At 60.1% G+C, this 54,409-nt stretch carries 60 protein-coding genes (2 of these 60 running past the window's edge); 38 read left to right on the top strand and 22 right to left on the bottom strand.

Going from position 1 to position 54,409, the window contains the following annotated elements; genetic code table 11:
* From SIB73_RS07985 to SIB73_RS07965, 5 genes are all read left to right on the top strand, one after another.
* Positions 1-353, top strand: the 3' portion of a protein-coding gene (locus SIB73_RS07985) for a hypothetical protein (protein WP_413401491.1). It extends 103 nt beyond the left edge of the window; the window shows 353 of its 456 coding nt (coding positions 104-456); its start codon lies beyond the left edge, outside the window; it ends in the stop codon at positions 351-353.
* A gap of 3 nt (positions 354-356) precedes the next feature.
* Positions 357-2,159 (top strand): peptidoglycan D,D-transpeptidase FtsI family protein, encoded by a 1,803-nt coding sequence (locus SIB73_RS07980; protein ID WP_413401493.1) that lies wholly within the window; start codon positions 357-359, stop codon positions 2,157-2,159.
* 90 nt (positions 2,160-2,249) lie between these two features.
* The gene (locus SIB73_RS07975; RefSeq protein ID WP_413401495.1) at positions 2,250-3,422 is read left to right on the top strand and encodes a transaldolase; all 1,173 of its coding nucleotides are present in this window, start codon (positions 2,250-2,252) and stop codon (positions 3,420-3,422) included.
* 30 nt (positions 3,423-3,452) lie between these two features.
* Entirely contained in the window at positions 3,453-3,839 is a 387-nt protein-coding gene (locus SIB73_RS07970; protein WP_413401497.1) for a Crp/Fnr family transcriptional regulator, read from the top strand.
* Between the two features lie 50 nt (positions 3,840-3,889).
* Positions 3,890-5,356 (top strand): FAD-binding domain-containing protein, encoded by a 1,467-nt coding sequence (locus SIB73_RS07965; RefSeq protein ID WP_413401499.1) that lies wholly within the window; start codon positions 3,890-3,892, stop codon positions 5,354-5,356.
* Here the strand turns inward: SIB73_RS07965 and SIB73_RS07960 are convergent.
* The 3 genes from SIB73_RS07960 to pyrH are packed head-to-tail and all read right to left on the bottom strand — an operon-like array spanning position 5,353 to position 7,744.
* Positions 5,353-6,483, bottom strand: coding sequence for an NAD(P)/FAD-dependent oxidoreductase (locus SIB73_RS07960; RefSeq protein ID WP_413401501.1), 1,131 nt, complete (start codon positions 6,481-6,483; stop codon positions 5,353-5,355). The two genes, SIB73_RS07965 and SIB73_RS07960, sit on opposite strands and share 4 nt — an antisense overlap.
* The gene (gene frr / locus SIB73_RS07955) at positions 6,480-7,028 is read right to left on the bottom strand and encodes a ribosome recycling factor (protein ID WP_413401502.1); all 549 of its coding nucleotides are present in this window, start codon (positions 7,026-7,028) and stop codon (positions 6,480-6,482) included. The genes SIB73_RS07960 and frr overlap by 4 nt, the downstream gene beginning before the upstream one ends.
* An 8-nt stretch (positions 7,029-7,036) precedes the next feature.
* A complete protein-coding gene (pyrH, locus tag SIB73_RS07950; protein ID WP_413401503.1) occupies positions 7,037-7,744 on the bottom strand; it encodes a UMP kinase in 708 nt (235 codons plus the stop codon).
* Positions 7,745-7,846: 102 nt separating this feature from the next.
* On the opposite strand from pyrH, the gene SIB73_RS07945 reads away from it, so the two are divergent.
* Positions 7,847-8,032, top strand: a complete 186-nt coding sequence (locus SIB73_RS07945) for a hypothetical protein (protein WP_413406341.1) — start codon at positions 7,847-7,849, stop codon at positions 8,030-8,032.
* A gap of 3 nt (positions 8,033-8,035) precedes the next feature.
* Here SIB73_RS07945 and cobO read toward each other — a convergent pair whose 3' ends face one another.
* The 3 genes from cobO to SIB73_RS07930 all read right to left on the bottom strand — a co-directional run bounded on the left by cobO (position 8,036) and on the right by SIB73_RS07930 (position 10,749).
* On the bottom strand, positions 8,036-8,701 hold the full coding sequence (gene cobO, locus SIB73_RS07940; protein WP_413401504.1) for a cob(I)yrinic acid a,c-diamide adenosyltransferase: 666 nt from the start codon (positions 8,699-8,701) through the stop codon (positions 8,036-8,038).
* Positions 8,698-9,348: a class I SAM-dependent methyltransferase gene (locus SIB73_RS07935; protein ID WP_413401505.1), complete on the bottom strand. Its 651-nt coding sequence runs from the start codon at positions 9,346-9,348 to the stop codon at positions 8,698-8,700. Before SIB73_RS07935 ends, cobO begins: the two co-directional genes overlap by 4 nt.
* Before the next feature lie 210 nt (positions 9,349-9,558).
* Positions 9,559-10,749, bottom strand: coding sequence for a site-specific integrase (locus SIB73_RS07930; RefSeq protein WP_413401507.1), 1,191 nt, complete (start codon positions 10,747-10,749; stop codon positions 9,559-9,561).
* 71 nt (positions 10,750-10,820) lie between these two features.
* Between SIB73_RS07930 and hemH the strand changes: the two genes are divergently transcribed.
* From hemH to SIB73_RS07905, 5 genes are all read left to right on the top strand, one after another.
* On the top strand, positions 10,821-11,996 hold the full coding sequence (gene hemH, locus SIB73_RS07925; RefSeq protein ID WP_413401509.1) for a ferrochelatase: 1,176 nt from the start codon (positions 10,821-10,823) through the stop codon (positions 11,994-11,996).
* Between the two features lie 64 nt (positions 11,997-12,060).
* Complete coding sequence (gene ilvB / locus SIB73_RS07920) at positions 12,061-13,872, top strand: biosynthetic-type acetolactate synthase large subunit (RefSeq protein WP_413401511.1); 1,812 nt, start codon at positions 12,061-12,063, stop codon at positions 13,870-13,872.
* A complete protein-coding gene (locus SIB73_RS07915; RefSeq protein ID WP_413401512.1) occupies positions 13,869-14,228 on the top strand; it encodes a nuclease in 360 nt (119 codons plus the stop codon). Before ilvB ends, SIB73_RS07915 begins: the two co-directional genes overlap by 4 nt.
* Position 14,229: 1 nt before the next feature.
* Positions 14,230-14,454, top strand: a complete 225-nt coding sequence (locus SIB73_RS07910) for a GIVxVP protein (protein WP_413401513.1) — start codon at positions 14,230-14,232, stop codon at positions 14,452-14,454.
* Positions 14,455-14,599: 145 nt separating this feature from the next.
* Complete coding sequence (locus tag SIB73_RS07905; RefSeq protein WP_413401515.1) at positions 14,600-16,267, top strand: NAD(P)/FAD-dependent oxidoreductase; 1,668 nt, start codon at positions 14,600-14,602, stop codon at positions 16,265-16,267.
* 12 nt (positions 16,268-16,279) lie between these two features.
* On the opposite strand, the gene pgeF is transcribed toward SIB73_RS07905, so the two are convergent.
* From pgeF to SIB73_RS07890, 3 genes are read right to left on the bottom strand one after another with little or no spacing between them, the layout of a single operon-like run.
* Positions 16,280-17,113: a peptidoglycan editing factor PgeF gene (pgeF, locus tag SIB73_RS07900; protein WP_413401517.1), complete on the bottom strand. Its 834-nt coding sequence runs from the start codon at positions 17,111-17,113 to the stop codon at positions 16,280-16,282.
* Positions 17,110-18,009, bottom strand: coding sequence for a Tab2 family RNA-binding protein (locus SIB73_RS07895; RefSeq protein ID WP_413401519.1), 900 nt, complete (start codon positions 18,007-18,009; stop codon positions 17,110-17,112). Before SIB73_RS07895 ends, pgeF begins: the two co-directional genes overlap by 4 nt.
* An 11-nt stretch (positions 18,010-18,020) precedes the next feature.
* A complete protein-coding gene (locus SIB73_RS07890) occupies positions 18,021-19,316 on the bottom strand; it encodes a S1 RNA-binding domain-containing protein (protein ID WP_413401521.1) in 1,296 nt (431 codons plus the stop codon).
* A 51-nt stretch (positions 19,317-19,367) separates the two neighbouring features.
* On the opposite strand from SIB73_RS07890, the gene SIB73_RS07885 reads away from it, so the two are divergent.
* From SIB73_RS07885 to folE, 6 genes are all read left to right on the top strand, one after another.
* Entirely contained in the window at positions 19,368-20,201 is an 834-nt protein-coding gene (locus SIB73_RS07885; protein ID WP_413401523.1) for a creatininase family protein, read from the top strand.
* Positions 20,202-20,274: 73 nt separating this feature from the next.
* Positions 20,275-21,000, top strand: a complete 726-nt coding sequence (locus SIB73_RS07880) for an aldehyde oxygenase (deformylating) (protein WP_413401525.1) — start codon at positions 20,275-20,277, stop codon at positions 20,998-21,000.
* Between the two features lie 162 nt (positions 21,001-21,162).
* Entirely contained in the window at positions 21,163-22,203 is a 1,041-nt protein-coding gene (locus tag SIB73_RS07875; RefSeq protein WP_413406343.1) for a long-chain acyl-[acyl-carrier-protein] reductase, read from the top strand.
* Between the two features lie 20 nt (positions 22,204-22,223).
* Positions 22,224-23,213, top strand: coding sequence for an acetyl-CoA carboxylase carboxyltransferase subunit alpha (locus tag SIB73_RS07870; RefSeq protein WP_413401527.1), 990 nt, complete (start codon positions 22,224-22,226; stop codon positions 23,211-23,213).
* 24 nt (positions 23,214-23,237) lie between these two features.
* Positions 23,238-23,945, top strand: coding sequence for an SDR family oxidoreductase (locus SIB73_RS07865; protein WP_413401529.1), 708 nt, complete (start codon positions 23,238-23,240; stop codon positions 23,943-23,945).
* A gap of 12 nt (positions 23,946-23,957) precedes the next feature.
* Positions 23,958-24,752: a GTP cyclohydrolase I gene (gene folE, locus SIB73_RS07860; protein WP_413401531.1), complete on the top strand. Its 795-nt coding sequence runs from the start codon at positions 23,958-23,960 to the stop codon at positions 24,750-24,752.
* Between the two features lie 58 nt (positions 24,753-24,810).
* On the opposite strand, the gene SIB73_RS07855 is transcribed toward folE, so the two are convergent.
* Together SIB73_RS07855 and SIB73_RS07850 are read right to left on the bottom strand one after the other, a co-directional pair.
* Positions 24,811-25,290: a hypothetical protein gene (locus SIB73_RS07855; RefSeq protein WP_413401532.1), complete on the bottom strand. Its 480-nt coding sequence runs from the start codon at positions 25,288-25,290 to the stop codon at positions 24,811-24,813.
* 37 nt (positions 25,291-25,327) lie between these two features.
* Positions 25,328-26,011, bottom strand: coding sequence for a phosphoribosylanthranilate isomerase (locus SIB73_RS07850; protein WP_413401533.1), 684 nt, complete (start codon positions 26,009-26,011; stop codon positions 25,328-25,330).
* A 69-nt stretch (positions 26,012-26,080) separates the two neighbouring features.
* Between SIB73_RS07850 and SIB73_RS07845 the strand changes: the two genes are divergently transcribed.
* A complete protein-coding gene (locus tag SIB73_RS07845) occupies positions 26,081-27,349 on the top strand; it encodes a site-2 protease family protein (RefSeq protein ID WP_413401534.1) in 1,269 nt (422 codons plus the stop codon).
* Here SIB73_RS07845 and SIB73_RS07840 read toward each other — a convergent pair.
* Complete coding sequence (locus SIB73_RS07840; protein WP_413401535.1) at positions 27,322-28,095, bottom strand: lipoate--protein ligase family protein; 774 nt, start codon at positions 28,093-28,095, stop codon at positions 27,322-27,324. The genes SIB73_RS07845 and SIB73_RS07840 overlap by 28 nt on opposite strands.
* Before the next feature lie 7 nt (positions 28,096-28,102).
* Between SIB73_RS07840 and SIB73_RS07835 the strand changes: the two genes are divergently transcribed.
* On the top strand, positions 28,103-28,873 hold the full coding sequence (locus tag SIB73_RS07835) for a TSUP family transporter (RefSeq protein ID WP_413406345.1): 771 nt from the start codon (positions 28,103-28,105) through the stop codon (positions 28,871-28,873).
* Positions 28,874-28,883: 10 nt separating this feature from the next.
* On the opposite strand, the gene SIB73_RS07830 is transcribed toward SIB73_RS07835, so the two are convergent.
* Both SIB73_RS07830 and SIB73_RS07825 read right to left on the bottom strand, forming a co-directional pair.
* Positions 28,884-29,471: a hypothetical protein gene (locus tag SIB73_RS07830; RefSeq protein WP_413401537.1), complete on the bottom strand. Its 588-nt coding sequence runs from the start codon at positions 29,469-29,471 to the stop codon at positions 28,884-28,886.
* Positions 29,468-29,968 (bottom strand): CRR6 family NdhI maturation factor, encoded by a 501-nt coding sequence (locus SIB73_RS07825; protein WP_413401538.1) that lies wholly within the window; start codon positions 29,966-29,968, stop codon positions 29,468-29,470. The genes SIB73_RS07830 and SIB73_RS07825 overlap by 4 nt, the downstream gene beginning before the upstream one ends.
* 79 nt (positions 29,969-30,047) lie before the next feature.
* On the opposite strand from SIB73_RS07825, the gene psaM reads away from it, so the two are divergent.
* From psaM to SIB73_RS07810, 3 genes are all read left to right on the top strand, one after another.
* Complete coding sequence (gene psaM / locus SIB73_RS07820) at positions 30,048-30,152, top strand: photosystem I reaction center subunit XII (RefSeq protein WP_186489668.1); 105 nt, start codon at positions 30,048-30,050, stop codon at positions 30,150-30,152.
* 49 nt (positions 30,153-30,201) lie between these two features.
* Positions 30,202-30,543, top strand: coding sequence for a hypothetical protein (locus SIB73_RS07815; RefSeq protein WP_413401541.1), 342 nt, complete (start codon positions 30,202-30,204; stop codon positions 30,541-30,543).
* A gap of 104 nt (positions 30,544-30,647) precedes the next feature.
* On the top strand, positions 30,648-31,610 hold the full coding sequence (locus SIB73_RS07810) for a protochlorophyllide reductase (protein ID WP_413401543.1): 963 nt from the start codon (positions 30,648-30,650) through the stop codon (positions 31,608-31,610).
* Between the two features lie 3 nt (positions 31,611-31,613).
* On the opposite strand, the gene bchL is transcribed toward SIB73_RS07810, so the two are convergent.
* The 3 genes from bchL to SIB73_RS07795 form a co-directional block, all read right to left on the bottom strand.
* The gene (gene bchL, locus SIB73_RS07805) at positions 31,614-32,504 is read right to left on the bottom strand and encodes a ferredoxin:protochlorophyllide reductase (ATP-dependent) iron-sulfur ATP-binding protein (protein WP_413401545.1); all 891 of its coding nucleotides are present in this window, start codon (positions 32,502-32,504) and stop codon (positions 31,614-31,616) included.
* A 149-nt stretch (positions 32,505-32,653) separates the two neighbouring features.
* Positions 32,654-34,231, bottom strand: coding sequence for a ferredoxin:protochlorophyllide reductase (ATP-dependent) subunit B (locus SIB73_RS07800; protein WP_413401547.1), 1,578 nt, complete (start codon positions 34,229-34,231; stop codon positions 32,654-32,656).
* A gap of 5 nt (positions 34,232-34,236) precedes the next feature.
* Positions 34,237-35,511, bottom strand: coding sequence for a ferredoxin:protochlorophyllide reductase (ATP-dependent) subunit N (locus SIB73_RS07795; protein ID WP_413401548.1), 1,275 nt, complete (start codon positions 35,509-35,511; stop codon positions 34,237-34,239).
* A 134-nt stretch (positions 35,512-35,645) separates the two neighbouring features.
* Here SIB73_RS07795 and SIB73_RS07790 point away from each other — a divergent pair, with 134 nt between their 5' ends.
* Positions 35,646-36,137, top strand: coding sequence for a hypothetical protein (locus tag SIB73_RS07790; RefSeq protein ID WP_413401550.1), 492 nt, complete (start codon positions 35,646-35,648; stop codon positions 36,135-36,137).
* Positions 36,138-36,159: 22 nt separating this feature from the next.
* Here SIB73_RS07790 and SIB73_RS07785 read toward each other — a convergent pair whose 3' ends face one another.
* A complete protein-coding gene (locus tag SIB73_RS07785) occupies positions 36,160-36,567 on the bottom strand; it encodes a hypothetical protein (protein WP_413401552.1) in 408 nt (135 codons plus the stop codon).
* Positions 36,568-36,662: 95 nt separating this feature from the next.
* Between SIB73_RS07785 and SIB73_RS07780 the strand changes: the two genes are divergently transcribed.
* On the top strand, positions 36,663-37,448 hold the full coding sequence (locus SIB73_RS07780; protein WP_413401553.1) for a BMC domain-containing protein: 786 nt from the start codon (positions 36,663-36,665) through the stop codon (positions 37,446-37,448).
* 4 nt (positions 37,449-37,452) lie between these two features.
* On the opposite strand, the gene SIB73_RS07775 is transcribed toward SIB73_RS07780, so the two are convergent.
* Positions 37,453-38,058, bottom strand: a complete 606-nt coding sequence (locus SIB73_RS07775) for a non-canonical purine NTP pyrophosphatase (RefSeq protein ID WP_413401555.1) — start codon at positions 38,056-38,058, stop codon at positions 37,453-37,455.
* A gap of 320 nt (positions 38,059-38,378) precedes the next feature.
* On the opposite strand from SIB73_RS07775, the gene SIB73_RS07770 reads away from it, so the two are divergent.
* The 13 genes from SIB73_RS07770 (at position 38,379) to cbbX (ending at position 51,775) form a co-directional block, all read left to right on the top strand.
* Entirely contained in the window at positions 38,379-38,690 is a 312-nt protein-coding gene (locus SIB73_RS07770) for a BMC domain-containing protein (protein WP_006169870.1), read from the top strand.
* 72 nt (positions 38,691-38,762) lie between these two features.
* Positions 38,763-40,178: a form I ribulose bisphosphate carboxylase large subunit gene (locus SIB73_RS07765; protein ID WP_066905748.1), complete on the top strand. Its 1,416-nt coding sequence runs from the start codon at positions 38,763-38,765 to the stop codon at positions 40,176-40,178.
* A gap of 59 nt (positions 40,179-40,237) precedes the next feature.
* Positions 40,238-40,579: a ribulose bisphosphate carboxylase small subunit gene (locus SIB73_RS07760; protein ID WP_066905746.1), complete on the top strand. Its 342-nt coding sequence runs from the start codon at positions 40,238-40,240 to the stop codon at positions 40,577-40,579.
* Between the two features lie 99 nt (positions 40,580-40,678).
* Positions 40,679-43,000: a CsoS2 family carboxysome shell protein gene (locus tag SIB73_RS07755; RefSeq protein ID WP_413401556.1), complete on the top strand. Its 2,322-nt coding sequence runs from the start codon at positions 40,679-40,681 to the stop codon at positions 42,998-43,000.
* A 7-nt stretch (positions 43,001-43,007) separates the two neighbouring features.
* Positions 43,008-44,765, top strand: coding sequence for a carboxysome shell carbonic anhydrase (locus SIB73_RS07750; protein WP_413401558.1), 1,758 nt, complete (start codon positions 43,008-43,010; stop codon positions 44,763-44,765).
* 2 nt (positions 44,766-44,767) lie between these two features.
* Positions 44,768-45,094 carry a carboxysome peptide A gene (locus SIB73_RS07745; RefSeq protein WP_413401560.1) on the top strand — a complete coding sequence of 109 codons (327 nt, stop codon included), beginning with the start codon at positions 44,768-44,770 and terminating at the stop codon, positions 45,092-45,094.
* Positions 45,094-45,345, top strand: coding sequence for a carboxysome peptide B (locus tag SIB73_RS07740; RefSeq protein ID WP_413401562.1), 252 nt, complete (start codon positions 45,094-45,096; stop codon positions 45,343-45,345). Before SIB73_RS07745 ends, SIB73_RS07740 begins: the two co-directional genes overlap by 1 nt.
* A 46-nt stretch (positions 45,346-45,391) precedes the next feature.
* Positions 45,392-46,024: a BMC domain-containing protein gene (locus SIB73_RS07735; protein WP_413401564.1), complete on the top strand. Its 633-nt coding sequence runs from the start codon at positions 45,392-45,394 to the stop codon at positions 46,022-46,024.
* A gap of 81 nt (positions 46,025-46,105) precedes the next feature.
* Entirely contained in the window at positions 46,106-47,950 is a 1,845-nt protein-coding gene (locus tag SIB73_RS07730; protein ID WP_413406347.1) for an NAD(P)H-quinone oxidoreductase subunit F, read from the top strand.
* Positions 47,951-47,954: 4 nt separating this feature from the next.
* Positions 47,955-49,460, top strand: a complete 1,506-nt coding sequence (locus tag SIB73_RS07725) for an NADH-quinone oxidoreductase subunit M (RefSeq protein WP_413406348.1) — start codon at positions 47,955-47,957, stop codon at positions 49,458-49,460.
* Positions 49,457-50,596, top strand: a complete 1,140-nt coding sequence (locus tag SIB73_RS07720; RefSeq protein WP_413401566.1) for a CO2 hydration protein — start codon at positions 49,457-49,459, stop codon at positions 50,594-50,596. The genes SIB73_RS07725 and SIB73_RS07720 overlap by 4 nt, the downstream gene beginning before the upstream one ends.
* Positions 50,597-50,622: 26 nt before the next feature.
* Positions 50,623-50,874 (top strand): 4a-hydroxytetrahydrobiopterin dehydratase, encoded by a 252-nt coding sequence (locus SIB73_RS07715; protein ID WP_413401568.1) that lies wholly within the window; start codon positions 50,623-50,625, stop codon positions 50,872-50,874.
* A complete protein-coding gene (cbbX, locus tag SIB73_RS07710; RefSeq protein WP_413401569.1) occupies positions 50,858-51,775 on the top strand; it encodes a CbbX protein in 918 nt (305 codons plus the stop codon). The genes SIB73_RS07715 and cbbX overlap by 17 nt, the downstream gene beginning before the upstream one ends.
* 32 nt (positions 51,776-51,807) lie before the next feature.
* Here the strand turns inward: cbbX and SIB73_RS07705 are convergent, their stop codons facing one another.
* Together SIB73_RS07705 and SIB73_RS07700 are read right to left on the bottom strand one after the other, a co-directional pair.
* Positions 51,808-52,035 carry a DUF3136 domain-containing protein gene (locus tag SIB73_RS07705; protein WP_066906102.1) on the bottom strand — a complete coding sequence of 76 codons (228 nt, stop codon included), beginning with the start codon at positions 52,033-52,035 and terminating at the stop codon, positions 51,808-51,810.
* Positions 52,036-52,082: 47 nt separating this feature from the next.
* Positions 52,083-52,481 carry a Rid family detoxifying hydrolase gene (locus SIB73_RS07700; protein ID WP_413401571.1) on the bottom strand — a complete coding sequence of 133 codons (399 nt, stop codon included), beginning with the start codon at positions 52,479-52,481 and terminating at the stop codon, positions 52,083-52,085.
* 43 nt (positions 52,482-52,524) lie between these two features.
* On the opposite strand from SIB73_RS07700, the gene SIB73_RS07695 reads away from it, so the two are divergent.
* Positions 52,525-53,604: an ABC transporter ATP-binding protein gene (locus tag SIB73_RS07695; RefSeq protein ID WP_413401573.1), complete on the top strand. Its 1,080-nt coding sequence runs from the start codon at positions 52,525-52,527 to the stop codon at positions 53,602-53,604.
* Positions 53,605-53,652: 48 nt separating this feature from the next.
* On the opposite strand, the gene gloB is transcribed toward SIB73_RS07695, so the two are convergent.
* Positions 53,653-54,409, bottom strand: the 3' portion of a protein-coding gene (gene gloB, locus SIB73_RS07690) for a hydroxyacylglutathione hydrolase (protein ID WP_413401575.1). Its footprint extends 8 nt past the window's final position; the window shows 757 of its 765 coding nt (coding positions 9-765); its start codon lies off the right edge, out of view; its stop codon occupies positions 53,653-53,655.

Genomic DNA, 54,409 nt, shown 5'->3' with positions numbered 1-54,409 from the left:
GCAAATCCCCACTCCTGGCGGGACTGCATCGCATGGCAGACGGCAGCCTGGTTGGGGTCTTCGCGGCAGTGCTCGTGCTCAGCGGGCTCACGCTGCACTGGCAGCATCGCTGGACACTGGCCTTCCGTCAGCTTGAAATGACGCGGGAGCTGGGCCATCGTCTGACCGAATCCACGGCCATGTTCGAGCGACATCTGCTGGAGCGCTCTCAGACTCCAAAGCAGATGGTTCCCACCACGGTGGCGAATCTGGTGTATCTCGAGCGTCCTTCAACGGCTTCAACCAAGCCAGGGATCGACCACCTGGCCATGCTCGGTTCGCTGATGGAACGCACCATCCACCACGGCTACTGATTCATGGGCCGTTCCGACAAGCCCTCCCGGCCAGCCAGCCGACAGCGAAGACGGGTTGTCCCTCTTGAGCCAGTCCCGGCAGGTCGCATGCGCTCCGTGTTCGCCCTTCTGTGTCTGGGGCTTGTCAGCCTGATGGGGCGAATGGCCTGGCTGCAGTTGTTTCAGGCCAGCGAACTGGAAGCGCGTGCCCGATCTGTTCAGACCCAGCGCACCAAGCCTCTGGGAACGCGTCGACCGATTGTTGATCGCACCGGTCGTCTTGTCGCTCTCGACGAAGAGCGCTACAGGGTCTGGCTGCATCCCCGCTATTTCAATCTTCCAGGTGATGCCCCCACTCTGATTCGCCCTCCTGCCGATGTTGCGGCACGCCTGGCTCCTTTGCTGGCACTCACACAGGCGGAGATTCTTCAACGAATCGGCAATCGACCCTCCGGGATCAAACTGATCGAGGGACTGGATCCCGAGACGGCTTCGACGATCCGAGCAGCAGGCATCTCTGGTGTTGACCTTGAGTCCTACCCCCACCGCGTCTATCCCCAGGGCGACCTGTTCGCCAATGTGGTCGGATTCCTCAACCAGGATCGAGAACCTCAGGCAGGTCTTGAACAAAGCCGACATGACGACCTGCAACGCCATGAGCAGGCCCGAAGTCTGCGGCGCGGAGCTGATGGGACCCCGCTCCCCGACAATCTTGATGCCGGTGTCTTCTTCGGAGACGATCTGCGACTTCAGCTCACACTCGATGCGCGCCTCCAGGCTGTGGCAGCCAAGGCTCTCACCGCTCAGATCAAAACCTGGAAAGCTCAGAAAGGGGTTGCCATCGTCATGGATGTCACCAACGGTGAGCTCCTGGCACTGGCATCCGTGCCCACCTATGACCCCAACAGTTACTGGAGTTTTCCGGCAGGTCGTTTCAGGGAATGGTCTGTTCAGGATCTCTATGAACCAGGCTCCACGTTCAAGCCCATCAATCTCGCGCTGGCTCTTCAGGAGAATGCAATTCAGTCTGCAGGCCGCGTTCAGGACAGCGGGTCCGTCACGATCGGCGGATGGCCGATCAACAATCACGACAAGCGAGCGAACGGTCTGATTGACTTCGCCACGGTCCTGCAGGTGTCCAGCAACGTGGGCATGGTCCAGGCCATGCGCAATCTGCCCTCCTCGACCTACTGGGACTGGTTGAGCCGACTCGGTCTCGACGCACGGCCCGACACCGACCTGCCAGGAGCCGTTGCCGGTCAGCTCAAGACCAAGGAGCAGTTCACGACCCAGCCGATTGAGCCTGCTACAGCCTCCTTCGGACAGGGGTTTTCCCTGACTCCCCTGAAGCTTGTGCAGCTGCACGCCCTGCTTGCCAATGGTGGCCGTCTGGTCAGTCCCCACATCACCAGGGGGCTCAGAGCTGGTGATGCACTGGCGCCCCCCGGATCACGTCAGGGCAAGCCTCTGCTGAAGCCCGAGGTCACCCGAACCGTGATGGCCTGGATGGAATCCGTGGTTGAAAAAGGCAGCGGCAAGGGAGTGAAAACGCCGGGATATCGCATCGGCGGCAAGACGGGCACTGCTCAGAAGGCCCTCAACGGTGTTTACGTTCCCGGTGCTCTGATCTGCAGCTTTGTGGCAACGCTTCCCGTTGACGACCCGCGCTATGTCGTGCTGGTGGTGGTGGATGAGCCCAAGGGAGACAATGCCTACGGCTCAACAGTGGCTCTGCCTGTTGCCAAATCAATCATCGACGGTCTGCTGGTGATTGAAAAGATTCCTCCGAGCACGGCTCGCACACCCGCTACGGCTCAGCCTGGTTGAACCCTGACGAAGAGGAGAATCCGCAGGACTTTACGCGGGATGTCAGCTCAGGAAACGCCGCTACGTTACGAACAACAAGCCTTTAGAGACATGGCCTCCCTCCTCGAGCAGCTCTCTGCGATGACCGTCGTCGTGGCGGATACCGGCGATCTTGAAGCGATCCGCAAATTCACGCCACGGGATGCCACCACCAATCCGTCCCTGATCCTCGCTGCAGCTCAGATTCCCGCTTATCAGAGTCTGATCGACGAGGCACTCCGTTCTTCCCGTCGTCTGATCGGCGACAGCGCGCCCGTTGAGACAGTGGTGCGGGAAGCTCTTGATGAGATCAGCGTGATCTTCGGCAAGGAGATTCTCAAGATCGTTCCCCGCCGCGTCTCGACGGAGGTGGATGCACGTCTGAGTTATGACACCGATGCCACCATTGAAAAAGGGCGCAAACTGATCCGTCTCTACAACGACGCCGGCATCAGCAATGATCGTGTCCTGATCAAGATCGCTTCCACATGGGAGGGCATCAAGGCGGCGGAAGTTCTGGAGAAGGAAGGAATTCACTGCAACCTCACCCTTCTGTTCGGCTTTGGTCAGGCGGCTGCCTGTGCGGAGGCCGGCGTCACACTGGTCTCTCCGTTTGTCGGTCGAATTCTCGACTGGTACAAGGCTGACACCGGCCGCGATTCCTACCCCGGTCCTGAAGATCCCGGAGTCCTGTCGGTCACCAGGATTTTCAATTATTTCAAGGCCTATGGCTACAAAACCGAGGTGATGGGTGCCAGTTTCCGAAACATCGACGAGATCACCGAGCTTGCCGGTTGTGATCTGCTCACCATCTCACCCAAACTCCTCGATCAGCTGCGTGCCAGCGACGCCAGGCTCGATCGCAAGCTCGATGGTGCCAACCCCACGAACAGCGAGGCCAAGATTCAGGTCGACCGGACCACATTCGATTCCATGATGGCTTCTGACCGCATGGCCACCGACAAGCTCGGTGAAGGCATCAAGGGATTCAGCAAGGCGATCGAAACCCTCGAAAGCATGCTGGCTCATCGACTGGCGGAAATCGAGGGAGGACAGGCCTTCGGTCATGCCGTGCAGGAGATCTTCATGCTCAACGACATGAACGGCGACGGTTGCATCACCAGGGATGAGTGGCTTGGCAGCGATGCCGTTTTCGATGCCCTTGATCTTGATCATGACGGCCGGCTCACCCAGGAGGAGGTGCGGCGTGGTTTCGGATCAGCTCTGTCCCTTACGACGGCCTGATCCTCTGCTCCGTTCTGCCCCCAGTCGCCTGTGAATGCTCTTGACACCATGCGTGCCCTCGCTCGCAAGAGTGAGGTGCACGGCGTCAATGCCGGTGACGTCATCTTCAAGGCTGATGACCCGGGTGCGTCGATGTTCGGCGTGCTCGAGGGCACGGTCCGACTGTCCTGGACCAATGAGAACGGTCAGGAGGGCTATGAACTGATCGAGGCCGGTCACGTTTTCGGTGCCGGTGCGCTGGTGATGGAAGGCCATCGAAGGCTGGGTACGGCACAGGCCCAGAGCGATTGCCGCCTGATCGAGATGAACCGCGAGAAATTCCTGTTTGCCGTTCAGGAGTCACCCATGTTCGCCATCGAGCTGCTGGCCTCGGTTGATGCGCGTCTGCGTGATCTGAAGATCAAAACCCAACCATGATCCGGATCTGATTAGTTTCGTCAGTGTCCTGTGGGGCCGTTCCGCGTTCGATGGCGATGCAGCTGGTCTGGTTCAAGCGGGATCTGAGGCTGGAGGACCACAGGCCACTGGTCGAGGCACTGTCTCTCGGTGACGTGCTCCCTCTCTACATCGTTGAACCTGAATTCTGGCTTCAGCAGGACGCTTCAGGTCGTCAGTGGGAATTCTGTCGGGAGGCACTTCTCGATCTCCGGCAGGCGATGTCTGTTCTGGGACAGCCTCTGGTCATCCGTTGCGGGGATGCGGTGGCGGTGCTTGAGCGTGCCAGGCGACAGCTTGGTGTGACCGGCCTCTGGAGTCATGAAGAAACCGGAAATGACTGGACCTATGCCAGAGACAGGCGGGTGGCTGCGTGGGCAAGACAGCAGAGCATTCCCTGGAGAGAGATTCCGCAATTCGGTGTGATCCGACCGCTGCGGAGTCGCAAGGGTTGGGCTCAGCGATGGGAGGCGCGGATGGCGGAATCGATCACTCCCGCTCCGAGCCGTCTTGTGCCGCTCCATGGGCTCTCGGCTGGTGAACCACCGACGTCCGCTGAACTGGGACTCGATCCGGACCCCTGTCCCCATCGTCAGCAGGGAGGCCGCCAAGCCGGTCTCGATGAGCTCGAGCACTTCCTGCAGCATCGAGTGGAGCATTACTGCCGATCCATCTCCAGTCCCAACAAGGCGTTCACGGGTTGTTCCAGGCTGTCCGCTTATCTCACCTGGGGCTGCCTGTCCATGCGCGAGGTTCTGCAGCGCAGCAGGGTTATGCAGGGACGCGGTGTCCGCAGCTTTGGCTCGAGGCTTCACTGGCACTGCCATTTCATCCAGAAACTCGAGGATCAGCCATCGATTGAATGGCAGGACTTTCACCCTTTCATGCGTGACCTGCGAGATGCCGATGCCGATCGTCTGATCGCCTGGGCTGAGGGGAAGACAGGCGTTCCATTCGTCGATGCCTGCATGCGAGCCCTCAGGGCGCATGGATGGATCAACTTCAGGATGCGGGCGATGTTGATGTCGTTCGCGAGCTACAACCTCTGGCTGCCCTGGAGAGACAGCGGTCTGCATCTGGCGCGGCAGTTTGTGGATTACGAACCTGGGATTCACTGGAGTCAGTGCCAGATGCAGTCGGGCAGCACCTCCATCAACACCATCCGGATCTACAACCCGATCAAGCAGGGACGCGACCACGATCCGGACGGAGTCTTCATCCGTCGCTGGTGCCCGGAACTGGCGGATGTGCCTGCGGTGCATCTGCATGAACCCTGGGCCTTCAATGGTGTGAACCCGATCGTTGATTGTGCTGATTCGGCCAGACAGGCCAAGGAGATGATCTTTGCGATCAGACGTTCAGCGGGATTTGATCGCCATGCCGATGCCATTCAGAGGAGACACGGGTCAAGGCGTGCCGGCCTGCCCGCATCATCCCGGCGACGATCGCGTGGCCGCGTGATTGATCCATCCATGCAGCAGCTGGCCCTCGATCTCTAGCTGCGCTGCAGCAGCAACCGGCGAATCACGCGCTGGGCGATATCGCCGTAGCCCATCTCTCCGGAAAGGATCTGGGCGATTCGTCTGGGCGCGGTGGGCCGCTTGATACCCAGCTGATAGCCCACGCCCGGGAATCGGTAGAACACCTGTGCAATCCGGCGCCCCCAGGCCATCGAGTCTCCCCAGCGCTGTCGCATCTCCCTTGAGTAGCCCTGAAGGGAGCGCTCCTCGCCACTGAGCCAGCGGTCGAGGTGTTTGGCTGCTTCGCAGCCGCTCATCAGAGCCGGCCGCAAGCCCTCCGCAAGAAAGGGATCGCAGAGGGAGGCGGCATCACCGACCGCCACCACCCCGTCGGAATGCAGTGGGCTGTGACCGTTCCAGACCCTCAGGCTGGCCTGCTGCCTGAGACCTGCATCCGCTGCAAAGCCGAGGTCCGGCAGCAGTGCACTGAGGATCGTCTCTGCATCAGTGACGTCTCTGCCGATGAAGGTGCCCACACCCACATTGATGCCATCTGCCAGAGGGAAAGCCCAGGCAAAACCATGGTGCACCAGGCCGAACTCAAACCGCGCCGTTCCAGGCGTGAGTGCTCCCAGTCCCTCAAGGCGAACCGACAGGGTGCTCGCCATGTGCAGGGAGCGCGGACCGATGCCGACCTGCTGCGGCCAGGGAGACCCTGAACCATCGGCGATCACCACGGCTCTGGCCTGGATGGTTTCGCCACGATCTTCCTTCAGAATCCATCCCTCACCGCTGCGTTGCATGTCTGTGACGCGACTAGGCCGCAGAACGTCGGCGCCGGCATGCATCGCCTGCTCAAGCAGCAATGAATCCAGCTGCTCACGCCTGACAATCCAGAATGGTGCCTCCCCAGGTAGATCCGCGACAACCGGATCCTCGAGACACCAGCTGAAGTCAACCCGACGGATCACATCATCAACCGCTGGACTCAGGTCGAAAGGGAACCAGTTCTGCACGGAGGACGCCATGCCTCCCCCGCAGGGCTTGATCCTTGCCCCGGTCTCTGCCTCGAGAACGGTGACTGAATGCCCGGCGCTAGCAAGGTGAAAAGCTGCTGAAGTGCCGGCAGCTCCGGCACCGATCACGGCAACGTCAGTATCGATCACACCTTGAGGATGTCGGCCTCCTTGTCGGCCAGATGCTTCTCGAGCAGCGTGATGAATTTCTCGAGTGTTTTCTGGATGCTCTCCTGTTCGTCACGACTCTGATCTTCGGAGAACTCGCCCTCCTTCTCCTGTTTCTTAATCTTGTCGATGGCATCACGGCGGATGTTCCGAAGCGCGACCTTGCCTTCTTCGGCGTATTTGGAGGCGAGCTTGCAGAATTCCTTGCGACGCTCCTCCGTGAGTGGCGGCACATTGATGCGGATGATCTTGCCGTCGTTGTTGGGGGTGAAGCCCAGTTCACTCATGGCGATCGCCTTTTCGATTCCCGCAAGAGCGCTGATGTCGAAGGGCTGGATCTGGATGGTCTGTGAGTCGGGTGTGGTGAGGGTCGCCAGAGATTTCAGCGGAGTGTCGGCGCCGTAGTACTCAACGGAGATGCGATCGAGCAACGACGCGTTGGCCCGTCCCGTTCGGATGGTGTTGAACATGCGCTGGGTGGATTCCACCGACTTCTGCATGCTCGCTTCGAGGTCTTGCTTCGACATAACGGTTGTCAGTTGTTGATCCGGGAGCCAATCGGCTCTCCAGCGACGGCTTTGCCGATGTTGCCAGGTTCAAACAGATTGAAAACAACAATTGGGATGTTGTTGTCTTTGCATAGGGCAATGGCAGTGCTGTCCATCACGGCAAGTTCACCGCTGAGAACCTGCTGATACGTGAGGTGTTCGTGTTTCACGGCATCGGCATGTTTGGCGGGATCCTTGTCGTAGACACCATCCACCTTGGTGGCCTTGAAGACCACATCCGCGTTGATCTCGGCTGCCCTCAGGGCAGCGGTGGTGTCGGTGGTAAAGAAGGGATTGCCGCAACCGGCGCCAAAGACCACCACACGGCCTTTTTCAAGATGGCGGATCGCCTTGCGACGGATGTAGGGCTCCGCGACTTCCTGCATGGCAATGGCGGTCTGCACACGGGTCGGAACACCCGCGCGTTCAAGTCCGTCCTGGAGTGTGATCGCGTTCATCACGGTGGCCAGCATGCCCACGTAATCGGCGGTGGCGCGATCCATTCCTGCTGCTGAGCCTTTCAGGCCCCGGAAGATGTTCCCGCCGCCCACGACAATCGCCAGCTGGGTGCCGCCAGCGATCACCTTGGCAACGTCTTCAGCAATTGACTGAACGATGGCGGGATCAATTCCATAGCCCTGGTCTCCCATCAGCGCCTCTCCGCTGAGTTTCAGGAGTGCACGCGCGTAGGCCATTCATCCACCTGATCCAGCTGACAGTAGCAAGCAGGATTGGACTCTCTTGCCACTGGCGCGGCCGCGGTGGAACCGCTTGGATTGTTCAACGTCAAAGCCCCCATGTCCGAAGAGATCGGTGGACGCAGTTCGGTGATGGCACGCCTCACCCTTTCCGCCCTGGACCGTGCCAGTCAGGATCCGTCCTGCTGGCGCGATCCTGTTGTTCATCGTGCTCTGCTGGTCAGCGGTTTATCGGTTCTGACCGCTGCCTCCGGCCTGATCAGACGTGATCTGACCCAAGATTGATAGTCAGTATTCAATGCCTGCCTGAGCCTTGACACCCTGTTCCCTGAATGGGTGTTTGCTCAAGGTCATTTCCGTCACCAGATCGGCAGCTTCGATCAATGGTTTCGGTGCCCCGCGGCCGGTGACGGCCACATGACAGAGCTCAGGCCTCTCCCTTAGCCCAGCGATGACTGTCTCGGGGTCGATGTAGCCCAGTTTGATGGCCACGTTGAGCTCATCAAGCAGAACCAGCTTGATCCGGTGGTCTCGCAGATGGCCGAGGGCGGTTCGCCAGGCTTCCGTCACCAGTTGCTGATCACGCTGCCGGTCCTGGGTCTCCCAGGTGAATCCCTCCCCCAGTGCATGCCAGGAGATCTGCTCGCCGAAGGCTTTGAGCGCCCTGGCTTCACCCGGTTCCCAACCGCCTTTGATGAACTGCACAACGGCCACGCGTTCACCATGGCCGAGGGTGCGCAGCACTAGTCCCAGGCCCGCCGTGGTCTTGCCCTTGCCGTGCCCGGTGAACACCAGGATCAGTCCTTTCTCCTTGTTGCGCTCCTCGACGCGCTGACGCTGAACCTCCTGGCGTCGTTCCATCCGCTTTCGGTAGCCGGCATCGTCCTGCTCCGGAGCAAGATTGCCTCCCATGCCCAGTTCCGCCGCCGTCTGATCGAGATTGCTGTTGCTCATGAAGAAGCTGTGTCGCTGCTGGGCTTAGCGGCGGTGATCCGCTGCAGGGCCCGACCTGCCAACAACTCCTGCCTCACGGCTGTGAAACCGAGCTGATGCAGTTGAGAGGGGAGGTCGTCCTCCAGCATGGCCGTGGCCGTATCGGTTTCAAATAAAGCGCAGAACAACTGCTGGGGCAGACGCAGCCATGGGCCTGCTGGGTGCAGGTCCACAAGCACCAGCCAGCCTCCCGGCTTCAGCAGACGCAGGCTTTGGCGCAGCACCTGTGCACGCTCTTGGCGCGGAAATTCATGCAGCGCCACGCTCAGCTGAACGGCAAGAAAGCTTTCATCCTTCAGCGGCGGGTTCTCCGCCAGTCCCTCAACCCGCTTGAGGTCTGGATGCCGTCGAGCGGCCAGTGAGAGTGCCAGTGGAGACAGATCAAGCCCTGTGACACTGAATCCAGCCGCCAGCCAGGGGGCTGCGGCTTCGCCGCTCCCACAGCAGAGATCCAGCACCGGCCCGCCGGGTTCCAGCCTGGATTGAAGCGCCTCCAGTCCCAGGCCTCGCAGACGCTCCACACCTCCAACACTCAGGGATGAAATTGCCGTGACCGTGTCATAGATCCAGCGATGGCGGTAGGCGAGGGGCCGCAGAAACGACGTCATCAGGATCAGTGGAGGGAGAGATGCGGGCTTGGTTCAAGAAATGCATCCTGACGCTCGAGCGCAATCCTGCGGGACCGAATGAGCAAAAGCAGCTTGGCAGGCAGCAACGAATGCATCCGGGCGTTACGCCCTTGGTCTGCCTTTTCAGCTGGACATTTCACTGGGATCGCCTGTTAAGCACCAGCGCCGCCTGCCCCAGCCCGGTTCGGCTCATGAGGCCTGCTGACGCGCCAGGGCCGCATCGACAGCCTGTTGCTGATCGCGGCGGGTGATCCAGTGGTGATAGGTCCGGGTGTGAATGGCCACGGAATGGCCCATCATCCTTGCTGAAACCGTGTCAGGAAGGCCGATGTGGATGGTTCTCACCGCCCAGGCATGGCGAAGGTCATAAGGGGTGAGAGGAAGCTCGTAGCGGCGAAACTGCTCGGTGACCCGTCGTCCCACCTGCTGCAGGGTCGTTGTTCTCAGATCGGTATTGATCAACGGCAGTGCATGCGGCTCAAGTCCATGTTGCAGAAGATCGAAGCGTTCAACCCACTCAGGGTTGAACGGCCACACCTGGTGTTCCCCTGTTTTTGTGGTGGGCAGAACGCGGATCACACGATCTCCCTGGGAACTCAGAGAGGACAGGTCGCTGAAGAACACTTCATGGTTGCGAAGGCCATAGGTCGCCATCAGGCCATAGGCAAGTCGCCAGCGCGGGTTGGGAATGCGCAGGATGCTCTCCAGAATCTGCTGATCACTCGGCAGCTGACGGAACCTGGCTCGATGCAGGCCATAACCAGCTGCCTCCGCTCGCCAGTTTTCAGGTAGTTCCAGTTCCAGATGTCTGGCCAGGCTGCCGAGGGCTGTGCTGCATTGCTGCCGACTGCGGCTTCCATCCGGATAGCTGTGCAGGGTTTGAAGCAGCAGCTCGGTGGTGATTGGGCCCGTTTGTTCTTCGGAGAGTGTGCGCAGTCGACGCAGATAGGGGTTGTAGGCCCCAGCCCACGTGGTTCGACTGCCGGACGTGGAGCGGCGGCGCCTTGGATCGGCAAAAAAGGCTTGCTCGAAGCTTTTCAGTTGCTGGTCGAGCAGGGCGCGATCTCGACCTGCTGTGGGGGCTGTGCTCGTTGTCTCCGCTGGAGTCTTGATCCACTGCTCCCATCGGAACTGATCGCGTCTGAGCTGGGTATCGATCAACCGAGCGATCTGTTCGGCTTCACGCAATCCATCCCTGTCGTTCTGAAGGCCCAGGCTGAGCCTTTGCACCGATCGCAGATCAGGCTTTTTGCGACCAGGCAATGTTCCGCGCAGATTTAACCGGCAACCGCGGCATTCGATACGCAGGCCGATGCCGATCGACGCCAGAGAAGCATTCGCATTTCGCCTGATCTGTTCCAACTCTTCGCTGCGATTCATCCTTTCGTTCAGGACAGCGCCAAGATGCCGTTAATGCGGGTTACTCTCAACCCCTGCAATCGTTTCCAGACATGGCTCGGGTCGGTGTCGTACTGCTCAATCTGGGTGGCCCTGAGCGGATTCAGGACGTAGGTCCCTTTCTTTTTAATCTCTTCGCTGATCCGGAGATCATCCGGCTGCCGATCCCCGCGCTTCAGAAGCCACTCGCATGGCTGATCAGCACACTGCGCAGCGGCAAGTCACAGAGTGCCTATCGCTCCATCGGAGGCGGCTCTCCCCTGCGGCGAATCACTGAACAGCAGGCAAGGGAGCTGCAGAGCCTTCTGCGTCAGCGAGGCATCGACGCAACCAGCTACGTGGCGATGCGCTACTGGCATCCCTTCACCGAGTCCGCCGTCGCAGACATCAAGGCTGACGGGATGGATGAGGTGGTGGTGCTGCCCCTTTATCCACACTTCTCCATCAGCACCAGTGGCTCAAGTTTCCGGGAGCTGCAGAGGCTTCGCCAGGGAGACGGCGTCTTCGAGAAGCTGCCGATCCGCTGCATCCGCAGCTGGTTTGATCACCCCGGCTACGTCACGGCGATGGCTGAGCTGATCGCTGAAGAGGTCCGCAACAGCGACGACCCCCATCAGGCCCACGTGTTCTTCAGTGCCCACGGTGTTCCGAAGAGCTACGTGGAGGAAGCGGGCGACCCTTACCAACAGGAGATCGAGGCCTGCACGGGTCTGATCATGAAGAAGCTTGAGGAGCTCATGGGGCATGGCAATCCCCACACCCTCGCCTACCAGAGCCGTGTGGGTCCCGTGGAGTGGCTCAAGCCCTACACCGAGGAAGCTCTGGAGGAACTCGGCGAGGCCAAGATCAACGATCTGGTTGTGGTGCCGATCAGCTTCGTCAGCGAGCACATCGAAACGCTCGAGGAGATCGACATCGAGTACAGGGAGCTAGCCACCGAAGCAGGTGTTGTGAATTTCAGACGTGTGCGGGCTCTCGACACCTATCCACCCTTCATCGAGGGACTGGCTGATCTTGTGGTCACCAGTCTTGAAGGACCTGAGGTGAGCCTCGACGCCGCAGCGGAGCTCCCCAACACGGTGAAGCTCTATCCCCAGGAAAAATGGGAGTGGGGCTGGAGCAACAGTTCCGAGGTCTGGAACGGTCGGCTGGCCATGCTCGGCTTCTCAGCCTTCCTCCTGGAGATCATCAGCGGCCAGGGTCCTCTGCATGCTCTCGGACTGCTTTAAGGAGGCGGCAGCAACCCGACAGGTCGGCCCTTAATCTTGAGGGTCAGTCCCCCGTGAAAACACAGTGACGCTGATCTCCGCTCCCACGGCCGACGCAGCGTCAAGCAGTGATGGAAGCCGTCGGATGAGCGGAGCCCAGGCCCTGATGGACGCGTTGCGGCTTCATGGAGTCGACACGATTTTCGGTTATCCGGGTGGGGCCATTCTTCCGATCTACGACGCCCTGCATGTGGCGGAAAGCGAGGGCTGGTTGCGTCACTTCCTGGTGCGTCATGAACAGGGCGGAACCCATGCGGCCGATGCCTACGCCCGTGCGACCGGCAAAGTGGGTGTGTGCTTCGGCACGTCCGGTCCCGGTGCCACCAATCTGGTGACGGGAATCGCCACCGCCCAGATGGATTCGGTGCCAATGGTGGTGATCACCGGTCAGGTGCCGAGGACGGCGATCGGAACCGATGCCTTCCAGGAAACGGACATCTTCGGCATCACCCTGCCGATCGTGAAACATTCATGGGTTGTGCGAAACCCCGCAGATCTGGCTTCTGTGGTCGCTCAGGCCTTTCATATCGCCGCTTCGGGTCGACCTGGTCCCGTTTTGATCGATATCCCCAAGGATGTTGGCCAGGAGGAGTTTGATTACATCCCGGTTGAACCTGGATCGGTGATTCCTGCAGGGTTCGGTTCCACACCATTGCCTGATCTCCAGGCGATCCAGGCAGCACTCGATCTGATCGACGAAGCTGAGCGCCCGCTTCTGTATGTGGGGGGCGGTGCGATCGCATCGTCCGCTCATGACAGCATCGCCGTGCTTGCAGAGCGGTACAGGATTCCCGTCACCACAACGCTGATGGGCAAAGGCGCTTTTGATGAGAACCACCCGTTGGCGCTGGGCATGCTGGGGATGCACGGCACGGCCTACGCCAACTTTGCCGTGACCGACTGCGACCTTCTGATCGCCGTCGGGGCTCGCTTTGACGATCGGGTGACCGGAAAGCTCGACACCTTTGCCCCGCGTGCACGGGTGATCCATTTCGAGATCGATCCGGCTGAGATCGGAAAGAACCGACGTCCGGATGTTGCTGTTCTCGGAGATGTGGGGACCAGTCTTGCCGCAATGGTCGATCTGAGTCTGCGCCGTTCTTCCGAACCACAGACAAGCGCCTGGCTCGAGACGATCCGGGAATGGAAACAGCGTTATCCCCTTGCCATTCCGCCTCAGGAGGGACCCATCTATCCCCAGGAAGTTCTGATGGCTGTCCGCGATCTGGCTCCTGGGGCCATCGTCACCACCGATGTGGGTCAGCATCAGATGTGGGCTGCCCAGTATCTGCGCAATGGTCCACGCGGCTGGATCAGCAGCGCCGGACTGGGAACCATGGGTTTCGGAATGCCTGCCGCACTGGGTGCCCAGGTCGCTTGCCCTGATCGTCAGGTCGTCTGCATCGCCGGTGATGCCAGTGTGCTGATGAATATCCAGGAGCTGGGCACCCTCGCGCAATACAAGCTCCCGGTGAAGGTGGTGATTGTGAACAATCACTGGCAGGGCATGGTCCGTCAGTGGCAGGAGAGTTTCTACGAGGAGCGTTATTCCGCCTCGGACATGCTCGGTGGCATGCCGGATTTCGAAGCCCTGGCCAAGGCTTTTGGGGTTGATGGTGTCAAGATCCTCGTGCGCAACGATCTGCATACCCGACTGACCGAAGCGTTCGCTTCTCCGCATCCAACCTTGGTGGATGTGCATGTCCGCCGTGGAGAGAACTGCTACCCGATGGTTCCTCCCGGTTGCAGCAACGCTCAGATGGTTGGCCTTCCGGCCCATCCAGAGCTTGCTTTTCAGGACTCTGGCAATGCTTCCCCCAACCCTGCAGGCCAGTGAGAGTCAGCATCTTCATCTCTTTGATCCTCAGCCTGACGCTGCTGCTGGTTCTGCCGCACCAGGCTTTCGCCGCAGAGGTTCTGCAGGTGCGCTCAGCAACTCTTCTGCAGGTTGGGGATCGCAATCGCAATTACAGCGTGCAGCTGGCCTGTGTGCAGGTTGAACCTGAGGATGAACAGCGAGCGCAGGACTGGATACGCCATGCGGTTCCCCGCCGCCGACGGGTGAACCTGCGGCCTGAGGGCAGTGCCGATGGTGTTCTGCTGGCGAGGGTCACCCCGATCGGAGATGACCTTGACCTCGGCTCTGCTCTGGTGAGCGAAGGGCTTGCTCAGGTCACTTGTCCAGCAGCCTGAGATGGCACGCAACCGCATCGCCTCGGGGATTGTCATGGTGCCCTGCGTGCTGCTTGGTTCTGCGTTTCTGAGCACGGCCATCTGGGGAGAGGCGGCGTCGGACAATCGCTCTCTCGCCATCGGCATCGGCAGTCTGCTGCTGATCGCCGGTCTGCTTTCACTGGCGATTCCCTCGGGCAGCCCAGAGCCGGAGCCAGAGGCCGATGAATCCGGGGAATCACATTGAACGGTTTCTCCACGGGCCAACTGTCATTGTCCGGGTCATCGACGCGGACCCGGAATTCGGCCTCTTGGAACGCGCTTGTGGCGATGGAAGTTGAGCAATGTCGGGCCGGTAAGGTTGTAGGAAGGGCCAGGAACGGAGTGAGCTCGTGCTGCGGCTAAGCGAGCTTCGACTGGAACTCGACCATACCGAGAGTGATCTCGAACAGGCTGTTCTGCGTTGTCTGCGAGTCCCCCGGGAGCAGCTCATCTCCCAGCAGTTGGTGAAGCAGAGCATTGACGCTCGCCGTCGGGACCGAATCCGGATCATCTACAGCGTTGATGTGCAGGTGCGAGGGGAAAAAGCGCTGCTGCGTCGACGCTCGGCCGACCGGCGCATTCGTCGCAGTCCGGATGAGTCTTATCACTACGTAGGCCGCTCTCCCTCCACTCCATCGGATGCCTCGGGGGGGCGGCCCGTGGTTGTCGGTGCAGGACCCTGTGGCTACTTCGCAGCACTTCTGCTTGCACAGATGGGATTTCGCCCACTGTTGCTGGAGCGGGGACAGGCTGTGAAGCAGCGAAGCCGCGACACATTTGGTTTCTGGCGTCGTCAATCGGCTTTCAAGTCTGAATCCAATGTGCAGTTCGGCGAAGGGGGGGCCGGCACCTTCTCCGATGGGAAGCTCTACAGCCAGGTCAGCGATCCCGTTCACTACGGCCGGAAAGTGCTGGAGGAGCTGGTGAAATGCGGCGCCAATCGCGACATCCTCACCCGTCATCGTCCCCATATCGGCACCTTCAAGCTGGCGACAGTGGTCAGAGGTTTGCGCGCTCAGATTGAGAATCTCGGCGGTGAGGTCCGCTTCGATGCCCGGGTTGAACAGCTTCTGCTCGAGCCCGCGGAAGTCAGTCACGGCAAGCCGATGCGGGTCACCGGTCTGCAACTGTCTGATGGGAGTCGTCTTGACTGCAGTCAGGTGGTTCTGGCCCCTGGCCATTCGGCGAGGGACACTTTTGCGATGCTGGATCGTGCCGGTGTCGCCATGGAGCGGAAACCCTTCGCGATCGGTCTACGGATTGAGCACCCGCAGTCGCTGATCGACAACGCCCGCTGGGGAGAGGCCGCTGGCCACCCTTTGCTCGGGGCCGCCGAATACAAGCTGGTGCACCACGCAGCCAACGGCCGCTGCGTCTACAGCTTCTGCATGTGTCCTGGCGGATTTGTGGTGGGTGCGACCTCTGAGCCGGGGCGTGTTGTCACCAATGGCATGAGCCAGCATTCCCGCAACGAACGCAATGCCAACAGCGGGCTGGTGGTGCCTGTTTCGGATGCAGACCTGGAGGCTCATGAGCGCTGGCCTGGGGATCCACTCGCTGGCCTGGCGTTTCAGCGTGAGCTCGAATCTCTCGCTTTCCGCCTCGGCGGTGAGGACTACAGCGCACCGGTGCAGCGACAAGAGGACTTCATGGCCGGGAGGCCCTCCACCTGCCTTGGAACGGTCAGTCCCTCCTACCAACCTGGTGTTCGACCTTCAGACCTTGCCGACCTTCTGCCGGCTCCGATGGTGGAAGCCCTGAGGGAAGCTCTTCCCGCCTTCAGCAAGAAAATCTCCGGTTATGACCATCCCGATGCGGTGCTGACTGGGGTGGAAACACGCACCTCCTCGCCGTTGCGGATCACCAGGGATGACAGCCTGGAATCAAACAATGTGCTGGGGCTTACTCCCGCCGGAGAGGGTGCCGGTTATGCCGGAGGCATCCTTTCTGCCGCCATCGACGGCATCCGCGCGGCTGAAGCAGTGGCACTGCGTCTGCTCGCGCAGAGCTCGAGCTGAGGCGGAACCCATTCAGATCTCAGCCTGCCCCACGATTCCGCTCCACTGAACCGCCTTCACCTGATCACGTCGCCAGGAGTGAAACAGGCTGGGTTCAGCCATGGTGCAGAGAGGACATGCGCTGATCCTGGTGCCGTCAATCCCTTCCGCTTTCAGTTGCTGCACGGCGGCTTGTCGGATATCCAGTCGGCAACGCCCCTTCTCGGCATCTGGCCGGATCACGGCTTGTCTCTGCAGCTCCTTCAGTGAGCTGGGATCGGTTCCCAGTGCTTCGCCCACCTGACGGGCCACTGATTCCTCCACCTGATAGCGCTCTCCACTCACAGCTGGTCCAAGGGCAACGATCAACTGGTCCCTGATGGCCCCTCGTTGCTCAAGCCTGGCGATGGCCGCGGGCAGGATGCGGCTGGCAACGCCGCGCCAGCCCGCATGGCAAGCGGCGACGTGGCCGCTTTTGGGATCTGCCAGCAGTACGGGAGTGCAGTCTGCTCCGCAAACCCAGAGGCTCTGGCCACCCCTGTCGCTCACCAGGCCGTCGCCATCCGGCCACGGCGCTGCACAGGCGGAGGAGGCCTCAAGCACGACGCTCCCGTGGACCTGCTGCGGGCGATGCACTGAGACACCGCATGACAGGTACCCAGCCAGCTCGTCGGGACCACGACCTTGCCAGCGGCGCGTGAAGAATCCATGTTCAAAGCCTGCATCGTGCAGCTGATCGGCTGAGAGGTAATACCCTCCGTAACATCCCACCCAGGTCCATCCCGGCAGGGTGTTGAAGCGGCTGTCGGGCTCTGACAGAGGATCCTTTGCCCCAACCCCTCGGTCGGCTGCCTCGGCGGAACTCACGGTTGCGGCTGATCTCTCAGCATCCAGAAACCTTCGAACCTCTCACTGTCGGGAGCGCTCTGCACAGCAATGAACTGAAGACCATGCAGATTCATGCGCGACGCTTCCAGTGCGGCTGAAATCTGTTCGGCTTCCTGCTGGCTCAGGTCACTCACGAGCCAGCAGTCGTCCTGACCAGCATCGAGGATCAACTGACTGGAACTCACGCGCAGCCGAACGGGTTCCAGTCCTCCCAGCCAACCGGCCAGGGCCAGGGCTCTGGTGCGACTGAACAGACGCAGTCCTGGAACTTCCAGCTCCGCCTCAAGAGAGGGTGGCACAGGGATCAGGCCGTTGAATCCGAGGGGCCACTCACTCGCCTCCTTCAGGCTGCCGACCGGAAGTCCTGCCCAGGTCCAGGCGTCGCCTCGGACGGCTTCCGGCAATGGCAGAGGCGGCGTTTCAACAGGAGAGGGAGGCAAGGCAAGGGGACCAGCCATGAAACCCTCCTCTTCGGGGTACACCGTCCGCTCACGTTCATCAAGCCAGTCGAGCAGTGCGTAGGTGCGCCTGCTCGATACCACTTCCAGCAGCAGCTCTGCGGCCGCACGCTGCACCATGGTTTTCATGGCACTGCGCCAGGCGCGCAGTCTCTGCGGTGGCTTCCAACCCTGGTCTTCAGCCTCTGCCAGTGCTTCGCGCAGGGCCGCGGCCAGCCAGGTGGAATTGACTTCGCTCGCAGGGCAGATCTTCGCGAAACGGAAGCATCCGTCGGCGTTGATCTCCGGGGTACTGATGATCAGAAGCTCCCAGCGCTTCTTGCCATCCTTTTCCAGGATGGGCCTTGAATAGAAATCGAGCTCCCAGTCGGCCTGACGCTGGGTCCGCAACTGGGGGCCGGCGTCACCGGCAGACATGGAAGCTGTGATCATCCAGCTGACTGTTCCTGCTGCCTGAGGACGTTACGGGCTCTGTTGGCTCGATCGGCAGCCTCAGCCATGACGGTGTCCTTGTCCACGAGAAGTTCTCCAGGCTGCCCTTCCAGCAAGGCGGTGTTGAGTCCGATCCGGCCCCGACCCGGGTCAAGTTCGGTGATCAGGGCTTTCACGGTTTCGCCCTGTCCGAAGACTTCCCGCATTGAGCGAAGACTGCCGCCGGTGATCACCGATTGATGCAGCAGTCCGCTGACGCCTCCCAGATCGATGAACAGTCCATAGGGCTTGATGGACGCCACCTGACCCTCCACCAGCTGCCCCACCTCAAGCTCGGAGAAACGGGCTGCCGTTGCTGCACGCTTCTCGGAGAGGACCAGTTTGCGGGTCTCGGAGTTGACCTCCAGAAAGGCGACGCCAAGTGTTTTGCCAACCAGTGCTTCGTGGTTTTCGCCCTCCTGCAGCTGAGATCGGGGGATGAAACCCCTCAGACCCTCCAGGTCGCAGGTGACACCACCTCGATTGAAACCAGTGATCTTGACCTGAACCACCTTTCCCTCCTTGGCGAGCTGCTTGACCTTGTCCCAGCTTTTGCGAAGGGCCAGGGCACGGCAGCTGATGGTGACCATGCCGTCGGCATTCTGCTCACGGGTGACGAGCACCTCAACCTCGAGACCCTTGGGGAAGCGTTCCTTCAGGTTGGTGATCACCCCCAGCCCGCATTCGCTTTTGGGCATGAAGCCCGGAGCCTTGCCGCCGATGTCCACGTAGACACCATCGCTTTCCATGCCGATCACGGTGCCGGTGACCACCTCCCCCGTCGTGCCAACCGGCTCGTTGGCATCGAGAGCTGCAAGGAAGGCATCCTCATCGAAATCAAAATCGTCAACGCTGCGGCTCGCTACAGCTGACGCGTCGCTGGGCGCAGTGTTCAGCCTGCGACCAGAATCAGATGGCCCGAGCAGGTCGGCCATTGTCATCCCGGCCAGATCATCGTCATCCGTATCCCTCGATGGGGTGGACGACTGGAGTGGCGCTCTCGGAGCTGAAGGGGGATTCGGAGCGAATGACGGCCCACCCTCCGCCGCCAGTGCGGCCTGCTCGAGCTGAGCAGCGTGTTCTACCGCTGCATTGGCTGCCGCTCGCGCGTCCTCGGCTTCCTTGCGCAGCCGATCCTGCTCCTCCCGCTTGCTGATGTGCATCACCTGAAGCGGTTTCCGTGGTGGCTGCGCAGAAGTTGCAGCAGCTTTGCCACCATCAAGTCTTGAATTCTGACGTTCTGTTCCGGCCATGGGACCCATCGTCCTTGGCAGGACAGTCTGACAGCAGGAGGTTGATTCAGGATGAGCGGCGACGGTGGACAAAACCTCAGGCGTCTGGAATGCATGCGCTGGCCCGAAGCTGCTCAGGCTCTGGGACGGAAAGGTTCAACCCTTGTCTGGCCCTTCGGAGCTTTCGAGCAGCACGGCCCGCAGCTTCCCCTGCTCACCGATGCTCTTTTTGCCGAGAGGATTCTTGATCACGTTCTGGAGGGACTGCCGGAATCTCTGCCGATCTGGGCGCTGCCGATACAGAAGATCGGTCTTTCACCAGAACACCGCGGCTTTCCAGGAACCCTGAGCCTCAGCGCTGAACTCCTGATTCGCCTTGTGAAGGAAGTGGGCAAGCAGCTCGCGGATCAGGGTGTGCAGCGTCTCGTGTTGTTCAACGCCCACGGAGGACAGATCGGTCTGCTGCAGACCGCTGCCCGCGCACTTGCAGCGGAAACGCCGTCCATGGCCGTTCTTCCCTGTTTTCTCTGGAGTGGTGTCGCAGGACTCGAGTCCCTCGTTCCTGCTGATGAGCTTGCGCATGGATTGCATGCAGGACTTGCCGAAACGAGTCTGATGCTGGCGCTTGAGCCATCGCTGGTTGGCGAACAGAGGCCTCTGGATGGAGATCATGTCAGCGATGGGGCGGCCGCCACTCCCCCTGAAGGCTGGAGTCTTGAAGGTCCTGCTCCTCTCGCCTGGTTCACCGCCGACCTCAGCCGCTCCGGTGTTGTCGGGGATAGCCGAGGCGCGGACCCGAGGCTTGGAAGCCAGTTGGAGACTGCGCTTGTGGCCCATTGGGATCGACTCTTTACAAGCCTGATGGCGTCCAGTTGGCCGCCTTGTGGAGATCAGCGGCGTATCTGAACTCCATCAACCGAACATCCAATTTCGGCAACACTGGTTACACTCAACCGCGTTGAACGTTACGGAAAGATTTATGTCGACTCCCGTCAGCACCGAGGTCGCCGTCCTTGACGAGCGGGATGCATCGGCAGAGCAATTGCCTGATTTCACGACTGAGGCCTACAAGGACGCCTACAGCCGCATCAATGCGATCGTGATTGAAGGGGAGCAGGAGGCCTACGACAACTACATGGCCCTAGGAACATTGATTCCAGAAAACAAAGACGAGCTCGCCAAGCTGGCGAAGATGGAAATGAAGCACATGAAAGGCTTCACCTCTTGCGGCCGTAATCTTGGTGTGACAGCAGACATGCCGTTTGCAAAAGAGTTCTTTGGGCCCCTTCATCAGAACTTTCAGAAAGCTCTCAAGGAAGACAAGGTCGTCACCTGTTTACTGATTCAGGCACTCCTGATTGAAGCTTTTGCTATTTCCGCCTATCACATTTATATTCCAGTTGCTGATCCCTTCGCTCGCAAGATTACTGAGGGTGTTGTCAAGGATGAATATCTTCATCTCAACTACGGAGAGATCTGGTTGAAGAATAATTTTGAGGCAAGTAAGGAAGAGCTTTTTGCTGCTAACAAGCAGAATCTTCCACTCATTCGTTCCATGCTCGACCAGGTTGCCTCTGATGCAGCCACTCTCCATATGGAGAAGGAAGATTTGATCGAGGATTTTCTGATCGGCTACCAGGAAGCCCTCAGCGAGATCGGCTTCAACATGCGTGAAATTGCTCGTATGGCCGCAGCTGCTCTCTGAGCCCTGGCAGACAAGAGCCTTTTAAATCCTGTTTGTAAGATTCAGGTCCGGTTCAATCACAGGCACGTTTTCCTTAAAGACTGCCTTCATGGGAGCATGATCGACAACCCTTGCCAGGGTGAGTCCCAGTTCTATGCGTACACGTACGACCGTCGGCAGTACATGTTTGGTCTGATCGGGCATTCCACCAGCTTTGATGCAGCGAGGCGCAAAGCTTCAGATCTCGGTTTCGATCACATCGCCGGGGGAGATCTTGATGTCTGGTGCAGTGCGCCCCCACAGCTCGTGGAAAACGTCGAGGTCACCAGCGCCACCGGCAAGACCATCTCCGGTGCCTACATCGATTCCTGCTTTGTGCCTGAAATGCTGAGCCGCTTCAAGACGGCGAGGCGCAAAGTGCTCAATGCCATGGAGCTCGCCCAGAAGAAAGGCATCAACATCACAGCCCTCGGTGGTTTCACCTCCATCATTTTCGAGAATTTCAACCTGCTCCAGCATCAGCATGTGCGCAGCACAACCCTGGAGTGGGAGCGGTTCACCACGGGCAACACCCATACGGCCTGGGTCATCAGTCGCCAGGTTGAAAACAACGCTCCACTTCTGGGTATTGATCTCACCAAGGCCAAGGTCGCCGTGGTGGGTGCCACCGGCGACATCGGCAGCGCTGTGTGCCGCTGGCTTTCCAGTCGAACAGGTGTTGCTGAGCTGCTGCTGGTTGCACGTCAGCAGCAGCCACTCAAGGATCTGCAGGCCGAACTGGGAGGCGGAAGAGTGCTCACACTCGATGAAGCGCTCCCTGAGGCTGATGTCGTGGTCTGGGTTGCGAGCATGCCGCGCACGCTCGAAATCGATTCAGCTTCGCTGCGGAAACCCTGTCTGATGATCGATGGCGGCTATCCAAAGAATCTCGATGCCAAAGTCGCCAGTGAAGGTGTTCATGTTCTGAAGGGAGGAATCGTTGAGTTCGGCAGTGACATCGGCTGGACGATGATGGAGATCGCTGAGATGGAAAAACCGCAGCGACAGATGTTTGCCTGTTTCGCTGAAGCGATGTTGCTTGAATTCGAAGGGTGTCACACCAATTTCAGCTGGGGGCGTAACAACATCACCCTGGAGAAGATGGATTTCATCGGCGCCGCATCGGTTCGCCATGGATTCTCCACGCTCAATCTTCAAGGACAGCCTCAGGCTGTCGTTGTCTGAAGTCTTTTTCCCCTTCCTCCATGGCACGCCGCCCTCTGCTTGATTTCGAGAAACCGCTGGTGGAGCTCGAACAGCAGATCGAGCAGATCCGCCAGCTCGCCAGAGACTCGGAGGTGGATGTCAGTCAGCAGCTTCTTCAGCTTGAAACCCTGGCGGCGCGACGACGTGATGAGATCTTTCGCTCCTTAACCCCTGCTCAGAAAATTCAGGTCGCCCGTCACCCCCATCGGCCCAGCACCCTAGATTTCATCCAGATGTTCTGCGATGACTGGGTTGAGTTGCATGGTGATCGTCGTGGCAGTGATGACCAGGCTCTGATTGGTGGGCTTGGACGACTTGGAGATCGCTCGGTCCTTCTGGTCGGCCATCAGAAGGGGCGCGATACCAAGGAAAACGTGGCACGGAATTTCGGCATGGCGACCCCAGGGGGCTACCGCAAGGCTCTGCGCCTGATGGAGCATGCCGATCGTTTCCGTCTCCCGATTCTGGCCTTCATCGACACTCCCGGTGCCTATGCCGGTCTTCTGGCGGAGGAGCAAGGTCAGGGTGAGGCGATCGCCGTGAACCTGCGTGAGATGTTCAGCCTGCGGGTTCCCATCGTCGCAACGGTGATCGGTGAGGGTGGCTCCGGGGGCGCACTCGGTATCGGAGTCGCCGATCGATTGCTCATGTTTGAGCACAGCGTCTACACCGTGGCCAGCCCTGAAGCCTGTGCCTCGATTCTCTGGCGTGATGCGGCGAAGGCCTCCGAAGCTGCTGCCGCATTGCGAATCACCGGCAAAGATCTGCTCAGTCTCGGCGTGGTGGATGAAGTCCTGCCTGAACCGGCCGGTGGCAACAACTGGGCTCCCCTCGAAGCCGGTGAGACGCTCAAGGCCGCCTTGAATCGCCATCTCGACGACCTGCTGGCTCTGTCTGTCGGGGATCTGAAAGATCAGCGCTACTTGAAATTCAGGGCTATGGGGCGTTTCCTCGACGCCACCTCGCCGGAAGGCGGATTTGCTGCCTAGGGTGCTTCTGATTGCACGGATTTCTTGCCTTCCGTTCTGATCACCGGTGCATCACGTGGAATTGGTCATGCTGCTGCCAAGGCTTTTGCCGAGGCTGGCTGGGATCTGCTTCTCGTGTCCCGTAGCGAGGCTGCTCTGCAGTCTCTCCAGTCGGAACTGAGTGCTGGTGGTGTTCGAGTTGCTTATCAAGCGATCGATCTCACCGACTCGGCTGCCATTGTTCCCGGTATCAATGATTTGCTGAACCAGGGGCTTCGCCCCTCGGTTCTTATCAATAACGCGGGTGCTGCATGGACCGGGGATTTGCTTGGAATGCCTCTGGAGCGCTGGGACTGGTTGATTCAACTCAATCTCACCAGTGTCTTCCAGGTTTGTTCCGCCGTCGTCCCTGCCATGAGGCCAGCGGGAGGATTGGTGATCAACGTGAGCAGCCATGCGGCCAGAAACGCTTTTCCCGGCTGGGGAGCGTATTGCACCGTCAAAGCTGCTCTGGCGAGTTTCACTCGTTGCCTGGGTGAGGAAGAACGTGCTCATGGCATTCGTGCCTGCACGCTCACGCTCGGTGCGGTCGATACCTCCCTCTGGGACTCCCCGACCGTCGACAGTAACTTCGACCGACGTGCCATGCTGCCCGTCAATCAGGCCGCTGCTGCCCTTCTTCACTTGGCCCAGCAACCTGCAACTCAGGTTGTTGAGGATTTAACCCTCATGCCAGCTACAGGCGCTTTCTGAATTCTGAAAGAGATGACTTCTACACTTCCTACTTCCACTAACGGAACCAGTTCTGCAGCGCTGAGTGAGCTGAGCTCGCATGCAGCGCTCAGTCATAACCGCGGTCAGTTCGCTATTACTGACGCCAAGATTTCCGATGTGATTCGCGAGCGTCTGCGTGAGCAAGGTGCTTCATTCCTTGCGAACGACAACATCGCCGAACATATTCTCCCCGGTGAACTGGAAGAGCTCCAGATGGAAGTTGCGGATCGATTCCGCGATCTTCTGCACAGCCTTGTGATTGATATCGAGAACGACCACAACACCGAAGAGACGGCGGAACGTGTCGCCAAGATGTATATCCAGGAGGTCTTCAAGGGTCGATATCACCAACAGCCCAAGGTCGCAAGCTTTCCCAATGTGAAGCAGCTCGACGAGATCTACACCGTTGGCCCACTTACGGTGCGATCCGCCTGTTCCCATCACTTCGTGCCCATCATGGGCAACTGCTGGGTCGGGATCAAGCCAGGTGCCAGGGTGATCGGTCTCTCCAAGTTCACCCGCGTCGCGGACTGGGTGTTTTCAAGACCTCACATCCAGGAGGAGGCAGTGATGATCCTTGCCGACGAAATCGAGAAGCTCTGTGAGCCCAAGGGCCTCGGGATCATCATCAAGGCACAGCACTACTGCATGAAATGGCGTGGTGTGAAAGAGCCCCAGACCAGCATGGTCAACTCCGTTGTCCGGGGTGACTTCCGTCATGATCCCAGCCTCAAGCAGGAATTCTTCGAGCTCGTGCGCCAGCAGGAAGCGCTGCTGAGTAACTGATCTGATCCGGTCCCCACTTGGTCGAGGATTGGGGTGCCCCAACCAGCACCCCTCGCATTCAATCGCTGATCAGACCGATCACGTTGCTGCTGATCCTTCTGATGTTGCCGTCGCGGTTGCGCACCACGAGCACAGCCATGAGCTGGTTTTGTTGATCCTTAGGGCCAATCCGGTAATTACGCCCGGATCCTGATTCCACCAGGGTCCAGTTCCCCTGTTCACTGCGGCGGTACCAGTGGACGTCGAGCTCTTCAACATCAGCACTCCGGGGATTCAGTTCCGTCTTCAGTAACGCGCCTTCCCTGGCCTCACCAACCAGTGCGAAACGTTTCAGCCCTTCGATGGTCTGCTCGAGATGACCTTCCTGTTGAAGCCCCCGGTCGATCTGTCCGTCAAGCACCTGAATCTGTTGCTCAGGGCTGGCCGTCAGACCTGGCACGCATTGAAGACTGCCATTCTCCAGTCGGCATCCCGGCAGCATGCCCTGTGCTGACGCCCCGAACGGAGCTGCCGCCACGAGGGTGAGGCAAATTGACATGGCCAGGAACATGGCTGCTGATAAGGGGTGACACAACCTATCTCCGGTTGCCCGAACTGGCCCTGACCGCTCCGACGAGTTCTTCGACACGGCTGAGATCCTTCACCCCCGGACTGTGCTCCAGCCGGCTTGAGGCATCCAGACCACAGGGGCTCACCTGATCCAGCAGTGCTGGGACCCACTCAGCACTGATTCCTCCAGCAAGCCACCAGGGAAGATCGCTGCAGATCCGTGTCTCCAGCCGCTCAAGCCAGGCAAGATCGAGGCGATGCCCCGTTCCTCCCAACTGTTTCGGGCTCCAGGCATCCAGAAGCAGGGCATCCACGCTGGCGGCATAGGCGTCGATGCCGTTGAGATCCTCCTCCCCACGCAATCGCAGGGCTTTCCACCATTTGATGCCGGGATACAACCGACGTAGCTCTGCGCATCGCCGAGGCGATTCCTCCCCGTGCAGCTGCACAACCGAGGGCTGTCCCTCCCCCGACAGAGCCGCTGCCAGAAGTCCATCATCTGGGTCTGCAACAACCCAGACGCGTTTGGTCAGAGGATGCTCGTGATCCAGCCGCGAGAAGATTGCCCTGCGTTGACCGGACTCGACGAATCGTGGAGTGGCCGGCACTCCGATGACGCCGATCGCATCCACTCCCATGGCAGCAATCTCACAGGCCTGGTCGCAATCGGTCAGGCCGCAGATCTTGAGGGACAGGCCCCGATCGACCATGGTGGATCTGAATGAGGTGTCCTTTCTAGGATTGCTTCAACACTGCCGGCCAGCCCGCCGGAAAAACATTTGGGTGACGGCTGGCAACTGATGCGTATCGGCGGGATCCCTCTGAAGGTTCATCCGAGTTGGTTCATCATTCTGGTGCTGTTCACCATGGCCTTTCAGCAGCAGGTCGCCAAACTGCCTGCGGCGGCCGGTGCGGTCTGGGTCAGCTGGTCAATGGGGCTTCTCACCGCTCTGCTGCTGTTCGTGTCCGTGCTGCTGCATGAGCTCGGCCATTCCCTCGTGGCTCTGCGAGAGGGAGTGAAGGTGAGCAGCATCACCTTGTTCCTGATGGGCGGAGTCGCTCGGGTGGAACGTGAATGCTCCACGGCGATGGGCTCGCTGAGGGTGGCTGCGGCGGGGCCTGCTGTGAGTCTGATTCTTGGAGCTTTGCTGCTGTTCAGTGTTCATTCCGCTGAACATGTCAGCCCCCTCCTGGGAAATCTGGTGGCTCAGCTGGGAGGCCTCAATCTTGTTCTGGCGCTGTTCAACCTGTTGCCGGGTTTGCCGCTGGATGGTGGCTTGATTCTCAAATCCATCGTCTGGCAATGGACCGGCAGTCAACGTCGGGGCATTCAGGTGGCGACCGCCAGTGGTCGGTTCCTGTCACTCCTCGCCGTGATGATCGGTTTCTGGTTGCTGCTCAGGGGAGGAGGATTCACCGGTCTTTGGCTGGTGCTTCTCGGTTGGTTCGGCATGAGCGCGTCCCGCAGTCAGACCCAGACCCTGGCTCTGCAACAGGTGCTCAAGAGAGAAACGGTCGGACCGGCGACGGCCCGTCGATTCCGCGTGGTGGAGGCGGATCAGACTCTGCGCAGTCTCAGCAAGCTGCGTCTGGGAACGGCAGACAGTGGCGAGCCCTGTCTTCCGGACTGGGTGCTTGTCTGTCGAGGCGGTCGATGGATTGGCTTCATCACGGATCAGCCGCTCAAGGACCTTCCTGTTCAGCAATGGGATCGCCAGACCATTGGAGATCATCTTCAGCCGCTGGAGCGCCTTCCTTCGATTCAGCAGTCCGCACCTCTCTGGGAAGCGGTTCTCGCTCTGGAAGATTCTGGGCAGGGGCGTCTGCTGGTGCTAGGCCCCGCCGGTCTGCCTGACGGAACCCTCGATCGCTGTGACCTGGGTGAGGCCGTTCTCAGGGGCTTGTCCGTGAAACTGCCGGAGGCCATGCTCACGGCGGCTCGCCGCGCCAACACCTATCCGTTCGGAATGCCCCTGGCCCAGGTGGTGAAGAGCATGCGTGCTTCTGGGTTGCTTGATGATCAAAGCGCTGAAGCGCCGAGTCGATAACCCTCAGCCCTTTGCTGCATCAAGGTGCGTTCTTCGCTGCTCAGGGGCTGATCAGTCCAGTCGTGATTGGACAGCCCTTCGCCGAAACTGCGGATGAGCGCCCTTTCCACTGCCGAAACATCAGGCGTTTCCGGCGTCCATTGCGGTGGCTCGTTTCCGAACACCGCAGCCCAGAGATCCGCCGGTGGGTTCAGGGGGATTTCACCGTGCTGAAGCAGATGACCACGCTGCCAGAACTGAGCACTGCCGATGCGCTTGGTTCCTTGTGGATCCACCAGGTCGGCCTCTGTGGAACGGGCGAAGCAGTTGATTGCGCCTGGCTCCGCAGCGGAGTTGCCCGGATTGAGACTGACGCCAAGTTCGGCGAAGCCAGCCATCAGCCAGCGGTTCACCTGCAGGTAGGCCTCCCGTTTCTGCCGAGGTGCCTCTGGCCACACGAGTGCGTAGGTCAGCCCACCGGCGTGGAGTACGGCCCCGCCACCACTGGGGCGGCTCAGCAGATCCAGCTGTCCTGTTCTGGCAAGGCTCAGCCAGGTGTCTGGAATCTCCCGCTGATGTTTGCCCAGGGACAGGGAAGGCCTTTCCCAGAGGTAGAAGCGCAAGACGGGTTGTTTCCGTCCCTCGGTCCAGCACTGCTCCAGCAGCAGGGCGTCCAAGGCCATCTGTTCGGCGCCGCTGAGAGTGAGGTTGTTCAGGAGACGACCCTGGCGTGAAGGCCTGGACCGGCAGGATGCATGCAGCGTCATGGCAACGATGACTTTGTCAGATGTGCTGCTGGCCGTGCCTTTGGGGCTCCTGGCAGGAGCTCTGGCCGGTCTGCTGGGAATCGGAGGTGGTCTGATCTTCGCGCCTCTGCTGCTCTGGATGGGCCTCAGTCCTCACCAAGCTTTAGCGACAAGCACTTTTGCCATCGTGCCCACGGCGATCGGCGGCAGTTACACCCATTGGCGCGCGCGGGCACTTCAGCTCAGGCCAGGCCTGTCGATCGGCCTGACGGCCTTTGCCACCGCACTGGTGTTCAGTCGTCTGGGTCGACTCGCCGCAGGCTGGCAGCTGCTGACGCTTCAGGCGTTGCTTTACCTGCTGTTGGCGCTCACGATTCGTGGTGATCGCGATGACCATAGGCCTGAATCGGATGGGCCTCCGCCGCTGAAAGGTCTTGCTGCGGTGGGAGGCGTCGCCGGCTTGGCAGGGGGGATGCTTGGACTAGGCGGTGGTCTGCTGATGGTTCCTTTGATGGTGAACGGCCTTACGCTGCCGATTCGACAGGCGATTCGTCTCAGCACCCTTGCGGTGGCCTGCTCAGCCAGCGCCGCTTCACTGCAGTTTCTGCATGAAGGGCGCGGTCAGTGGACGCTGGGTTTCGTTCTCGGTGCCGTTGCCGCGTTGTCAGCCCGGTGGACTGCGGCCCGGCTGGATCGCGTCAACACAGGAACACTCGCCTGGCTGCTGAGGCTGCTGTCGCTGTTGCTGGCCTTCGACAGCGGCAGAAGGGCTGTTCAGCTGGCCATGCAGCTGGGTTGACCGTCTGGGATCAGTTCAAAACGCTCAGTGTCTTGAGCTCGACCTCCTGCATCCAGGCCGAGAGAGCCAGCAGCGAGGAACGATCCGGCAGACAGAGGCAGCCGCTGCCGGGATTGCAGTGGTGAATCCCCAGTCCGCTGCGGCTCGTGTCAAAAAGAGGAGAGAGCGTTATCCAGATGTCGTTGCCCCAGGGTTCCGGAGGGCCCAGCCTGTAGTCGCCCTGCGGAAGGGGCGCTCCGTTGCCGGGAGACCAGCGACGATCACGGTTCTGGCTGCTGGGGGTTCCGCTCACAGCACTCCACCTTGCCAGCACCGTTCCGCCCTCGTGAAGTTCGAGAAGCCACTGACGCTGTCCGTCCGTTCGTTGAACGTCTGTGCGGCGTGCCCTGAGTTGAACCGCCTTCCCCTGCAGGCTGGTGAGCAAGGTTCTGCTGGGCCCAGACTGGCCTGGTGGCAAGGGCTCCGGGGCCGATTGAACCCGTACTGCTTCGGGGAGATGCCCCCGTGGGCCTGACTCCACCTCGGATCCGCAGCCTCCGGAACAGAGGGTCATCGCCAGAAGAGATACTCCGGCCCAGCGGCGCATGATGCATTTCATGGCGTCTGATCGAGCAGCTCCCAGAACCCCCCATCCAGCTCGAAACCAAGGCTGGCCGCCATCAGACTGAGGTTGCCGCGCTGACCTCCGGAAACGTCCGACGAACTGCCCAGCCGGTTGAGCAGCATGAGTCGATGGGTGATCCACAACTCAAGGGCCTGAGGATCGAAGCGGATGCCTTCGCTGGGGCTGAAATCGTGGGGAACCAGCATGGCCACATGCTGGGCCAGACTCCCACCGGTTCGATCCAGCAACAGAGGAAGCCAGGGGTAGTGGGCGTCTGCTCGCAGAGCCCACAGACGAGGCTCCGGGCACTCGCTCAGTTCCCTTGGGTCATCGACCTCGCGTGGCCACTCGTAGCGCAGTTCCAGCACAGCGCCGGCATCGAGCAGAACATGAAGAGGCCGTTCGATCCAGGCTGAGAGAGCCTGCAGGTTCAGTGTCCTGATCGCTTCTGCATCGATGGTCACCAGGGAATCAGGACTCAAGGCTTCCATGCGGGTGTGACAGGCCTTTGCGAATGATGGCGCCCTGAGGCCTGCGCAGGAAAGAATGCAATGGTTTCAAGCTTCCGTCATGGTCAGCACCCTTACCCAGACCGAAATCTTCATCGCTCTCGTGGTGGCTGCCCATGCCGGCGTGCTGGCGATCCGCCTCTGTGTGAGCCTCTATCGCGCCTGAACTTCACCTGGCCTCTTGGCACGAGCGGTGTGCCGCGTTACAAGCGGACATGCAGAAAGCCGTTCCATCAGCACCCGATGCCGCTTCGCTGGCGGCTCTGCTTCAGCAGCAGAACGACAGACGGGAACTGCTGTGCAGCGCCCTGGCGCTTGCCGTGAAGTCTGGTCTGATCTTTCTCGGGGTGGTCAGTGTCGTGCGTTTGTCAATGGCTTATCAGGAGCGGCTCGACCGACATGGAGAGCTGGCGGCTGTTGTTGATGTGGAAGCCACCAAGTTGAGGGGATTGCAGAATCGTTTTGACAGCCTGTTCACCCTCGGAGGGGATGAACGCCTGATGGATGAACAGGAGCAGTGGATTGCGCCCAACCGTTTGAGGGTGATCTGGCGCTGAATCAGCTTGTGTCTGTGCTGATAGCTGCCCGCTAGAGATTCATGACCGCGGGCGGTGTTGTGTAGGCCTGAAAGGCAGACTGAGCGATCTGCACCGTTTTCCTGATGCCCGTTCCAGGCACTGTCCTGATCACCGGAACCACATCCGGGGTCGGCCTGAATGCCGCACGCGCTCTCGTTCAACAGGGCTGGACTGTGATCACCGCCAACCGTTCTCCGCAGCGTGCCGCGGCCGCCGCCGATGAGCTGGGTCTGCCCGCAGAGCGGTTGAAGCATGTGCTGATGGATCTCGGTGACCTGGACAGTGTCCGACAGGCTGTGGAGGGAATGCCGGACCGGATCGACTGCCTGGTCTGCAATGCCGCTGTTTACAAGCCCAAGCTGAAACGACCGGAGCGCTCACCTCAGGGTTATGAAATCTCGATGGCCACCAATCACTTCGGCCATTTTCTGCTGGTTCAGTTGCTGATGCGTCGTCTGAAGGCTTCAACCCACCCTTCGCGCCGTGTGGTGATCCTTGGCACGGTTACAGCGAATTCCAAGGAGCTCGGAGGCAAGATACCGATTCCAGCTCCAGCCGATCTGGGTGATCTCTCCGGTTTTGAGGCCGGTTTCATGGAGCCCGTTTCGATGGCCAGTGGCCAACCCTTCAAGCCTGGAAAGGCTTACAAGGACAGCAAGCTCTGCAACATGATCACCACGCAGGAACTGCACAGGCGCTACAGCACCGAGACCGGCATCAGTTTCACGTCGCTCTATCCAGGGTGTGTTGCCGACACGCCGCTCTTTCGCAACACCCCCAGGCTTTTCAGAAAAATCTTCCCTTGGTTTCAGAAGAACATCACCGGCGGCTATGTCTCCCAGTCGCTGGCGGGTGAGCGTGTTGCCAAGGTCGTTGCCGATCCGGATTTCGCAGAATCCGGGGTGCACTGGAGCTGGGGCAATCGTCAGAAGAGAAACGGACAGCAGTTCAGCCAGGATCTGTCCGACAAGGTGACCGATCCCCAGACCGCCAGCAGGGTCTGGGAGCTGTCGATGCAGTTGGTGGGGCTGAGCGCCAGAACCTAGGCCTCAATCAAATCCAAGCAGGTCGAAGATTTCCCGATCCTTCAACGAGACGGCCTCAAGAGGTTCGACCTTGTCGAGCATGTTCTGCGCAAGATTCAGATACTCCTGACGGACAGCCTTCACCGCCTCATCGTCGTCGTCCATTTCAAAAATGGTGCACTTCTTCAGGCGGGAGCGGCGAATGGCATCAACATCCCTGAAGTGAGCCATGGTTCGCAGACCCGTGCGCTCATTGAACTTGTCGATCTGATCGGTGTCTGCGGATCGGTTGGCGACAACGCCTCCGAGCCGCACTTTGTAGTTCTTTGCCTTCGCCTGGATCGCCTGGACGATCCTGTTCATCGCAAAGATCGAATCAAAATCGTTGGCTGTCACGATCAGGCAGTAGTTCGCATGCTGCAGGGGCGCAGCGAATCCTCCGCAGACCACATCCCCGAGCACATCGAATATCACCACATCGGTGTCCTCCAGCAGGTGATGCTCCTTGAGCAGCTTCACGGTCTGGCCTGTCACGTAACCCCCGCAGCCGGTGCCGGCTGGGGGGCCTCCGCTTTCAACGCACTGCACGCCGTTGAAGCCTGTGAACACAAAATCCTCCGGTCGCAGCTCCTCGCTGTGAAAGTCCACCTCCTCAAGGATGTCGATCACCGTGGGCACCATCTTGTGGGTGAGGGTGAAGGTGCTGTCGTGTTTCGGGTCGCAGCCGATCTGCAGAACCCGTTTACCCAGCTTCGAGAAAGCGGCTGACAGATTCGAGGATGTGGTGGATTTGCCGATCCCGCCTTTGCCGTAGACGGCGATCACCAGGGTCTCCTCCTGGATGTTCAGCGACGGGTCCTGAAGGACCTGCACACTGCCTTCTCCGTCAGCTGGGCGCGTCAGGGTCGTGGTCATGCAGGACCTTTGCAAAAGGGATCAATCTCATTCAACAGCAACACATGCACCCCAGCTGATATTCACCAAGAAATAAAAGATCCTTCGTTTCAGAAATGCTTGACCCTTGTATTTTCTTTGTATTGATTCAAAGAAATGAGTGAATTTGCTCATGCCTTGTAGTGGGCTTTTGCGTCATAGAGCGTTTCGCTGCTGATCTCCAGGCGCCCCTCCTGACGTGCGTAAGTTTCCGTGTTTCGGCGTACCTTGCCGCGCACAAAGAAAGGAATTTTCTTCAACTCAGCTTCACCATCGGCGGTCCACACCGGGCCCCTTTCCTCAGTACTCACCTCAGCGGTCGGGCTGGGTTCTTCAGCTGCATGGTCCTTGCCGCCGGGGTGACCCAGGTGGCTCTGGTGTCCATCCACAAACTCAAAGTCATGGCGGAACATGCCGATCAGATGTTCCTCCAGCCCCATCATCAGCGGATGCACCCAGGCATCGAAAATCACATTGGCGCCTTCCCATCCCATCTGAGGGCTGTTGCGAGCCGGAACGTCCTGCACATGCATCGGTGTGCTGATCACGGCGCAGGGGATTCCCAGGCGCTTGGCGCTGTGTCGTTCCATCTGCGTTCCAAGCACCAGCTCGGGGGCTGCTTCGGCCATGGCCGCCTCCACCTCCAGATAGTCATCGCTGATCAGTGCTTCAAGGCCAAGCTCCTTGGCAGCCGTTCGGACCGATCGCGCCATCTCGCGGCTGTAGGTGCCAAGGCCAACCACTTTGAATCCAAGCTCCTCACTGCAGATCCGGGCTGCCGCCAGGGCGTGACTGCCGTCGCCAAAAATGAACACCCGCTTGCCCGTGAGGTAGGTGGAATCCACCGATTCCGAATACCAGGGCAGCCTTGAGCAGCGATACCCCTCCTCGTTCGTTGGCGGGTCCATGCCCAGCAGCGTGTGCAGTTCCACCAGGAAGTGGTGGGTGGCCCCGACGCCGATCGGCACTGTGCGTGTGAAGGGCATGCCGAAATTCCGTTCCAGCCAGCTGCAGCTCGATTCAGCGATCTCCGGATAGAGGCAAACATTCAGATCTGCCTGCGGGATTCGCTGGATATCACTGACCTCCGCTCCCAGCGGGGCGACCACCCCGACATCGATTCCGTGCACGGTCAGCAGTCTCTGAATTTCGAGCACGTCATCACGGCATCGAAATCCCAGCAGGGACGGACCGATCAGATTGACCCGAGGTCGACGGCCGACGGCCATCCAGGCTTTGGGGTCATGCTGCGGCTGCTCAGGCACCTGGGGCTTCAGCAGATTGCGCACGAGCTGGTAGAGGGTTTCCGCTGCTCCCCAGTTCTCCTTTTTGCTGTATGCGGGCAGTTCCAGGGTCACCACAGGCATGCTCAGTCCCATGCCCTGAGCCAGGGCACCCGGTTGATCCTGAATCAGTTCAGCGGTGCAGCTTTCGCCAACCAAAAGGGCATCCGGACGAAAGCGTTCCGCGGCTTCACGCACAGTGCGCTTCACCAGTTCCGCGGTGTCGCCTCCCAGGTCGCGTGCCTGAAAGGTGGTGTAGGTCACCGGTGGGCGCTGCCCCCGCCGTTCGATCATCGTGAACAGCAGGTCTGCGTAGGTGTCACCTTGAGGCGCATGCAGCACATAGTGCACGCCGCGCATCGAGGCGGCGATGCGCATGGCCCCCACATGGGGTGGTCCTTCGTATGTCCAGAGCGTCAGTTGCATGGGAATCAGGCGTGGATGGAAGGATGCGAGGTCTGTGGATGCAGTGCTGGATGAATCAGCTGCCTCCTGCGCAATGGTCGTGAGAACAATTCGGCCAGATCTCCGGCTTGATCGATGCCGTGGATGGGGCTGAACACGAGTTCGATCGACCATTTGGTGGTGATGCCTTCCGCTTCCAAGGGGTTGGCCAGTCCCATCCCGCACACCACGAGATCCGGATGCTGGTCGCGAACACGGTCCAGCTGCTGCTCCACGTGCTGACCCTCCGTCACCTCGGTGCCCTCCGGCAGCAGTTCCAGTTCCAGCGCCATCTGTTCGCGGTTTAGATAGGGCGTACCAACCTCCACTAGTTCCATTCCGCATTCGCGTTGCAGAAAGCGTGCAAGGGGGATTTCCAGCTGCGATTCCGGCAGCAGCACGATGCGTTTCCCTGCCAGTTCCGCCCTGTGGGGCTCAAGCGCCATGCGTGCTCTCTCTTCCAGAGGGTTCAGCACGGCAGCAACCCGATCTCCAGGCAGGTTGAAATCCCTGCAGGCTGTCTCCATCCAGCGGCGACTTCCCTCCGCTCCGAGCGGGAACGGTGAATGCAGCACCCTGGCGCCCCGTTCCTTGAGCAAGCGTGCGGTGTTGCTGAGAAAGGGCTGGGTGAGCAGCACGGTGGTGCCCGGTCCGACACCCGGCAGTTCCGTGGACTGTCTTGGTGGAAGGCTGCACACCGTCTCGATTCCGAGACGGGCGAAGAGGTGAATCAGCCGGTCTTCGACCGCATCAGCCAGGGTTCCCGCAAGCAGAAGCTGGCGCTTGTCGGTGCTGGGCAGGAAGGGCACCAGGGCCGACAGGGCTCCGTCCTCCCCTTCGGTGAATGTGGTTTCAATTCCACTACCGGAGTAGTTCACCACACGAACCCTGCCCTGCAATTCCTCGTTGAGGCGTTCGGAGGCGCGAGCAAGATCGAGCTTGATCACCTCGCTCGGGCAGGAACCTACGAGGAAAAGTGTGCGGATCTCGGGGCGTCGAGCCAGCAACTCGCGGGCCACTCGGTCCAGTTCGTCGTGGGCATCGGCCAGGCCTGCCAGGTCCCGTTCATTGAGGATGGCCGTGCCGAATCTGGGCTCGGCAAAGATCATCACGCCCGCTGCGCTCTGGATGAGATGGGCGCAGGTGCGCGACCCCACCACCAGAAAAAAGGCATCGGGCATGCGTCGATGCAGCCAGACGATCGATGTCAGCCCACAGAACACCTCCCGGGGTCCAGATTCCTTCCGCAGATTGGCGCCCATCGGGATTCCTGAGCTGTCCTTCCCTTCACCATGACTCCAGATCGGCTCAACAGTGCAAGTGTCTGAAACTCTTCGGGATCATTGCGGCCTGCTCTGGGGCATCTCGGTACATTTCGGCTAGTTCTTTCCCGACAATGTCCTCTCTGCGTGTTCTCCCTGCCGCTCTTGCGCTGAGCCTGGCGCTTGTGGCCTGCCAGTCGGCCGAGAAGAAAGCTGACAACGATGAGGTGAAGGTCGTCAAAGGTGTCGAAGCCGTCTGTGCGGCTCAGGCTGATGTTGATGCCGCCATGGAGCAGGTCAATGGTCTCACTCCTGACTCCACCGTGGCGGATGCTCAACAGGCGGGAGACAAGCTCAAAGGTGCTCTCTCTGCTCTCAACAAAGCTGAGGGTCAGCTTGAAAAGGCCGAGGTCAAGGAGTATCGAGATCAGGTGGATCTCTTCCGTAAAGCCGTTGATGAAGTCAGCAAGAACAAGGAACTAACCCTGGCCGAAGCGGCAGATCAACTGAAGGGCAAGGCGGCTCCTCTGCTCGCGGCGCGAGCACAACTGGCATCCACAACAGTCTGCGTCGATGCTGTCGATGACAGCTCCGATGTCAAGACGGATGAGAAGCCGAAGTCCTGATCAGGGTTGTCCAGAGACGAACTCAGAGACGGCGGCGGAAGCGATCATCAGCAAAGCTGCCGCTGCCTCGTCCATCGGAGTCGTCCATGCGGCTCAGGCGCCAGACGTTGCGACTCACACGACGAGCTGTCAGGCCTCCCCTTTCAACAGATTCCGTTCCGGGGCGAGCCCCGAGCAGATAGGTGACTTCAGTCGTTGTTAAGGGAGCTCCGCTATCCACTGCAAGGGCGGTGAGCTCCAGTCTCTGACGAAGCTTCCGAACCATGCCGGCATGACTGGTGTCATCAGTGTCCAGCCAGGGCATCTCGGCCTGGCCTTCGCCGGCAAGACGCTGCATCAGGCTGTAGCTGACCAGACCCAGGGCCTGCTCGGCATTGAGTTCAGTGGAAAGCTGGCCAGGTTCCTCTGATTTTCGACGGGCGGAAGCCATGGCTCACAGGCGAATGGCCCGAAGTTATCGGCTGTGTGGGGCTGTGCAAGCACCTGCGCGCTGTTTGACGATCGGCATCCGGTAAGATCCGCGCCATGAATCGTCTCGCCGGCTTCGACGCCAGAGAGCGGCGGGTTGGCGGAAGCGCTCTCGTCACTGGCACGGAGGTGAACCCCTCTGTCGGAGGAGCGAGCTGCGTCGTTACAACTGACTCGGAGTCTTCTCGGCTCAGTCGGAAAAACAGTCTCGTGCAGTCAATCGAGCTGCGCACCCATGTGTTCATCGATTCACTGCAGCCACAGTTGGCCGCCTACATGGGAACGGTGAGTCAGGGGTTTTTGCCGATTCCAGGGGATGCCTGTCTGTGGATGGAGGTTTCGCCGGGCATGGCCGTGCATCGAGTCACAGATATCGCTCTGAAAGCGAGCAATGTGCGACTGGGTCAGATGGTGGTGGAAAGAGCCTTCGGCTCCATGGCGCTTTATCACCGCGACCAGAGCACGGTGCTCCATTCCGGTGATGTGGTTCTGGAGGCCATCGGCAGCTCTGTTGACCAGCGAACCCCCGCTGAGGTGAGCTGGACCGAGGTGATTCGTGCAATCACTCCAGATCATGCTGTCCTGATCAACCGTCAGAACCGGCGTGGCTCGATGATCGAGGCGGGAATGAGCATGTTCATTCTGGAAACAGAGCCTGCGGGCTATGTGTTGATTGCCGCCAATGAAGCGGAGAAGTCCTCCAACATCACGCTGGTCGATGTCAAGGCCGTGGGAGCCTTTGGTCGCCTCACGCTTGCGGGGCGGGAAGGCGATGTTGAGGAGGCCGCAGCTGCCGCCATGCGTGCGATTGATCTGGTGAATCGACGCGCCGCGCGGAGCTGAGCATTCAGTCCAGTGCCAGTCTTCTGCGCAGGCCTGGAGCCAGAGCCCGGGCGGCCTTGCCTCGGCTTCCAAGTTTGGCCAGCTGTGAGCTGTTCAGTTCTCCATAGCTGCAGCCGGCCTCACGCACCCAGAACAGCGATTCAATCCCGCCTCCCGGATAGGCCGGTGCAGACAGAAGCTCACCCCAGCAGATTCCCTCCGCCTGTTCATCACAGACACCATCGGGTGAACAGAGCACCATGGCGCTTCTGAAGAGGGCGCTTCGATAAGGAACACCCGCCATGGCCTCCATGAGCTTCGAGAGTTTGGCTTCGTTGCTGGAAGCAAGCCGTGCCGTGTACAGCCCGGGGGCTCCATTGAGAGCGTCCACTTCAAGCCCGGAATCGTCCGCCAGAGCCCAGCAACCGGTTCTGGCCGCGGCGGCACTGGCCTTCAACCGCGCATTCTCCAGATAGGTGCTGCCGGTCTCCTCGACATCCAGATCAGCCGGTTGACGCTGCACGGCCACAGCGATCGGCCCGAGCATCGACTCAATCTCAGCAACCTTGTGAGGGTTGCCGCTGGCGATGATCAGGGTGCGCAAAGCGCGGCTCCAGATGGGGAGCACCATTGTGTGTGATCAGGTGTAAGTCTTCTGAACTTCTGTCGTCACTGGAGACCTGAACAGGTTGAACATCCCACCCGGAAAGTCCGGATTTTCAGATAACCGCAGCCAAGGCTATGGGTCTTTTCCGGTTTGGCCACCGCATGTGTGGGCGTGCTGACCGCTGAGCGCACAGTTCTTTGGATCAGTCCCTGACAGGGTGATCAGCAGCGCTTATCAGGTTCACTACGGACAGTGATCCAGAGAAAGCGCATTAGCCCTTGACGGGTCGACCTCTGGCAGAGCAATCTCACCGGCGAACATCCCCCCCCTATTCCCGGTAGGTAATGGCTAACGAAACCATGGGCATCGCTCTCGGCATGATCGAGACACGCGGCCTCGTTCCTGCGATCGAAGCGGCTGACGCCATGACCAAGGCCGCCGAAGTGCGTCTGATCGGTCGTGAGTTCGTCGGTGGCGGTTACGTCACCGTTCTGGTGCGCGGCGAAACCGGTGCTGTGAACGCTGCTGTGCGTGCTGGCGCCGATGCCTGTGAGCGCGTTGGCGACGGCCTCGTGGCTGCTCACATCATTGCCCGCCCCCACCGCGAAGTTGAGCCTGCACTCGGCAACGGCAACTTCCTCGGTCAGAAGGACTGAGATCGTCTGAACCTCTGAAATTTTGAGGTTTCAACGACTCACCCGCCTTCAACGACCTAACGGAGTTATCTCATGAGCAAGAAGTACGACGCCGGGGTAAAGGAGTACAGAGACACTTACTGGACTCCTGATTACGTTCCCCTAGACACCGACCTGCTGGCCTGCTTCAAGTGCACCGGCCAGGAAGGTGTGCCCAAGGAAGAAGTCGCCGCTGCTGTGGCTGCCGAATCCTCCACCGGCACCTGGTCCACCGTGTGGTCCGAGCTCCTCACCGATCTCGAGTTCTACAAGGGCCGCTGCTATCGCATCGAAGATGTTCCTGGTGACAAGGAATCCTTCTATGCCTTCATCGCCTATCCCCTCGACCTGTTCGAGGAAGGCTCCATCACCAACGTTCTGACCTCTCTGGTCGGCAACGTTTTCGGTTTCAAGGCCCTTCGCCACCTGCGTCTGGAGGACATCCGCTTCCCGATCGCATTCATCAAGAGCTGCTACGGCCCCCCGAACGGTATCTGCGTCGAGCGCGACCGGATGAACAAGTACGGGCGTCCTCTGCTGGGCTGCACGATCAAGCCGAAACTCGGCCTGAGCGGCAAGAACTATGGCCGTGTGGTCTACGAATGCCTGCGCGGTGGTCTGGACTTCACCAAGGACGACGAGAACATCAACTCCCAGCCCTTCCAGCGCTGGCAGAACCGCTTCGAATTCGTTGCGGAAGCCATCAAGCTGTCCGAGCAGGAGACCGGTGAGCGCAAGGGTCACTATCTGAACGTGACCGCCAACACTCCCGAGGAGATGTACGAGCGCGCCGAGTTCGCCAAGGAACTCGGAATGCCGATCATCATGCACGACTTCATCACCGGTGGCTTCACTGCCAACACCGGTCTGTCGAAGTGGTGCCGCAAGAACGGCATGCTGCTTCACATCCACCGCGCCATGCACGCGGTGATTGACCGTCATCCCAAGCACGGCATCCACTTCCGCGTTCTCGCCAAGTGTCTGCGTCTGTCCGGTGGTGACCAGCTTCACACCGGCACCGTGGTCGGCAAGCTTGAAGGTGATCGTCAGACCACCCTCGGCTACATCGACCAGCTGCGCGAATCCTTCGTTCCTGAAGATCGCAGCCGCGGCAACTTCTTCGATCAGGACTGGGGTTCCATGCCTGGTGTGTTCGCCGTTGCTTCCGGTGGTATCCACGTCTGGCACATGCCCGCACTGGTGGCGATCTTCGGTGACGACTCCGTTCTGCAGTTCGGTGGTGGTACCCACGGTCACCCCTGGGGCTCCGCTGCAGGTGCTGCTGCCAACCGCGTGGCTCTCGAAGCCTGCGTCAAGGCACGCAATGCCGGTCGCGAGATCGAGAAGGAAAGCCGCGACATCCTCCTGGAAGCAGGCAAGCACAGCCCTGAGCTGGCCATAGCCCTCGAGACCTGGAAGGAGATCAAGTTCGAGTTCGACACCGTCGACAAGCTCGACGTTCAGAGCTGATCACAACCCCGGCCGGTTTCAGCGACCGGCCACACCTTTTACTTACACCCAGGATCCCCATGCCTTTCCAGAGCACCGTGGGTGACTACAAAACAGTCGCCACCCTGGAGACCTTCGGCTTTCTTCCGCCGATGACCCAGGACGAGATCTACGACCAGATCGCCTACATCATCGCCCAGGGCTGGAGCCCGCTCATCGAGCATGTCCATCCCAGCAACTCCATGGCCACCTACTGGTCCTATTGGAAGCTTCCCTTCTTCGGCGAGAAGGATCTCAATGTTGTCGTGAGTGAGCTCGAGGCCTGCCATCGCGCCTACCCCGACCACCACGTGCGCATCGTCGGTTACGACGCCTACACCCAGAGCCAGGGTGCCTGCTTCGTGGTTTTCGAAGGACGCTGATCCTTCGAACCCTTGGTTCCGAGCCCTGATTTCTGTTCAGGGCTCCAGTTTTTAACGGGGGCAGCGCCCCCTGCTCTTTGACGACTTCACCGGGCGGACATGGCAAGACTTTCCAGTCGAGAACTCGCACTTGAGCGCCGCAGAGCGCTGACCACCTCGGGGAAGAAAGCGTCCGCTGCCCTCGGTGGAAACAATCGGATCAGGTCGGCCAGTGATGCCCGTCCAACTCGCACCGATGCCACAAACGCGGTTCAGCCAGCGACCTCAGCTCCTGTGGCCGGCGTTGCGCAATCCCCGGTCTCGCTGACCCGAACCGCGGCTCCCTCACGCAGCCCCCAGGGGAAAGCGCAGCGTCATCCCAGCCGCGAACTGGTCCTCTCCCGTCGTGAAGCACTTTCCCGTCGAGGCAAGTCTGCGTCTTCCAGTCGGGATCGCAACCGTGCTGATGTAGCTCGAGAAGCTTCCGTCGCTGCACCGATTGCTGCTCCTGAAAAAGTCGAACGTCCCTCCGTCACTGTCGAGCTGACTCCTCGCTCCGGTGCAGGCCGATCCGGTCTCGAGCGACGCAAAACCACTCCCAAGAGGCGCTCGATCGACAATCCCAGCCGGGCCCTGGTGCTGGCGCGTCGTGAAGCCATGTCGAAACATGGCAAAACCGCAGGCAAGCAGCCCACCAGTGCTGCTGCGGTTGCGCGTCAGGCCAACCCCGATCTCTCCAGCCGTGAGATTGCTCAACAGGTGCGCGAGCTGCGGGCCAAAGCCGGTGCCATCAGCAAGCAGAACGCCGGTGTCACCCGCCCGTGCGGCCCTAATCGCCATGGCGCCAAGCAGGCCGCTGCTGCTGATGCGCACTGGAAAGTTGGCGAAAGCACCACAACCACCGGTCAAACCGTGACCGGCACGCAGGCCAACCGCTCGGTCAAGACCACGGGCAATGAAGCCAGCACCTGCCGCTCGATCACCGGCACCGAGTACCTCGGCGCCGAAGTCTTCCAGACCTTCTGTCAGCAAGCCCCCGAGCCCACCACGCCCGCCAAGGTGCGCGTCACTGCGACAAGTCACGGCAATCGTGTGACCGGCAACGAAGTCGGTCGGTCGGGCAAGGTCACCGGTGATGAGCCTGGTACCTGCAAGAGCGTGACCGGTACGGAATACATTTCCGCCAATCAGGCTGCAGCCTATTGCGGCGGATCCAACCCATCACCGCGCAAGGTCGGCCACAGCCTCACTCTTGAAGGCCGCCCGGTGAGTGGTGTCATGGTGGGCCGCTCCGCCAGTGTCACCGGCGACGAAGCAGGTGCCAATCGCAGTCTCACCGGTGATCAGTATCTCGGTTCCGACCCTCTTCCCGATGGTCGACCTGCTGCGAAGGTCGGTCTGTCAGCCACCCTTTCAGGCACGGGAGTGACCGGCACCCTGGTCGGTCGTTCCTCACAAGTCACAGGAGATGAGTTCGGATCCTGTCACCGCGTCACCGGTGACCAGTACATCAGCTCCGAACAGGTCAACAGCTTCTGCGGAGGGAAACCTGATCCCGAGGCGGCCAAGGTCGGTTTCAGCATCACCAACCGCAATCAGGTCGTCAGCGGCACCCGCACTGGACGTTCCGAGCACGTGACCGGTGATGAGCCCGGCAGCTGTCAGGCCGTGACCGGCACCCCTTATGCAGGCCTGGAGCAGGCGGGTCAGCATTGCGGAACGACTGCAGTCCAGGCGATCAGAGAACGTACTCCCGTTCGTCCCGGGACACCTTCCGCCGCCATGACCGGTATTCAGCCCGGAGTGGGCGGAGTGATGACAGGTGACAAGCGTGGTGCCTGTGAAGCGGTGACCGGAACTCCCTATGTGGGTGCGGATCAACTTGCCGCAGCTTGTGGTGCCGAGGCTCCAGCCGGTACCGACACGCACGGTCGGTCGCCGGAAGGTGCCGCCTGGACCCGTTTCAGTGTGATGTCACCAGCCCGCGCGGCTCAACAGCAGCGTGATGCACAGGGTTCCGTCACCGGAACCTCCTATGAACAGGGCAATCGCATCACCGGCCCTTTCGATATGGCCGGCGGCAAGGTCACCGGCACTGAACAGTTCCGTTTTGACAACCGCGATTTTCAGCGCCGACACTTCCAGCCCACCGTGGCCGTTGTCAGTCAGCCGGCTGATGAGCCAACCTCCCGCGTGACGGGTGAGGGTTCATCCACCAAGGTCACAGGTGACGACTGGGATCGTGGCGAGCATGTCACCGGTACAGAGGGTGCATCAGCACGCCGCCGCAACCCCACCCGACCCGGTCCAATGGGGGCCATGGCTCCCTTCGAGCGCAAGCGCAATGAGCAGGCCGAGTGGCCCGTCTGTCGTGTGACCGGCTCCCACGGCAACACCGATAAAGGTTCTCTGATCACCGTCTCCGGCGGCGCAAGGGGCTGATTCGCAGATGGTTCGCTCCATGCCTTCCCGTGGCGGGCGACCTCTTGCGCCCACGGCTCCCACGCGGCGTCAGGTCCAGGCATCACTCGCCAGGGACATCGCCGGCTCTGAATCCACAGGGGAGGCAAGCCCGTCCACCGGCAGCACAGCGCGACAGTCGGCGCTTGAGCGGCGCCAGGCTCTGACTGTCTCCGGCAAGGCCGCTCTGCTCAAGTCAGGTTCCGTATCCGGTGGCCGCATCCGTTCCCATGCTGACCGGCGCCGTCCCACTCCCCAGCAGCCCGGCCGGATGAAGCGTGGCGAATTCCGGACGTCCGTGGCCGTCAATCTCAGCAGAACTTCCCTCCCCTGGTCGGTGGACTCCCATCCTCTGACCGACCAGTCGGAGAACGAACGGCTCAAGGCCTACGAGCTGGAGGTGAAGGGCCGTTTTGACCGGATTGTGCCTCTGCTGAAGCAGGTGTCTGCCCTGCAGCACGAACCCGACTTTCTGGCTCAGGCTCAGCGCCTCGCCCGCGCGGAACTCGGCTTCGACCTTCCGGATCACATTCTTGAGAAGTCGTGGGTGAGACCTCTCGACATGCGCGCACTGTTTGCGTGGTGCGTTTTTCAGTCGCATCAGCTGTTCAGTGAACGTTTCTTCCAGGACGACCCCCTGGAAGCCGCTTCAGGCAGCCGAGCTTCGGAGGAATTCAATGCGTTCCTTCTCGACTGTGGTTTTCATCTGCTGGACGTCACACCCTGCGCAGATGGTCGTCTTGCGCACACGATCGCCTACGCGCTGAGAATTCCTTTCAGTGCTGTACGCCGCCGCTCCCATGCAGGAGCGATGTTTGATGTCGAGAACACGGTCAATCGCTGGATCAAGACCGAACATCGCCGTTTCCGGGAGCAGCTGCCCAATGAGGCTCAGGCGCCGACCAGGTATCTGAAAGTGGTGGCCTATCACTTCAGCTCGCTCGATCCATCACACCAGGGTTGTGCAGCCCATGGCAGTGATGATGCGCTGGCTGCTGCTTCAGGACTTCAGCGTCTGCATGACTTCCGTGAAGCCGTTGAAAACAGCTTCTGCTGTGGTGCGTCTGTTGATCTGCTTCTGATCGGTCTAGACACCGACACCGATGCCATACGTGTTCATGTTCCTGATCAGAACGGTGAGATCCGACTCGATCAGTGGCTCTGTGCCAGATCGCTTTACGAAAGCACCGCTCCGCTCACGGTGCAGCAGGCCAGGGATGCTGTTCAGGCGGCTGTTCAGACCCATGTGTCATCCGCTCCCGATGAAGGCATGGTGCGTTTCATTACTCGATTGCTTGTCAGCAACATCTCCCAGCAGGACTACGTTCGATCGCTTCATCACGGCGCTTATCCCGACGCCGGCCATGCTGAGCGATTCATCGGTGTCGGTATCGGTTTCAAGGAGGTGCATCTGCGCAACCTCACCTATTTCGCTCACCTCGACACCGTTGAACAAGGAGCTCCTGATCTTGATGTCGGTGTGAAAATCTTCAAGGGACTCAATGTCTCCCGCGATCTGCCGATTCCGGTTGTGGTGCGTTTCGATTATTCGGGCAAGGTGCCCGGTGCGCGTGAGCGTGCCATCGCCGATTGCCAGCGCATTCAGAAGGCCATCGATGAGCGTTATTCAGCGCTCGTCAACGAAGGTCTGCTCCACACGCTTCTCACGATCCGCGACCGTGACCAGCCGCTCCCTGCGGTGGCGGTAGGTTCCACACTCGATCCCGTCCAGCAGGAGGCTCACTGACCATGCTGATTGTCAAGGTCCTGAAGCCCCTCGTTTCAACCAACCGGATTCCGGATTTCGAGCACAAACACCTCCAGGTGGTTCTGGATGGCAGCACCAAGAAAGTGGCCGTGGATGCAGTCGGAGCAAAGCCAGGCGACTGGGTGATCTGCGTCAGCAGTTCCGCTGCCCGCGAAGCTGCCGGAAGCAAGTCCTACCCCAGTGATCTCACCATCGTGGGAATCATCGACCACTGGGAGCCGGATCCACCCAAACCCCCGTCGGCAGCCCCTTCCGCCCCTGCACCTTCCAAGCCCTCACCCTCTCTCAAGCCAGGAGAGAAAACCTGATGGAGATCATGCAGGTGATGGGGACACTGGTCTGCTCTTACCGCCTGGCCGGGCTGGATCACATGCACCTGCGCATTCTCAGGAACAACAAGGGCAAGCAGCTGGTTGCCGTTGACCCTGTCGGAGCCAGGGAGGGCAACTGGGTCTTCACCTCCAGTGGCTCCGCTGCCCGTTTTGCATGCCCCAACAGCTCAGTGCTCACGGATCTGACCATCGGTGGAATCATCGATCACTGGATGCCGGATGGATAACTGATCGCGACCCCTCCCTCCATTCCATCCACCTGAAACCTTCAACATGGCCTCTCCAGTTTCCCGTCGTCGCTCTTCCGCAGCCGCTGCTGCAGTTTCGACCACATCAACGACGGCCAAGGCCTCAGCTGGGGCAGCAACCAGTTCTGCGTCAAAAGCGGTTTCCTCGACGGCTGAGACCGAAGCCTCTTCAACCACAGTGGATGTGACTCCGGTCGCGAGCAGCCGCTCCACAACCACCCGTCGCAGCACCACCGCAAGGTCGGGCTCCAGCCGTGCCGTGTCGGCACGGAGCGGCAGCCGCCGCAGCGCCTCATCGTCTTCCGGCTCATCAGGTTCAGGTCGCGCCTCCAAGTCGATCGCAGCTGCTCCGGAGCCTTCTGTGCAGGGAATTGCTCTCGGCATGATCGAAACCCGCGGCATGGTGCCGGCCATCGAAGCCGCCGACGCCATGACGAAGGCTGCCGAAGTGCAGCTGATCAGCCGTGAATATGTGGGCGGTGGCTACGTCACAGTGATGGTGCGTGGTGAGACCGGTGCTGTGAACGCCGCCGTGCGTGCAGGTGCCGATGCCTGCGAACGCGTTGGTGACGGCCTTGTGGCTGCCCACATCATTGCCCGTCCCCATCAGGAAGTTGAGCCGGCGCTTCTGCCGACCAATGTGCGAAGGCGTAGTTGATCAATAACGTTCCTCTGCATCATTTCGGACTAGATTCGCCGGCCAACCCGCACCTCAACGGCCGTTCAGGTCTCGTTGCTTTTGACTCCAGCTCTTTCGCTGCCTCTTCAGACCGCCTGGTTGATTCCTCTCTATGGATTCGCAGGAATGTTGGTGTCCCTTCCCTGGGCCTTCGGATGGTTCCGCAGGGACGCCCATCGTCCACCGGCGTATCTGAACATCCTGCTGACGCTGCTGGCCGTGGTCCACGGCAGCCTTGTGCTGAGGGATGTGATGGCCAATGGTCCGGCCGTGATCGGCATGCCATGGCTGTCTGTGGGTGATCTCAATCTTGAGATCAGTTTCAGTCTTTCGCTCACCAACGTTTCCGCTCTCGAGCTGATCACTGGTCTGAGCCTTCTCTCCCAGATTTATTCGCTGGGGTACCTCGACAAGGAATGGGCGCTGGCCCGCTTCTTTGCTCTGCTCGGTTTCTTCGAAGGTGCCATGTCGGGAGTTGTGCTGAGCGATTCGTTGTTTCAGAGCTATTTCCTTCTGGAGATGCTCACCCTGTCCACCTATCTGCTTGTGGGTTTCTGGTATGCCCAGCCGCTGGTGGTCACCGCAGCCCGCGACGCGTTTCTGACCAAACGCGTCGGTGACGTGATGCTGCTGATGAGTGTGGTGGCCCTAACGGCCTGGTCAGGAGTCACTGGCTTTGACGATCTGTACAGCTGGTCGGCTCAGGACACCCTGACGCCACTGGCTGCAACACTCCTCGGTCTTGGACTGGTTGCCGGACCCACAGGCAAGTGCGCCCAGTTTCCGATGCACCTCTGGCTTGATGAGGCCATGGAGGGTCCCAATCCTGCCTCGATTCTGCGCAACTCCGTTGTGGTGACCTGCGGCGCCATCGTGCTGCTGAAGGTCATGCCTCTTCTGCAGCACGCGCCGGTCACCCTCGTGGTGCTTCAGGTGATCGGCACCATCAGCGCCATCGGCGGTTCCCTGGTGTCCATCGCCCAGGTCGATATCAAGCGCACGCTGTCGTATTCCACAACGGCCTATCTCGGTCTTGTGTTCATCGCCATTTCTCTGCAGGTGCCCGTGCTGGCACTGCTGTTGCTCTACGCCCACGCCGTCTCGAAGGCTCTCCTGTCGATGAGTGTTGGAGGGGTGATCGCCTCGACCAACTGTCAGGACATCACCGAGCTCGGTGGTCTCGGCAGTCGCATGCCCGCCACCACCGGATCCTTTCTGGTCGGCGGAGCCGGTCTGGTCGGATTGCTTCCACTCGGAGGATTCCTCTGCCTGGCACAGGCTGTCGAGCTGGTCGGTGCCAGGGCGGTGGTGTTCGTGCCGGTGTTCCTGATCACCAATGCCCTCACAGCGTTGAACCTCACCCGGGTGTTCCGACAGGTGTTCCTTGGTCCGTCGCTGGCCAAGACCCGACGGGCGGCGGAGATCAACTGGCAGATGGCGCTACCGATGGTGGCTCTCACTGTGATCGTGGTGCTAACTCCGTTTCTTCTGATCCGTCTGGAATCGCTCGACGGTCTCCTCGCCTTCCCCTTCTGGGCCGCTGCTCTGGTGGTGTCCAGTGGTGCTGCCGGGTTGATTGCCGGGGCTCTCGTTCCCCTCAACAAGGCCTGGTCACGATCTCTCAATCCGATTCTTCGCTGGTTCCAGGATCTGCTCGCCTACGACTTCTACACCGAGCGCTTCTACCGGGTCACCATTGTCAATGTGGTGGCCACCTTCTCGCAGCTCGCCGGCTGGTTTGACCGCAATGTCGTTGATGGAGTGCTGCATGGTCTGGCACGCTTCTCCCTGTCGAGTGCCGAAGGCCTGAAGCTCAGCATCAGCGGTCAGACCCAGTCGTACGTGCTCACGGTGATCGGCGCCATCGTGCTGCTGCTCATGTCTCTGAGCTGGGTTCTGCAGTGAGGTCATCATGCTGACGGTTCTTCTTCTGATCCCCTTCCTCGGTTCACTGTTGATCAGTGTTCTATCTGGTGCCGAAACGGCCAGCCGCAGCCGCACATTCACGCTGGTCACTCTCGCCCTGCAGTGTCTGCTCAGCTTCGGCCTGCTGATTCCCTTCTCAGCGGTCGAGCCTGGACAGCAACTGGTGGAGATTCTCCCCTGGCTGCCTCAGGTTGGTCTCGAATTCAGTCTCGGTGTTGACGGTCTCTCGCTCCCGCTTGTGCTCATGAACGGGGTGCTCTGTCTTGTGGCAGCAGCAGCATCGCGTTCGGTCGACAACCGTCCTCGCGTTTATTTCGCCCTTCTGCTGGTCATCAGCGGTGCGGTGAATGGTGCTTTCCTCGCTCAGAATCTCCTGCTCTTCTTCCTGTTCTATGAACTGGAGCTGATTCCTCTCTGGCTGCTCATCGCGATCTGGGGTGGCGCCAACAGGGCCTATGCCTCAACCAAGTTTCTGATCGTCACAGCCGTGTCAGGCGTTCTGATCCTGGCGGCCTTTCTTGGCATCGCCCTGGTCACAGGGAGCGTTGATTTCGGAATCCGGCCGATCCTCACCACACAGATGGGGCTGACCAGTCAGCTTGTGCTGATGAGCTGTCTGCTGATCGGCTTCGGAATCAAGATCCCTCTCTTCCCTTTCCATACCTGGCTTCCGGATGCTCACACCGAGGCTTCCACGCCTGTTTCGGTGCTGCTGGCCGGTGTTTTGCTGAAGCTGGGCACCTACGGCCTTCTGCGTTTCTGCCTCGGCCTTTTCCCGGAGGCATGGTCCGTGGCTGCCCCCTGGCTGGCCGGCTGGGCAGCTGTTTCAGTGCTGTACGGATCCCTGGCGGCCATCGCGCAGACCGACATGAAGCGGATGGTGGCCTACAGCTCGGTGGGTCACATGGGCTATGTGCTGCTCGCCGCCGCTGCGGCCACTCCCCTCGCGCTGATTGGTGCTCTGTTCCAGATGGTCAGTCACGGCCTGATCTCAGCTGTTCTTTTCCTTGCGGTTGGCGTCGTGTACGAGCGCACAGGCACCCGTGACCTCAACGTGCTGCGGGGGCTGTTGAATCCTCAGCGTGGTCTGCCTCTGACCGGCACCTTGATGATCATCGGTGTGATGGCCAGTGCAGGAATCCCAGGCATGGCTGGTTTCATCTCCGAGTTCCTCGTTTTCAAGGGAAGTTTCGAGATGTTCCCTGTGGCGACTCTTCTCTCGATGGTCGGCTCAGGCCTCACAGCTGTCTATTTTCTGCTGCTGGTGAACCGTGCGTTCTTCGGTCGTCTTGCGGTGGCTTCCGGCGCCAATCAGAATCCGAGAATCCTGAATCAGGTGCCCTTCGCCCAGCAGATCCCCGCTCTGTCGATGTCTCTGCTGATCCTTCTGCTTGGTGTTGTTCCCAATCTTCTCGTGGGCCTCAGCCAGCCAGCCACCGCCCAGCTCAGCGAACTCGCCACACTGGTCCAGCCTGGAGGGCTCTCATGACCACCACTGCCAGACCTCAAGCCACCGAACCCACGCTCCCGGATCAGGAAGAGCTGATCAGGCGTCTGCTGTCGGACACCCCTCTGCTGGCTGACACCCCAGACCATCTGCTGCAGGTGGTGAATGTGCTGGAAAGTTACGGCCTTGTGCTGGATGCCTACAGCTGCAACCTCGTGCATCAGGGAAAGACGCAACTTCTCAATCCGTTCCCGGTGTTCCGCTTCTTCCACGAGGGATTCACTCCAAAACGCTTCTGGGAGCACCTGATGGGTGACCGGATCAACTTCGAATATGCCGAGTACTGCCAGAAAGCGATGTTCTGGCACGGAACGGGAGGGATGGATGCCTATTTCGATTCAGAGCCTTTTGAAGACGTGTGTCGCCGCGTGATCGCCCTGCGCTCCAGGCGGGATCCTCTTCTGCGTCTGGTGAATGGTCTCTATCCGGGCTTCGCACCTGAAGCGATCAGATCGATGACGACGATCTATGCGCTGGGTCTGTTCTGGCGGGTGATGAGTGACATCTTCATTGACCTGGCACGCCGTTATCGCATCGGAGAAGTGGCCTGTGTGCTGGATGTGGTTCATCACATCCGTGATGGTCTGGTAACGGCCGCAGGAAATCCCATCACCTACGAGGTGATGGTGGGTGGTGAGTCCGTATGGGTTCTCCCCCCGGAAGCAGGTCTCACCTTTCTGGTTGATGTCGCCGTGCCTTATGTGGAGGCGGTGTTCTTTCGAGGCATGCCGTTTCTCGGAACGGTGTCTTACAACGCCCAGGCCCGTCAGATCGCAGCGGACCAGAGTCTGTTCAAGTACGGAGCTCTCTACGCGGATCCTTTGCCGAGCATGGGAGCTGGGATCCCCCCGAGCCTCTGCATGTCGGACATGTACAGGAATCTTCCCGAGGAGCTCAGCCGCTGGTATGACCGTCACGGTCGTGGACAGGCAGATGCCCATGTTCAGATCTGCATCAGCTTCCAGAAGTCGATGTTCTGTGTCACCAATGCAGCCATCGCCGGCACAATGCCCAATCCTCTCGACACCCAGGATCCCGAGCAGCAGGCGGCCAACCGTGCCTACGCGTCGGCCTGGTCGGAACGTCTGATGGGCTGTCAGAGGGGAGCCCTCCTTTAGGTTTCGGAGAGGCCCCGAGGTTGTTGATGGAAGCCTGGAATGAACGCAAGCGACCGGTCTGTCTGGAGAAGCGATTCGAGTTCGACAGTTACAGCACCACCCGTGATTTCCTGGATCGGCTTGGTGAGTTCAGTGAACTGAACAAGCGCTATCCCGATATCAGCTTTGGGAAAACCTATGTGAACATCACTTTGCGCCCTGATGAGGACGCGGAAGATGCGAGCCTGAGCGATTCAGATCACGCCTTCGCTGCGGCAATTGATGGACTCATCGATTGATCTGGAATCCAGTTTCATTGCTTCGGGAGTCGGTGAGGTCCTCGACCATCTGGACACCGAGCTGATCGGTCTGCGGCCCGTCAAAACCAGAATTCGTGAGATCGCGGCTTTGCTGCTGGTGGATCAGGCTCGACAGTCCCTGGATCTGGTGAGCAGGGCCCCGAGCCTGCACATGTCGTTCACAGGTCAGCCAGGAACCGGAAAAACAACGGTTGCGCAGAAGATGTCGCAGATCCTGCATCGGCTTGGTTATCTACGAAAAGGGCATGTGATAACGGTCACCAGGGATGACCTGGTTGGTCAGTATGTGGGGCATACGGCACCGAAAACAAAAGAGATGATCAAGCGCGCTCAGGGAGGCGTTCTGTTCATCGACGAGGCCTATTACCTCTACAAACCGGGAAATGAACGAGATTACGGCGCGGAAGCGATTGAGATTCTTCTGCAGGAGATGGAGAGTCAGCGCAATGATCTTGTGGTGATCTTTGCCGGTTACAAAGACCGGATGACAGCTTTTTATCAATCCAATCCAGGCCTGTCCTCAAGGGTTGCTCACCACATCGATTTCCCTGATTACAGCCAGGGTGAATTGATGGCGATTGCGCAACTGTTGCTGGAACAACAGCAGTATCGATTCAGCGATGCCGCGCTGGAAGCCTTTGGGAGCTACATCAGCAGGCGGCGTCAATTGCCCTTCTTCGCCAATGCCCGCTCAATCCGTAATGCCATTGATCGTCTGCGACTGCGGCATGCCAATCGCCTGTTCTCGCGGCGCGATCAGCCTGTCAGCCGTGAAGCCCTGATCACCATCGAAGCAGCCGATGTCTACTCCAGTCGTGTTTTTCAGGGTGAAGTGGAGGGAGCCGACCCTTCCAGGCCACTGACCGGCGGAGCAGACTGATCACTCCACAGCAGGGCTGAGCAAGGCAATGCTTAACCAGGACTCGGCTGTTCCAGGTCGCGTCGAATCAGCGCCATCAGGTACGAGGGCGCTTTGTAGCGCCCTGGCAGGCAGCGGTTCAGGGTCTCAAGATGGCCCCAGCACACGGTTTTTTCGATGTCCTTCACCTCGCGTCCTTCCTTGAGGAGTCGCCGTAACGCCTTGCAGTAAAGGGGATAGCCCGCTTCCAGTTCGCCGATGGTCAGCTTGGCCTGGGCCATGAAGGTCGCTCGGTGCATCTCTTAACTTATGAAACCGTCGGAACGCTTCATCCAAGCCAGGCGACGCAGTCGATCTCAACCTTGGAGCCCTTAGGCAGTGCTGCCACCTGCACACAGGCTCTGGCAGGGCTCACGCCGTTGCCGAACATCTCTGCATAGATCGTATTAACCGTCTGAAAGTCCGCGAGATCGACCAGATACACCGTTGTGCGGACCACCTTGGCGGCCTCGGTCCCCGCAGCGCTCAACACGGCGTTGAGATTGCGCAGCACCTGTCGTGTTTCCGCCTCCACATCCCCACCTCCCACCATCTCACCGGTGGCAGGGTCCAGAGGGATCTGCCCCGAGCAGTAAAGCCATCCACCGGCTTGCACGGCCTGGTTGTAGGGCCCGACCGGGGCGGGTGCGTCAGTGGTGGTGATGGCCTGATGGGTGGTGGTCGTCATAAATGTGGATCACAATGGGGCTGCATTTTCGCGCCCCGTGTCGATGGAGTCCTTACCGGTCGAGATCGATGGTCTCTGGCACAGCTATGGCTCCTCCGGGGCGGAGTGGACTCTTCAGGACATCAATCTCGGCCTGGGGGCGGGCGAACTTGTGGGGTTGCTGGGACCTTCCGGTTGTGGCAAGACCACTCTCCTGAGGCTGATCGCCGGGTTCGAGACTCCGGTTCGCGGCAGCATCCGTCTGCACGGCCGCGAGGTGGCCAGTCCCCAGCGCTCGCTGGCTGCAGAACGCCGTGGCGTGGGCATGGTGTTTCAGGACTACGCCCTGTTTCCGCATCTCAACACCTGGGACAACACCTGTTTCGGTCTTCGCCGCGGGCAGGACACAGCCCGGGCGACCTGGCTTCTTGATCTGCTTGGACTGGACCAGCTGAAAGAGCGTTATCCCCACGAGCTCTCAGGTGGTCAGCGTCAACGTCTTGCTCTGGCCAGAGCCCTGGCACCGGCGCCGTCGGTGGTCCTGCTTGATGAGCCCTTCTCGAATCTTGATGTGGAGGTTCGCCTGCGCCTTCGCAGTGAACTTCCATCTGTTCTCAGTGCCTGCAACGCCAGCGGAGTTCTGGTGACCCATGACCCCGAGGAGGCGCTGGCGATCTGCAGTCGAGTGGCTGTGCTGCGTGACGGCTGTCTGCATCAGTGCGCCAGCCCGAAAGACATGGTGAACTCTCCGGCCACTCCCTTTGTGGGCAGCTTTGTTCTTCAGCGCAATGTTCTGCCGGTATGGAATGACGCCAGCGAGGGTTGCCTGCGCTGTCCTCTGGGTGATCTCGAGAGACCTGGTGATCTCCAGGCCGATTCCCTGACTGAAGAGGCAACGGTTCTGGTTGCTCCTGAAGCCATCACGCTGCTGGAGGATTCCAGTGGTGAGGATCAGATCGTGGGACGGGAGTTTCTCGGCCACAGCTGGATGTACAGGGTGAAGAGCGGGGATCGGCAGCTGAGGCTGCTGAGACCGCTTTCCGAGGACTATCAGCGCGGCCAGAGCTGTCGTTTGCGTCTCCAGCCAGGCTCATCCGTCCTGCTGCATCCTCTGCGACGATCCCTGCTGAGCCGTGCCAGCTGAGCTGTTGGAACTGCGCCGACTCAACCAGGCTTGTCCAGCTCACCTTGCTCAGTCGCGCCAGCTGTCCTTGTGGAGTCTCAGTTCACGCAGTTCCTGGGCTGTACTCGCTCTCAGGAAGAGATTGGTGCTGCGCTCCTCGCCCATGGTGCTGGGAAGGGAAAGTTCTCCCTGGCTGCGAAGCTCTCGGACAGAGCTCAGGCGTTCGGCAATGGCCTCATCATCGGGCCTCACGGCATGGGCCCAGCGCAGGTTGCTTTCGGTGTATTCATGGGCGCAATAGACGATGGTCTCGTCCGGCAGCGCCCGCAGGCGCGTGAGGGCCAGGTGCATGTCCTCGGCTGATCCTTCCATCAGTCGTCCGCAGCCACCTCCGAACAGGGTGTCACCGCAGAACAGTGCAGGCGTCGGATCATTCGGGGTGCAACCCTCGGGGAGCACGTAGGCCAGATGCGCCCTTGTATGGGCTTTCACGTCGATCACGCTGACGGTCTGTCCCAGCAGTTCGAGCCGCATGTCCGGATCCACCGAAACCGTCTGGAAAGGAATCCGCTCGCGGTCAGCGGCGGCTGCGATCACGGCAGCTGAGGGCCATTGGTGCAAAAGCTCCGGCGTGCCGCCGATGTGGTCTGCGTGGTGGTGGGTCTGCAGAACGGCCTTGAGTTCCAGCCCGTGATCCACCAGCCATTGCCGCACTGGTTCAGCGACGGCGGGATCGACTACCACCGCCTCGTGCCCCCGTGTCCAGATCCAGACAATGTTGTCCTGCAGCACCGGCAGCGGCTTGATTCCTTCGCTCTGACATGGG

The organism is Synechococcus sp. MIT S9509, assembly GCF_047303035.1.
GTDB lineage: Bacteria > Cyanobacteriota > Cyanobacteriia > PCC-6307 > Cyanobiaceae > Synechococcus_C.
The sequence above is the reverse complement of the archived record's forward strand: the minus strand, read 5'-3'. Positions and strand labels throughout refer to the sequence as shown.

What these genes read in the sequence shown, in the direction of transcription:
- SIB73_RS07980 (WP_413401493.1), top strand. Translation starts at nt 357, where the DNA reads ATGGGCCGTTCCGACAAGCCCTCCCGGCCAGCCAGCCGACAGCGAAGA.
- SIB73_RS07975 (WP_413401495.1), top strand. Translation starts at nt 2,250, where the DNA reads ATGGCCTCCCTCCTCGAGCAGCTCTCTGCGATGACCGTCGTCGTGGCG.
- SIB73_RS07965 (WP_413401499.1), top strand. Translation starts at nt 3,890, where the DNA reads ATGGCGATGCAGCTGGTCTGGTTCAAGCGGGATCTGAGGCTGGAGGAC.
- frr (WP_413401502.1), bottom strand. Translation starts at nt 7,028, where the DNA reads ATGTCGAAGCAAGACCTCGAAGCGAGCATGCAGAAGTCGGTGGAATCC.
- pyrH (WP_413401503.1), bottom strand. Translation starts at nt 7,744, where the DNA reads ATGGCCTACGCGCGTGCACTCCTGAAACTCAGCGGAGAGGCGCTGATG.
- SIB73_RS07945 (WP_413406341.1), top strand. Translation starts at nt 7,847, where the DNA reads ATGTCCGAAGAGATCGGTGGACGCAGTTCGGTGATGGCACGCCTCACC.
- cobO (WP_413401504.1), bottom strand. Translation starts at nt 8,701, where the DNA reads ATGAGCAACAGCAATCTCGATCAGACGGCGGCGGAACTGGGCATGGGA.
- SIB73_RS07935 (WP_413401505.1), bottom strand. Translation starts at nt 9,348, where the DNA reads ATGACGTCGTTTCTGCGGCCCCTCGCCTACCGCCATCGCTGGATCTAT.
- SIB73_RS07930 (WP_413401507.1), bottom strand. Translation starts at nt 10,749, where the DNA reads ATGAATCGCAGCGAAGAGTTGGAACAGATCAGGCGAAATGCGAATGCT.
- hemH (WP_413401509.1), top strand. Translation starts at nt 10,821, where the DNA reads ATGGCTCGGGTCGGTGTCGTACTGCTCAATCTGGGTGGCCCTGAGCGG.
- SIB73_RS07910 (WP_413401513.1), top strand. Translation starts at nt 14,230, where the DNA reads ATGGCACGCAACCGCATCGCCTCGGGGATTGTCATGGTGCCCTGCGTG.
- SIB73_RS07895 (WP_413401519.1), bottom strand. Translation starts at nt 18,009, where the DNA reads ATGTCTGCCGGTGACGCCGGCCCCCAGTTGCGGACCCAGCGTCAGGCC.
- SIB73_RS07890 (WP_413401521.1), bottom strand. Translation starts at nt 19,316, where the DNA reads ATGGCCGGAACAGAACGTCAGAATTCAAGACTTGATGGTGGCAAAGCT.
- SIB73_RS07885 (WP_413401523.1), top strand. Translation starts at nt 19,368, where the DNA reads ATGAGCGGCGACGGTGGACAAAACCTCAGGCGTCTGGAATGCATGCGC.
- SIB73_RS07880 (WP_413401525.1), top strand. Translation starts at nt 20,275, where the DNA reads ATGTCGACTCCCGTCAGCACCGAGGTCGCCGTCCTTGACGAGCGGGAT.
- SIB73_RS07875 (WP_413406343.1), top strand. Translation starts at nt 21,163, where the DNA reads ATGTTTGGTCTGATCGGGCATTCCACCAGCTTTGATGCAGCGAGGCGC.
- SIB73_RS07870 (WP_413401527.1), top strand. Translation starts at nt 22,224, where the DNA reads ATGGCACGCCGCCCTCTGCTTGATTTCGAGAAACCGCTGGTGGAGCTC.
- folE (WP_413401531.1), top strand. Translation starts at nt 23,958, where the DNA reads ATGACTTCTACACTTCCTACTTCCACTAACGGAACCAGTTCTGCAGCG.
- SIB73_RS07855 (WP_413401532.1), bottom strand. Translation starts at nt 25,290, where the DNA reads ATGTCAATTTGCCTCACCCTCGTGGCGGCAGCTCCGTTCGGGGCGTCA.
- SIB73_RS07850 (WP_413401533.1), bottom strand. Translation starts at nt 26,011, where the DNA reads ATGGTCGATCGGGGCCTGTCCCTCAAGATCTGCGGCCTGACCGATTGC.
- SIB73_RS07840 (WP_413401535.1), bottom strand. Translation starts at nt 28,095, where the DNA reads ATGACGCTGCATGCATCCTGCCGGTCCAGGCCTTCACGCCAGGGTCGT.
- SIB73_RS07835 (WP_413406345.1), top strand. Translation starts at nt 28,103, where the DNA reads ATGACTTTGTCAGATGTGCTGCTGGCCGTGCCTTTGGGGCTCCTGGCA.
- SIB73_RS07830 (WP_413401537.1), bottom strand. Translation starts at nt 29,471, where the DNA reads ATGAAATGCATCATGCGCCGCTGGGCCGGAGTATCTCTTCTGGCGATG.
- SIB73_RS07825 (WP_413401538.1), bottom strand. Translation starts at nt 29,968, where the DNA reads ATGGAAGCCTTGAGTCCTGATTCCCTGGTGACCATCGATGCAGAAGCG.
- psaM (WP_186489668.1), top strand. Translation starts at nt 30,048, where the DNA reads ATGGTCAGCACCCTTACCCAGACCGAAATCTTCATCGCTCTCGTGGTG.
- SIB73_RS07815 (WP_413401541.1), top strand. Translation starts at nt 30,202, where the DNA reads ATGCAGAAAGCCGTTCCATCAGCACCCGATGCCGCTTCGCTGGCGGCT.
- SIB73_RS07810 (WP_413401543.1), top strand. Translation starts at nt 30,648, where the DNA reads ATGCCCGTTCCAGGCACTGTCCTGATCACCGGAACCACATCCGGGGTC.
- bchL (WP_413401545.1), bottom strand. Translation starts at nt 32,504, where the DNA reads ATGACCACGACCCTGACGCGCCCAGCTGACGGAGAAGGCAGTGTGCAG.
- SIB73_RS07800 (WP_413401547.1), bottom strand. Translation starts at nt 34,231, where the DNA reads ATGCAACTGACGCTCTGGACATACGAAGGACCACCCCATGTGGGGGCC.
- SIB73_RS07795 (WP_413401548.1), bottom strand. Translation starts at nt 35,511, where the DNA reads ATGGGCGCCAATCTGCGGAAGGAATCTGGACCCCGGGAGGTGTTCTGT.
- SIB73_RS07790 (WP_413401550.1), top strand. Translation starts at nt 35,646, where the DNA reads ATGTCCTCTCTGCGTGTTCTCCCTGCCGCTCTTGCGCTGAGCCTGGCG.
- SIB73_RS07785 (WP_413401552.1), bottom strand. Translation starts at nt 36,567, where the DNA reads ATGGCTTCCGCCCGTCGAAAATCAGAGGAACCTGGCCAGCTTTCCACT.
- SIB73_RS07780 (WP_413401553.1), top strand. Translation starts at nt 36,663, where the DNA reads ATGAATCGTCTCGCCGGCTTCGACGCCAGAGAGCGGCGGGTTGGCGGA.
- SIB73_RS07775 (WP_413401555.1), bottom strand. Translation starts at nt 38,058, where the DNA reads ATGGTGCTCCCCATCTGGAGCCGCGCTTTGCGCACCCTGATCATCGCC.
- SIB73_RS07770 (WP_006169870.1), top strand. Translation starts at nt 38,379, where the DNA reads ATGGCTAACGAAACCATGGGCATCGCTCTCGGCATGATCGAGACACGC.
- SIB73_RS07765 (WP_066905748.1), top strand. Translation starts at nt 38,763, where the DNA reads ATGAGCAAGAAGTACGACGCCGGGGTAAAGGAGTACAGAGACACTTAC.
- SIB73_RS07760 (WP_066905746.1), top strand. Translation starts at nt 40,238, where the DNA reads ATGCCTTTCCAGAGCACCGTGGGTGACTACAAAACAGTCGCCACCCTG.
- SIB73_RS07755 (WP_413401556.1), top strand. Translation starts at nt 40,679, where the DNA reads ATGGCAAGACTTTCCAGTCGAGAACTCGCACTTGAGCGCCGCAGAGCG.
- SIB73_RS07750 (WP_413401558.1), top strand. Translation starts at nt 43,008, where the DNA reads ATGGTTCGCTCCATGCCTTCCCGTGGCGGGCGACCTCTTGCGCCCACG.
- SIB73_RS07745 (WP_413401560.1), top strand. Translation starts at nt 44,768, where the DNA reads ATGCTGATTGTCAAGGTCCTGAAGCCCCTCGTTTCAACCAACCGGATT.
- SIB73_RS07740 (WP_413401562.1), top strand. Translation starts at nt 45,094, where the DNA reads ATGGAGATCATGCAGGTGATGGGGACACTGGTCTGCTCTTACCGCCTG.
- SIB73_RS07735 (WP_413401564.1), top strand. Translation starts at nt 45,392, where the DNA reads ATGGCCTCTCCAGTTTCCCGTCGTCGCTCTTCCGCAGCCGCTGCTGCA.
- SIB73_RS07720 (WP_413401566.1), top strand. Translation starts at nt 49,457, where the DNA reads ATGACCACCACTGCCAGACCTCAAGCCACCGAACCCACGCTCCCGGAT.
- SIB73_RS07715 (WP_413401568.1), top strand. Translation starts at nt 50,623, where the DNA reads ATGGAAGCCTGGAATGAACGCAAGCGACCGGTCTGTCTGGAGAAGCGA.
- cbbX (WP_413401569.1), top strand. Translation starts at nt 50,858, where the DNA reads ATGGACTCATCGATTGATCTGGAATCCAGTTTCATTGCTTCGGGAGTC.
- SIB73_RS07705 (WP_066906102.1), bottom strand. Translation starts at nt 52,035, where the DNA reads ATGGCCCAGGCCAAGCTGACCATCGGCGAACTGGAAGCGGGCTATCCC.
- SIB73_RS07700 (WP_413401571.1), bottom strand. Translation starts at nt 52,481, where the DNA reads ATGACGACCACCACCCATCAGGCCATCACCACCACTGACGCACCCGCC.
- SIB73_RS07695 (WP_413401573.1), top strand. Translation starts at nt 52,525, where the DNA reads ATGGAGTCCTTACCGGTCGAGATCGATGGTCTCTGGCACAGCTATGGC.